The organism is Brevundimonas sp. UBA5713 (assembly GCF_002419815.1).
Classification (GTDB): domain Bacteria; phylum Pseudomonadota; class Alphaproteobacteria; order Caulobacterales; family Caulobacteraceae; genus Brevundimonas.
Genome location: NZ_DIGV01000014.1, coordinates 1 through 55,323, shown reverse-complemented (window position 1 = coordinate 55,323; position 55,323 = coordinate 1). Strand labels below are relative to the sequence as shown.

Below are 55,323 nucleotides of genomic sequence, written 5' to 3'. Positions count from 1 at the left end.
CCCTTGCGCGCCGCCATGGTGCCATCGGCGTTGAACAAGGCCATGTCGGCAGGCGTGTCATAGGACAGGCGCGCATACTCCAGCGCCTCCAGCGGCTGTTGAGGCGCAGTGCCCAGACGCCGCGCGGCCACATCGACCATGAGGGTCAGATCGCGAATCTGTTGCTGCACCCGCTCGGCCTGAAGGCGGGCATCCAGTTGCAGGGTATCGTGCGTCAGGGCCTCGATTTCGCGATCAGGCCTCGATTGATCGCGCGCCACCAGAAACAGCGCCATGGACAGGATCAACAGGGCCGACAGGAAAACCGCGCGCTCATGCGGGCGCCCCACCACGCCAGCCTTATCGCTGGCGCGTCGTCCTCGCCCGTCCTTGCGGCGCTCCGTCCCTTGCACGGCGGGAGCCCTCTTCAAGCAAATTCCTGTTCGTTGGAATCTAGGGCGTTTCGCCAAGCTGTGTCGAGAGCTTGGCTGTAGAGAGTCTCAGACGTGTGGAGGGTTAGGCGACCTGGGGGTCGGGCGACGGTTGCCCCGGACGCGCAGCCTCTTCGGTCATCAAGCCTGCACGCGGCGGCTGATTGTGGATGCGGCGCAGGATGGAGGCCCCCATTTCGGCCAGACGGCGGGCCTCGGGCGGCGCGTCATCGGGGTTCTCTGCGACCGTCTCTACCAGTTCTTTCATCACGTCCAGCATATGGGGCGCGGCGGCGATGATGCGCGCCTGGAACTCGATCTTCTCGGGCAGGCGGTCATATTCGGCTCCCGGCACGCGCCAGCCGCCCCAGTCAGCCTCGTCTGTGACCACCACCGGATAGCTGCCGGGATAGGGGTGGTGGGCGCAATCGCCGGGTTCCTGCCATTTGTTTCGGGCGCGCATGACACGCCAGTTGCCCAGCGGCTTCTCGCTTTCGCCCTCGGGCAGTTGCAGTTCTTGCGCCTGAAACTCGCGGCCCAGCCCCACGTCATAGGTCACGCGCACCGGCTCGTCGAAGCCCTTGGCCCACACCGGAATGACGCGCTCGACCTCGGCCCACAGGCCGACGCATTCGACCCAGACCTTCTGACCTTTTTGAAACTGTGCGCGCGCCATCCCAAAGCCCCGTAACTCTTGCCGTCACCCTAGTGCAAAGCGGTGAACGACCTCTTGGGAGAGATGGTTACCGTAGAACGGCCAAGCTGTCAGTCGGGGCTTTGAGAATTCAATGGCTTATTGTGCGGATATGCTTTCCAGAGCCTCTCCGGCGTATTTCTCTTTCACGCGCACCGACAGGTCGCCCAGAGACACAACACCGACCAGACGGTTATCTTTATCGACAACCGGAAGGCGACGGATGCGGGCCCGGCTCATCAGATCCAGTGCCGTCTTGAGTTCGTCATCCGGACGGGCCGTGACAGCGTCGCGGGTCAGAAACTCGGACACCCGAGCCTGCGATGATGCGCCGACGGCCAGTCCACGCACGGCCAGATCGCGGTCGGTGATCGTGCCCAGAAGACGATCGCCCTCGGCCACGGGCATGAAACCGAAATCCCCTTCGGCCATGCGGGTTGCCACCTGTTGAAGGGTGTCGTCAGGACGGGCCACCTGCACGTCACGGCTCATGATGTCACGGATTTTCATGTTTCCTCCTCGGCCGTTTTGGCCACTTCGACTTAAGGAAAAGCTCGGACTGGTGAGGGGTTCCGATTCCGGAAAACCTTGTTTGCTATCAGGTGGCTTACCTGCGACCTTTGGTCTCCCTATTTTGACCTTGAGTTGTGTCGGTCAATCAGAGGTGGGCCAGATGAGTGCAGACAGTGCAGGCATGGGACTGGGCCACGTGGCGGCCCTTCTCGGGGCGGGTGTGGTTGGCGTGGCCGTCTTCAGGAAACTGGGATTGGGTTCGGTCCTTGGATATCTGACGGCCGGTCTGGCGCTGGGGCCGTTCGGTCTGGGCGTGATCCGCGAGCCGCAGACCATCCTGCATGTCGCAGAGTTCGGGGTCGTCATCTTCCTGTTCATCATCGGGCTGGAGATGCGGCCGCAGAGGATATGGGCGATGAAGGGCGAGATCTTCGGCCTCGGCACCGCTCAGGTCGGACTGTCGGGGCTGGCCCTGACGCTGCTGGCCATGGCAGCGGGGGTGTCGGCACCGGTCGCCTTTGTCGGGGCCATGGGCTTTGTCATGTCCTCGACCGCCGTCATCATGCAGATGCTGGAGGAGCGCGGGCAGCTGGGCACGGCCGCGGGGCGCCGCGCCATCTCTGTCCTGCTGTTTGAAGATCTGGCCATTGTGCCGCTGCTGGCCATTGCGGCGGTGATGGGCGCGCACCTGTCGCCCTCCACCGAAACGGCTTCGCCGCTGTGGCAAACTCTGGCTCTGGCGGTCGGGACTGTGGCCGGCGTGCTGGTTTTCGGTCGCTATCTGATCAACCCCATCTTCCGTTTTCTGGCCCGCAACGGGGGCCGAGAGGTGATGATCGCCGCGGCCCTTCTGGTAGTGGCGGGTACAGCATGGCTGCTGGATGCAGTGGGTCTGTCCATGGCCATGGGTGCCTTCCTCGCCGGTGTTCTGCTGTCCGATTCCAGCTTCCGTCATCAGTTGGAGGCCGACGTGGAGCCGTTCCGCGCCATTCTGCTGGGCCTGTTCTTCCTGTCGGTCGGCATGGCGCTGGATGTGTCGGTGGTGATCTCTGACTGGCAGGTGGTTCTGGCGGGGCTGGCAGCCTTCATGCTGGCCAAGGCGGCGGTCATTTACGCCGTGGCGCGCGTTTTGAAGTCCAGCCATCGGGAGGGGATCGAGCGCGCGGCCCTGTTTGCGCAGGGCGGAGAGTTCGCCTTTGTGCTGTACAGCGCGGCCGCCACGGCGGGCGTGATCGATGCGCGCGCGGGGGCCACCTTCACGGCCATCGTCATCCTGTCCATGGCGCTGACGCCGCTGACGACTCTGGCCCTGTCGCGCCTGATGCCGCCGCCCAAGGATCGCGACATTGCCGACATGGACGATGTAGAGGCAGCCGCCGACCTCGAAGGGCGCGTTTTGATCATCGGTTTCGGGCGATTTTCGCAGGTGGTGTCCCAACCCCTGCTGGCGCACAATGTGGACGTGACCATCATCGAAAAAGACGTAGACATGATACAGGCCGCGGCCAATTTCGGCTTCAAGGTCTACTATGGCGACGGGTGCCGCCTCGATACCCTGCGCGCGTCAGGCATCGAAAAGGCCGAGGCGGTTCTGGTCTGTATCGACGATGCCGAGGCCACCGACCGCATCGTCGAACTGGTGAAGCACGAGTTCCCCGATACCAAGATTTTCGCCCGGGCCTATGACCGCGGGGCTTCGATCCGCCTGATCAAGGCGGGGGTGAACTATGAACTGCGCGAGACGTTTGAATCGGCCCTGACCTTTGGCGGACAGGTACTGCGTGAACTGGATGTGCCCGATGTCGAGATCGAGGAAACCATCGCCGATGTACGTCGTCGCGACGACGAGCGTCTGACCTTGCAGTTGTCGGGTGGACTGGAAGCCGGACGCGGCCTGATGCGCGGCAATATGACGACCCCGACCCCGACGCCCTATATCAAGCCGCCCCGCGAAGGTCAGGTCATCGATGCCGATGACGTGTCGCGCGCTGATGGCGCATCGCTACCAACAACACCATGAGTAAATTCGCCCATGCCCAGCGTTGATCTCGCCAAACGTGCCTATGACCATACGTGGCGACTGGACCCCATCGTCCGCAGCCTGCTGGACACGGATTTCTACAAGCTGCTGATGCTGCAACTGATCTGGCGTCGCTTCCGCGATGTGCCGGTGACCTTCAGTGTGATCAACCGTACCAAGACGGTGCGTCTGGCCGAAGAGATCGACGAGGGCGAACTGCGCGCACAGTTGGACCATGCGCGTACCCTGCGCATTTCCAACCGCGAGCTGATCTGGCTGGGGGGCAACACCTTCTATGGGGTGAAGCAGATTTTCACGCCGGATTTCCTGGCGTGGCTGGCGAACTATCAGCTGCCTGACTATCAGCTGGCGCGGGGCGAGGACGGCCAGTTCGAGCTGACCTTCAGCGGGTCGTGGGCCGATGTGACGCTGTGGGAAATCCCCGCCCTGTCCATTCTGAACGAACTGCGTGCCCGCAAGGCGTTGGGCCGTATGGGTCGGTTCGAGCTGGATATCCTGTACGCCCGCGCCAAGACCAAGTTGTGGGAGAAGATCGAGCGGCTGAGACAGCTGGACGGTCTGGTCATCTCGGATTTCGGGACCCGCCGTCGCCATGGCTTTTTGTGGCAGGACTGGTGTGTGGCGGCGATGAAGTCGGGGCTGGGGCCCAACTTTATCGGCACCTCCAATGTGCTGCTGGCCATGAACAACGATATGGAAGCCATCGGCACCAACGGCCACGAATTGCCCATGGTGGTGGCGGCCATGGCGGGCAGCGACGACGAGGCCCTGCGCCGCGCGCCGTATCGGGTGCTGGAGGAGTGGCGTCAGACCTATGACGGCAATCTGCTGGTGGTGCTGCCCGATGCCTTTGGCACTGACGCCTTTCTGGCCGACGCGCCCGACTGGCTGGCGGACTGGAAGGGCTTCCGGCCGGACTCTGCCCCGCCCATCGAAGGGGGCGAGATCATCATGGACTGGTGGCGCTCCAAGGGCGTGGACCCGAAGGATCGCCTGCTGGTGCTGGCCGATGGTCTGGACGTGGATACCATCGAACAGGCCCATGCCCATTTCAAAGGCCGCGTGCGCACCAGCTTTGGCTGGGGCACCAATCTGACTAATGACTTCCGTGACTGTGCGCCGATTGATGCGCCGGAACTGACGCCGATCTCGCTGGTGTGCAAGGTCACGCAGGCGGCGGGGAAACCGGCGGTCAAACTGTCCGACAACCGCGCCAAGGCAACCGGCGATCCGGACGAGGTGGCCCGGTATGCCCGCGTGTTTGGCGAGGCCGGTCGCGACCAGCGCGACGTGCGCGTCTAGGCCCCGCCAGAAGAGGGCAAGCGGAACGGGGCCGTAGCGGGAGCATTACCCCCATGACCCCCTTCTTCTATGGAGCGCCCCATGAGCGACCTTAAAATCGGCGTCATCGTCGGCAGTCTGTCCTCGACCTCGATCAACCGTAAACTGGCCCAGGCAATGAAAAAGCTGGCACCCGAGGGTGTCAGCTTTACCGACATCAGCATTGATCTGCCGATCTATCGTCAGGACTTCGATGCCGACTATCCGGCAGAGGGCCGTGCCCTGAAGGAAGCGATCGAAGGGGCCGACGCCATCCTGATTGTCACTCCGGAATACAACCGCTCCATCCCCGGTGGCCTGAAGAACGCTATCGACTGGGCCAGTCGTCCATGGGGCCAGAACAGCTTTAAGGAAAAGCCGGTCGGCGTCATCGGGACCTCGCCCAGCGGCATCGGCGCCGCCATCGGCCAGAATGCCTTGCGTCCGGTTCTGGGCTTTTTGAACGTGGCCCAGTTCAACGCCATCGAAGTCTATCTGAACTTCAAGGACGGTCTGATCGACGACAATCACGACATTACCAATGATGGCACCAAGGCGTTTCTGGTTGGCTATATGAAGGACTTCGTCGCCTTCGCCGGTCATCACAAGGGCTGATCAGCCTCAGCCGGGCGGACAAAGAAAAAGGCGAGGCCACCGGCCTCGCCTTTTATTGTGTCTGATGCCCGAGAGGGATCAGTCGCGGGCCAGACCCACACGACGGTTCAGCCAAAGGGCCAGTAGGGTCACCACAGCGCCCGACAGCAGATAGGCGCCACCGGCATAGGCACCGAACTCTGCCGACAGCCACAGGGCCACCATCGGGGCAAAGCCCGCGCCGAACAGCCACGTCAGGTCCGACGTCAGGGCCGAGGCGGTGTAGCGGTTGCGGGGGGTAAAGCCCGAGGCGATCACGCCCGACGCCTGACCGAACGACAGGCCCAACAGGATGAAGCCGATGATCATATAGGCGAACTCGCCGCCCATACCGCCATCCAGCATTTGCGGTGCCAAGGCCGAGAAGACGGCGATACCAAACGCGGTCGCGCCGATCAGCTTGCGGCGGCCATAGCGGTCAGCCAGCCAGCCCGAGGCGAGGATGGCGGCCACGCCGAACACGGCACCGATCAGCTCGATCATCAGGAAGCGGGCAGGGCTCTCGTCGGTATACAGATACACCCACGACAGCGGATACACGGTGACCATGTGGAACATGGCAAAGGCCGCCAGCGGGGCAAAGGTGCCAACCAGAATGCCGACGCCGTCCTCACGCACGGTGGAGCCGATCGGCGTCGGCTTCAGTTCGCGCGAATGGAAGGCCGACTGGAAGGTCGGGGTGACCACGATCCGCAGGCGCGCGAACAGAGCCACCACGTTGATGGCAAAGGCCACGAAGAATGGATAGCGCCAGCCCCAGCTATAGAAGTCTTCGGGCGACAGCTTGGCGATGAAATAGGCGAACAGGGCGCTGGCCACGATCAGGCCCAGCGGGGCACCCAGCTGCGGCACCATCGCATACCAGCCACGGCGGTTTCCCGGAGCCGACACCGCCAGCAGCGAGGCCATGCCATCCCAGGTTCCGCCCAGAGCGATGCCCTGACCGATCCGCAGGACGATCAGCATGACTGCGGCCCAGTGGCCCGCGGTGGCGTAGCTGGGCAAAAAGCCCAGACAGACCGTCGAGATACCCAGCAGGAACAGGGCGATGGTCAGTTTGGTGCCGCGCCCAAAGCGGCGGTCCACGGCGATAAAGATGGCCGAGCCGATAGGGCGGGCCAGAAAGGCCACGGCAAAAACCGCGAAGGAGAGCAGGGTGCCCTGTACCGGACCTGCGTAAGGGAAGACCAGTGCCGGAAACACCACCACCGAGGCGATGGCATAGACGAAGAAGTCAAAAAATTCCGACGTACGGCCAATAATTACGCCAACCGCAATTTCGCCCGCGTCGATTTTGCCATGTCGCGCGTTGATCTGACTGGCGTCCCGTTCAAGGGACTCGGAAGAAGGCGCGCCCGAAGCGTTCATGACAAATGCCGTTCTCTGCGACCGGGCGTCGAGGCGCCCATACTGATAGAATGAAGAAGCCGCCCATTTGCTCCGTCGGGGCGAATGAGGGGATAGGGCGGATTGTCCAATGTCCCGCATTTGCAGGTGGGGTTACGGGGCGAGCGCAATGACCGAAACTGTGCCCGCTCACCCCGTAAGCCTGGCCCGTCGCGTGATGTCCTCACGCTTGATAAGGCCGCTCGCCCTTGCGCCTCTCATGGCGGCCCTTGCGGGCTGCGAGGCGATTGTCCTGTCGCCGGCCGGCGATATCGCCATCCAGCAGCGCGACCTTCTGGTCTTCTCGGTGCTGCTGATGCTGGTCGTCATCATTCCGGTGATGGCGCTGACCATCTTCTTCGCGTGGAAATACCGCGCGTCGAACAAGGCGGTCGAAAAGGACTATGACCCCGATTGGGACCACTCCACCCATCTGGAGCTGGTCATCTGGGCTGTGCCGCTGCTGATCATCATCTGTCTGGGTGCGGTGACCTGGGCCGGTACCCATTTGCTGGACCCTTACCGTCCGCTGGACCGCATCAAGGACGGCCACGCCGTCACCGAGGATCACCAGACCTTGCAGGTCGAAGTGGTGGCCTTGGACTGGAAATGGCTCTTCATCTATCCCGAATACGGCATTGCCACGGTCAATGAGCTGGCCGCACCGGTGGACCGTCCGGTCCGCTTCCACATCACCTCTTCGGGCGTGATGAACAGCTTCTACGTCCCCGCCATGGCCGGTCAGATCTATGCCATGCCGGGCATGGAGACCAAGCTGCACGCCGTGATCAACCGTCCGGGTGAGTATGTCGGCTTCTCGGCCAACTATTCGGGCGACGGCTTCTCCAACATGCGCTTTGCCTTCAAGGGCATGGAGCAGGCCGACTTCGACCAGTGGGTCGCCAAGGCCCGCGCCGGAGCCAACACTCTGGATCGCGAAACCTATCTGGAGCTCGAAAAGCCGTCGGAGAAGGTGCCGGTCACCTACTATGGCTCGGTTGACCCGCTGCTGTTCAACGCCGTCGTCAACATGTGCGTCCAGCCGGGCAAGATGTGCATGGGCGAGATGATGGACATCGATCGCAAGGGTGGTCTGGGTCTGGCCGCCGTGAGCAACACCTGGCCGCTGGTCTATGACAAGTTCGCCCGTCGCGGTGATGCCGTCTTTGGCTCGGGCGAAAGCTATGTGATGCAGGTCTGCACCCCGCTGGAGGCCGAACGCGCCGCCATCGAGGCCAATCTGCGCCGTCAGGCCAATGCCGTCACCCTGCAGCGGGCCGATCCGTTCGCCCGCCTGACCGGTCGCGGTCTTGTTCCGGGCCAGACGCCGGTTCCCGCCGCTGTGGCCGTGAACGCCGCGCAGAACGGCATCCCCCCTCTTTCTGTCGGGACGGCGTCTGTGACGTCTGTCTCGCAATCCTGAGACCCCCGTCATGGCTTCTGAAGCAATCGTTGAAACCTCGCCTCTTCTGGGGCGTCTGAGCTGGGCGGCCATCCCGACCGACCCGATCGTGCACGTCACCTTTGCGGTGGTGGTTCTGGGCGGTCTGGGCGTTCTGGCTCTGCTGACCAAATACAAGCTGTGGGGCTATCTCTGGAAAGAGTGGTTCACCACCGTCGACCACAAGAAGATCGGGATCATGTACATGATCCTGGGTTTGGTCATGTTCCTGCGCGGCTTTGCCGATGCGGTCATGATGCGTATCCAGCAGGCGATGGCTTTCGGCGGGTCCGAGGGCTATCTGAACGCGCACCACTATGACCAGATCTTCACCGCCCACGGCGTGATCATGATCTTCTTCGTGGCCATGCCGATGATCACGGGCCTGATGAACTATCTGGTGCCGTTGCAGATCGGTGCGCGCGACGTGTCCTTCCCGTTCCTGAACAATTTCTCGTTCTGGATGACGACCGCCGGTGCCATCATGGTCATGGCCTCGCTGTTCGTGGGCGAGTTCGCCCGCACGGGCTGGCTGGCCTATCCGCCGCTGTCAGGTATCGGCTATAGCCCGGGCGTCGGCGTCGACTACTACATCTGGTCGCTACAGGTCGCGGGCGTCGGCACAACCCTGTCCGGCATCAACCTGATCGCGACCATTATCAAGATGCGCGCGCCGGGCATGGGCATGATGAAGATGCCGGTGTTCACCTGGACGTCGCTGTGCGCCAACATCCTGATCGTGGCCTCGTTCCCGATCCTGACGGCGACGCTGGCCCTGCTGTCGGCTGACCGTTACATCGGCACCAACTTCTTCACGAACGACTTCGGCGGCAACCCGATGATGTACGTGAACCTGATTTGGATCTGGGGTCACCCGGAAGTCTACATCCTGATCCTGCCGCTGTTCGGTGTGTTCTCGGAGGTCGCCTCGACCTTCTCGGGCAAGCGCCTGTTCGGCTATACCTCGATGGTTTACGCCACCGTCTGTATCACCATCCTGTCGTATCTGGTGTGGTTGCACCACTTCTTCACCATGGGCTCGGGTGCCTCGGTGAACTCCTTCTTCGGCATCACCACCATGATCATCTCCATCCCGACAGGGGCGAAGGTGTTCAACTGGCTGTTCACCATGTACCGCGGCCGTATTCGCTTCGAACTGCCGATGATGTGGCTGATCGCCTTCATGCTGACCTTTGTCATCGGCGGCATGACGGGTGTGATGCTGGCTGTGCCGCCCGCTGACTTTGTGCTGCACAACTCGCTGTTCCTGATCGCCCACTTCCACAACGTCATCATCGGTGGCGTGCTGTTCGGCCTGTTCGCCGCCATCAACTACTGGTGGCCCAAGGCCTTCGGCTACAAGCTGGATAAAAAGTGGGGTCTGGTCAGCTTCTGGTGCTGGGTGGTCGGCTTCTGGGTCGCCTTTGCCCCGCTCTATGTGCTGGGCTTCATGGGCGTGACGCGTCGTATGCGCGTGTTTGACGATCCGGCCTATCAGATCTGGTTCATCATCGCCGCTGTGGGCGTGGCCATCATTGCCGTCGGCATCTTCGCCATGCTGGTGCAGTTCGCCGTGTCGATCATCAACCGCGACAAGCTGCGCGATGAAACGGGTGACCCGTGGGATGGCCGTACGCTGGAATGGGCGACCTCGTCGCCGCCGCCGGCATACAACTTCGCCAAGACCCCGATCATCCATGACTCGGACAGCTGGGCAGACATGAAGAACCGCCAGTATGTGCGTCCGACCAAGGGCTTCGAGGCCATCCACATGCCGTCCAACACCGGCACGGGTGTGATCCTGTCGGCCCTGAGCATGGTCTGTGGTCTGGCGCTGATCTGGTACATCTGGTGGCTGGCAGCGGCATCGTTCGTCGCCATCATCGCGGTGTCGATCGCGCATACGTTCAACTACCGCCGCGACTACTACATTCCGGTGGAAGAGGTTGTGGCGACCGAGGATGCTCGCACCCACGCCCTCGCCAATCTGCAAGTGAAGGGCTGATCCGATGAGCGCTGTTCAAGCCCCCATCCACCCCGACTACGTCGACGAACAGGGCGGCCCGCTGTGGCACCCCGAGAAAGAGCCGCACCATCCCGAAGGCTCCAGCACCATGCTGGGCTTCTGGATGTATCTGATGAGCGACTGCCTCATCTTCGCGATGCTGTTTGCGGTCTACGCCGTGATCGGTGGCAACTACGCCGCCGGTCCCGCCCCTAAGGACCTGTTCGACCTGAACCTGATCGCGGTGAACACGGCCATGCTGCTGTTCTCCTCGATCACCTACGGCTTCGCCATGCTGGCGATGATGAAGAACCAGATCAAACAAACCCTGATCTGGCTCGGCATCACCGGCCTGTTCGGTCTGGCCTTCCTGGGTATCGAACTCTACGAGTTCCAGCACCTGATCCACGTGGGCGCGACGCCGCAACGCAGCGGCTTCCTGTCGGCCTTCTTCATTCTGGTGGGCACCCACGGCCTACACGTGACCTTCGGTATTATCTGGCTGGTCACCCTGATGGTTCAGGTCATGCAAAAGGGCCTGATCCAGGCCAATAAACGCCGCCTGATGTGCCTGTCGATGTTCTGGCACTTCCTGGACGTGATCTGGATCGGCGTCTTCACCTTTGTCTATCTGATGGGGATGCTGCGATGAGCGGACACGACACCCACGAGCCCCACGACGACCACCACGAAGAGGGCGGTTACCACGGCTCTTACCGTGACTATCTGATCGGCTTCATCGCCTCGGTCATCCTGACGGCCATCCCGTTTGCCCTTGTGATGACGGGCGTGCTGCCGGTGCAGGCCACCGCCATCATCATCGTGGCCTTCGCCGCAGTGCAGATGGTGGTTCACATGATCTACTTCCTGCACCTGCATCCGAAGTCGGAAGGGGGCTGGAACATGCTGGCCCTGCTGTTCACCATCGTTGTGGTGGTGATTGCCGTGGCCGGTTCGATCTGGGTCATGTGGCACCTGAACACCAACATGATGCCGGTCCACAACATGCCGAGCTTTGGCTGAGGTATGAGATGACGGACCGCCAAACCCCGCAGTCCGCACGCTTTGAAGGCGGTCACCCCCACGGTGGCCGCCTTTGGCGCGTCTTGGTGGTAACCATCTTCCTGTTTCTGTTCGCGGGCTTTACCGCGCTGGGGGTTTGGCAGGTCTATAGACTGGGCTGGAAACTGGCCCTGATCGAACGGGTAGAGACCCGTATCCACGCGGCACCCGTCGATGCGCCGCCGCCCGATGTGACTATCACGCGCGACGATCATGAATATCTGCGGGTCAAGGTTTCGGGTCGCTTCCGTCATGATCTCGAAACCCCGGTCAAGGCGGTGACGGACCTTGGCGGCGGCTGGTGGATTTTGACGCCGCTGGAAACGGATAGGGGCTTTACCGTCCTGGTCAATCGCGGCTTTGTCCCGCCCGAACTGAAAGAGCCTTCCAGCCGCCCCGATGCGCCGGAGACGGCGAGCGTGACCGGCCTGCTGCGGCTGGGCGAAGGCGATGGCGCCTTCCTGCGCCACAATGATCCAGCGGCCAATAACTGGTACGCCCGCGAAGTGCCCGCCATCCTGTCCACGCGCGGCGTAACCGGCCCCGCGGCCAGCTATTTCATCGACGCCCAGGCCGACACCGCTGGGCCAGCCGAGTGGCCGCGCGCAGGGCTGACCGTGGTGAAATTCACCAATAGCCATCTGGTCTATGCGCTGACGTGGTTCGGCCTTGCTGCGGGTTCGCTGATTGCCATGGTATTGGTTCTGCGCGAGCGACGTCGCAAGGAACAGGCCGACGCATGAAAATCGGAGCCTTGTTTGACCTGCTGACAGGTCAGACAGACGAAACCCTGTTGGCCCCCGGTACGGCGGGGCGCCGCCACAAGCTGCTGCTGATCCAGCTGCGCTGGCTGGCCGTGTTCGGACAGGCACTGACCATTGCTGTGGTGCACTGGGGCTATGGGATCAGCCTGCCGTTGGCCAGTCTGCTGCTGGCCCCGACGGCGCTGGTGGTGCTGAACATCATCAGCTTGCCGCTGGTGCTTCGTCGGCGCGCCGTCAGCGATGGCGAAATCTTTGTGTCACTGTGCATCGATGCGGCGGCCCTGACATGGCTGCTGTATTTTAGCGGCGGGGCGTCCAATCCGTTCTCGGCTCTGTTTGTCATGCAGATCGTGTTGGCCGCCGTTCTGCTGCGCCGGCGCTATGTCTGGATTTTCGTGCTGGGTACCAGCGCGACCATGGCCCTTTTGACGCTGTGGCATCGCCCGCTGCCTTTGCCCGAAGGCGCGGACGAGCGGCTGGGCCTGTTGGTGCAGGGCTCGCTGATCAACTTCATGCTGATTGCTGTGCTGCTGGCCGCCTTTGTCAGCCGCACCATCCGCAACGTGCGCGCCCGCGATGCGTGGCTGGCCGAAACCCGCCAGCAGGCCGCCGAGCACGAGCACATTGTCCGCATGGGATTGCTGGCATCGGGTGCCGCCCATGAACTGGGCACGCCGCTGGCGTCGCTCAGTGTTATCCTCAGCGACTGGCGGCATCTGCCTGCGGTGCGCGAGGATGAGGAACTCCAGACCGATGTGCAGCAGATGCAGGCCGAGGTCGAACGCTGCAAATCCATCGTCACCAATATTCTGATGGCGGCAGGTGCGGCACGCGGTCAGGCTCCGTCGATCGTTACCCTGTCGTCCTTCCTGTCCGAAGTCATCGCCGAATGGGGTGAGCGCGGTCAGGAGATGCAGGTGCGATTGGACGGCCCCACGCCGCGCAATCCGCACATCATCGCCGACCCCGCTATGAAACAGGTGCTGAGCGCCTTGATCGACAATGCGGCAGAGGCCGGTGCGGGCCATCTGACGCTTCATGCCGTGGCTGATGGCGAGGCCATGATCCTGACCTTTACCGATGACGGGCCGGGCTTTCCGGCCGAGATCCTGTCGCGGCTGGGCCAACCCTATCAGAGCACCAAGGGGCGCGCGGGTGCGGGCCTTGGCCTGTTCCTGCTGGTCAACACCATGCGAACGCTGGGCGGCTCGGTCGAGGCCGATAACCTGAAAGAGGGCGGCGCGCGCATAAGGCTACGCTTGCCCATGGAGGCCTTGGCACCGAAATGACAGATATGGCTGACGCGCCCACCTTGCTCATCGTGGAGGACGACGAGTCCTTTGCCCGCACCCTGCGCCGCTCGTTCGAGCGCCGTGGCTATCAGGTGCTGTCCGCCCGCAGCCCCGAAGACATGACCCTGCTGCTGGAACATAACCGCCCGCAATATGCCGTGGTCGACCTGAAGCTGGGGACCTCCTCGGGCCTGACCTGTGTGCAGAGCCTGCACCAGCACGACCCCGACATGGTGATCGTGGTGCTGACCGGTTTTGCCAGCATTGCCACAGCGGTCGAGGCCATCAAACTGGGCGCGCGTCACTATCTGGCCAAGCCGGCGGGCACCGATGAAATCGAGGCGGCCTTCCACAAGGAGGACGGCAACCCCGACGCCCCACTGTCCGCCCGCCCTACCTCGATCAAGACGCTGGAGTGGGAGCGTATCCACGAAACCCTCGTGGAGACCGACTTCAACATCTCCGAAACGGCACGCCGCCTCGGCATGCACCGCCGCACCCTCGCTCGCAAACTCGAAAAACGCCGCGTCACCTAAGCGCATTGGCAGAGCGTTCGTTGACTTTTGTCGCGACGTGACCAAGGCTGAAACCCTCACCAGGGGTGTCCCGACAAGGGGCTGAGATACTGCTACGCCAACCGGCAGCGCAGGGACCCTATGAACCTGATCCAGTTCACACTGGCGTAGGGACGGTGCGGGTGCCTTTTGGCGCGACGGGTCCGGTTGGCGGAGAAGTTGCGTCCCGATACGCCCATTCCCCCTTCCAGTTCGTGCTGGGTCTCCCACGCCTTCGGGCACAGGAGCCTGTCATGACGTTATCGCCCAATGCGGCCACACCCACTGTCACCACCGGACCGCTTCCCGCGTCCACCAAGGTGTTCCGCGCCGGAACCCTTCATCCCGATATCCGCGTGCCCCTGCGCGAGATTGCTCTGCATCCCAGCGCCAATGAGCCGCCGGTGACCGTCTATGACGCGTCCGGTCCCTATACGGACCCGTCGGCCACCATCGCCATCGAGAGAGGCCTGCCACGCCTGCGTGAAAGCTGGATCGCCGCGCGGGGGGACACCGAACCCTACACGGGCCGCGAGGTTCAGGCGGCGGACAACGGCTTTGTCTCGCCCGAGAAGATGACGCCGCAGTTCCCGACCCTGCACCGTCCGCGCGTGGCGATTGCCAACCGGTCGGTGACCCAGCTGGCCTATGCCCGCGCAGGCATCATCACGCCGGAAATGGAGTTCGTGGCCATCCGCGAAAACTTGGGTCGCCAGCAGATGCGCGAACAGATGCAGCGCGACGGCGAAAGCTTCGGAGCCGCCATCCCCGACTTTGTGACGCCCGAGTTCGTGCGCGACGAGATCGCCAAGGGCCGCGCCATCATTCCGGCCAACATCAATCACCCCGAACTGGAGCCGATGGCGATTGGCCGCAACTTCCTCGTGAAGATCAACGCCAACATCGGCAACTCGGCGGTTACATCCTCGATGGCCGAAGAGGTGGAGAAGATGGTCTGGGCCATCCGCTGGGGCGCGGACACGGTGATGGACCTTTCGACAGGCCGCAACATCCACAACATCCGCGAATGGATCATCCGTAACGCCCCTGTGCCGATCGGCACGGTGCCGCTGTATCAGGCGCTGGAAAAGGTCAATGGCATCGCCGAGGACCTGACATGGGAAGTCTATCGCGACACCCTGATTGAACAGGCCGAGCAGGGGGTGGACTATTTCACTATCCACGCGGGCGTGCGGCTCCAGCACATTCACCTGACGGCCAACCGTGTGACGGGCATCGTCTCGCGCGGCGGCTCCATCATGGCCAAATGGTGCCTGCACCATCACCGCGAGAGCTTCCTCTACGAGCATTTCGAGGACATCTGCGAGATTATGCGCGCCTATGATGTGTCGTTCTCACTGGGCGACGGCCTTCGCCCCGGCTCGATTGCCGATGCCAATGACGCCGCCCAGTTTGCCGAACTGGAGACGCTGGGCGAGCTGACGCAGGTGGCGTGGAAACACGACTGTCAGGTCATGATCGAAGGGCCGGGCCATGTGCCCATGCACAAGATCAAGGAGAACATGGACAAGCAGTTGGAAGTCTGCGGCGAGGCCCCCTTCTATACGCTTGGCCCACTGACGACCGATATCGCGCCGGGCTATGACCACATCACCTCGGGCATCGGTGCGGCCATGATCGGCTGGTTCGGCACGGCCATGCTCTGCTACGTTACGCCCAAGGAACACCTTGGCCTGCCGGACCGCGACGATGTGAAGGTGGGCGTCATCACCTATAAGATCGCCGCCCACGCTGCCGATCTGGCCAAGGGCCATCCGGCGGCCAAGTTGCGCGACGATGCCCTGTCACGTGCCCGCTTCGAGTTCCGCTGGGAGGACCAGTTTAACCTGTCGCTCGATCCGGACACGGCGCGGTCCTATCACGACCAGACCCTGCCGAAAGAGGCTCACAAGGTGGCGCATTTCTGCTCCATGTGCGGGCCGAAATTCTGCTCGATGAAGATCAGCCACGACATCCGCGATGCCGCCCGCGCCGAGGAAGGCATGGAGCAGATGGCGGCCAAATATCGTGACGGCGGCGATCTGTATGTGTCGGTGAAAGAACCGGCCTAGGGCCTGAAAAGTCATCGGCCCCGTCGCGGTCTGCGACAGGGCCGATTGGCATTCAGAGTGGGCGGCGGTTCAGCAGGATCATCTTGTCCTCGGCCATGTCATGCATGGTGTAGGGGATGCCGCCGACCCCAAAACCGGACTGTTTGCGCCCTGCAAAAGGCATCCAGTCGGTGCGGAAGGCGGTCGGGTCATTGACCATGACGGCCGAGGCATCCAGCCGCTCGGCCGCGCGCAGAGCCACATCGATGTCCTGTGCGAAGACACTGGCCTGGAAGGCGGTCGGCAGGGCATTGGCGCGGGCGATGGCCTCGTCCAGCTGGTCATAGCCATAGACGGCCAGCACCGGACCAAACACTTCCAGCGTCGAGATGCGCGCGGTCTCGGGCGGGTTGACCAGCACCGCCGGATTGAGCGTGGTCTCGGACAAGCGCTCGCCGCCCGTAGCCAACTGCGCACCGCCATCGACGGCTTCCTTGATCCACTCACTGACGCGATCCGCCTCACGCGGCAGGATCAGTGGACCGACCTCGGTGTCTTTCAGCGTCGGATCGGCCACGCGAAGGGCTTCGACGCGGGCCACCAGCCGTTCGGTCACATCGGACAGGATGTCGTTGTGCACATACAGGCGCTGGGTCGACACGCACACCTGACCGGCGTGGTAATAGGCCCCCTTCACAATGGGCTCGATCACCTTGTCGAGCAGGGCGCTGCGGTCAACGATGGCCGGAGCGGAGCCCCCGTGTTCCAGCGCCAACCGTGCGCCGGGTGCCAGTTTGGAGCGCAGCGACCAGCCCACCTTGGCCGAGCCGATGAAGCTGAGGAAGGCGATGCGCTCGTCTGTCGCCAAGGCCTGCGCCAGATCATTGTCATCGGTAATGAAGGTCTGAACCCACTCTTCGGGCACCCCTGCCTCATGGACCAGTTCAACAAACGCCAAACACGACAGCGGCGTGGTCGATGCGGGTTTGATGATGACCGGACAGCCGGTGGCAATCGCCGGTACCACCTGATGCACAATCAGGTTCAGAGGGTGGTTGAAGGCCGAGATGGCCGCGACCACGCCGATGGGATCCTTGGTCGTGAAGGCCCAGCGGTTTTCGGCCGCAGCCGACAGCCCCATGGGGATTTCCTTGCCGCCGAAATTGCGTAGTTCGTCGGCGGCGTTGTGGATGCCGTCAATGGCGCGGTTGGTCTCGACAATGGCGTCGGGCAGGGGCTTGCCACCCTCGCGCGCAATCATCAGGGCGAACTGGTCGCGTTTGGCGTCCAGCAAGCTGGCCAGTTTGCGCAAGATGGCCATGCGGTGATGCGGCTTCAGCCAGTTGTCGCGGTCCTTGAAGACGCGCGCGGCGGTGGACAGCTTGCGCTCCAGCGCCGTGGCATCGTCGGTGGGGATTGGCTTGATCAGCTGGCGATCAAAGGCCTGAACAACGTCCAACATGTTTACTCTCCTGTCCTCAGGCACATTCGACGCTGGGGTTACGGTTGCGCAGCTCTTCGACAAGGACGCGGGTGTTTTCCGAATAGTCGATCGGCACTTCCACCAGATGCACGCCGCCGCCCTCGAAAGCGGCTTCCAGTGCGGGGATCAGGTCTTCTACTGCTGTCACGCGCGTGCCCTTCGCCCCATAGGCCTCGGCATAGCGGACGAAGTCGGGGTTGCCGAAGCTCATGCCATAGTCGGGGAAACCATCGACCGCCTGTTTCCATCGGATCATGCCATAGGCACTGTCGTTCAGGATGACGACGACAAGGTTCAGGCCCAGACGCACCGCCGTCTCCATCTCTTGGGAGTTCATCATGAAGCCGCCATCGCCGCACACCGCCATGACGCGGCGCTCGGGATAGATCATGGCAGCCATCATGGCCGACGGCAGGCCCGCGCCCATGGTCGCAAGGGCGTTGTCGAGCAAGAGAGTGTTGGCCGCGTGGGTGCGATAGTTTCGCGCAAACCAGATCTTGTACATGCCGTTGTCGAGGCACACGACACCATCGTCCGGCATGACCTTGCGCACATCATGCACCAGACGTTGCGGCGTGACGGGGAAGCGGTCTTCGTCGGCGCGGTCGTTGATCCGGCCCAGAATGCGCTCGCGCAGTTCCAGCATGTGCGGGTCCAACGAAAGTTGGCCGTCCAAGCGCTCGGCCAACGCCTGCACCGTGGTGCCGATGTCGCCAATGACTTCCAGATCGGGGTGGAAAACCTGCTCCACATTGGCGGACTGATAGCCGATATGGATGACCTGAGGCCCGCCCTCGGTGCGCATCAGGAAGGGCGGCTTTTCTACCGTGTCGTGGCCGATGGAAATGATCAGGTCCGCCGCCTCGACGGCCTCGTGGACATAGTCACCTTCGGACAGGGCGGCGGTGCCGACATAGCGGTTTGATCCGCCCGTGACCGCGCCCTTGCCCATCTGGGTGTTGAAGAAGGGCAGGCCGGTGCGGGTGATAAAGCTGGACAGCGGCTCGATCAGCTTGGGCCGGTTGCCCGCCGCGCCCACCATGACCAGCGGGCGCTTGGCAGCCTTGATCGCCTCGATAGCGCGATCCAGCGCAGCAGGGGCGGCCACAGCGCGCTCTATGGGATGGATGGGGATGACGGGCACATCGGCCAACTCCTCACCGGCCACATCTTCGGGCAGTTCGAGGTGGACGGGACCGGGGCGCTCTTCCATCGACACGCGGAAGGCCTCGCGCACGATGGAGGGGATGCTGGCGGCGCTGGCGATCTGGCGCGTCATCTTGGTCAGCGGCTTCATCGAGGCGACGATATCGACGATCTGGAAGCGGGCCTGTTTGGCGCTCATGATCGGCTTTTGGCCGGTGATGAGGATCATCGGCATGGCCCCCAGATGGGCATAGGCCGCGCCGGTCGAGAAGTTCAGCGCGCCCGGGCCCAAGGTGGCCAGACACACGCCCGGCTTGCCCGTCAGGCGGCCATGGGTCGCGGCCATAAAGGCGGCGGCTTGCTCGTGCCGCGTGAGGATCAGCTGGATTTTGGAGGTGCGCAGCGACTCCACCAGATCGAGGTTTTCCTCGCCCGGCACACCGAAGATGCGGTCGACGCCCTCGTTCTCCAGTGCGGCGACAAAAAGGTCTGATCCCTTTGGCATCGTTCGGTCCTTGTGGTTGTGTCAGTCGTCGCCCCCGAGCCTAACATATATGCCGCCGTTCGCTGTAAGCGAGCGTAACGGCTCCGATTTCTCGCGGGCGGTGAGATATGTCGCCATCCGTCGAACATCGCCTTTGCGGGCGAAGTCACCTATATGGGGCTTCTTCAGGCGACCTGACCGATATGCCGACGCGGGCAGACGGGCAGGGCCGCGCATACCTCGATGTCTTGAAGCATGTTGTCACACGCCACCCGTACGCTTTCCGTTGCGCCGATGATGGACTGGACCGACCGGCATTGCCGGGCGTTCCATCGCACCTTGTCGAAGCGCACCTTGCTGTACACGGAGATGGTGACGGCACCGGCGGTCCTTCATGGGGACCGCGACTATCTGCTGGGTTTTTCGGATGTGGAGCATCCGATCTCGCTGCAACTGGGCGGGTCCGATCCCAAGCAGCTGGCCGAGGCCGCCAAGATTGGCGAGGACTATGGCTATGACGAAATCAATCTGAACGTCGGCTGCCCGTCGGATCGCGTGCAGTCAGGCCGTTTCGGGGCCTGTCTGATGAAAGAGCCCGAGCTGGTGGCCGAGTGTATGGCCGCCATCAAGGCCGCTGTCTCGGTGCCCGCCACCGTCAAATGCCGCATCGGCGTCGATGATCAGAACCCGAACGAAAGCCTGTTCGCCACGGTGGACGAATGCGCCAAGGTCGGCATCACCGACTTTACCGTCCATGCGCGCAAGGCGTGGCTGAAGGGTCTAAGTCCTAAGGAAAACCGCGACATTCCCCCGCTGGACTATGATCTGGTGAAGCGCCTGAAGAAGGAACGCCCGCACCTTCGTATCGGTATCAATGGCGGCATCGCCACGCTGGAGCAGGCGCTGGAACTGCTGCAACCGTATGACGGCGTGCAATTGGACGAAGTGATGATCGGTCGCGCCGCCTATCACGAACCAGCTCTGCTGGGTCAGGCCGACCGCCTGATCTATGGCGAGGATGTTGCCGACACCGACATCTTCGACGCGCTGGAAGCCTATAAACCCTACATCTCCGAACAGCTGGCGCGCGGCATCAATCTGGTGGCCATGACGCGCCACATGTTGGGGGCCATGCACGGTCGCCCCGGCGCAAGGGCCTTCCGCCGTATTCTAACGGTCGAGGGTGTGAAGGCCGGAGCCGGCCTCGACGTTCTGGACCGCGCCATCGACGCTGTGCGCGAGGCCGAAAGCCGTCGACAACTGGATAACGACGCGGCGTGATCGATCTGCCCTTCTCCGAAATTGCCCTGATGATGGCCGCCCTTGTCGGGGCAGGGGCCGTGGCCGGTGTGATCGGCGGCTTGTTCGGAGTGGGCGGAGGCACGGTTCTGGTGCCCGCTCTTTTCTATGCGTTCAGCGTGCTGGGCGTGGGCGGCGAGAGCAATCTGCACGTCGCCATCGGCACTAGCTTGCTGACCATTATCGCCACCTCCTTCCGTTCACTGGCTACCCACCGCAAGCATGGGGCCGTGGACGAGCAGGTCCTCAAAACATGGACGCCGTGGGTCGCCTTTGGCGGTCTGGTCGGGGCGTTTGTCGCGGGCGGCTCGACCATGTCGGCGCTGGCTGTGGTGTATGGCGTCTGCCTGCTGGTGATCGCAGCCCAGATGGGGCTGCTGCCGGAACATGTGACCCTGCGCAAAGACCTGCCGACAGGTTGGGGCCGCCGCATTGTCGCCAGCCTGATCGGCGGGCTCAGCGCCATGATGGGCATTGGCGGGGGCAGCTTTGGCGGAATGACAATGACCCTGTGCGGTCGCCCGATCCATCAGGCGGTGGCGACGTCATCCGGATTCGGTTTGGCGATTGGCGCTGCGGCGTCATTCGGCTTTCTGGTGTTCGGCTGGGGAGCCGAGGGCGTGCCGCCTCTGACGCTGGGCTATGTGAATATTCCCGCCGCCATCATAATGGGACTGTTAACGGGTTGGACCGCGCCGTTCGGAGCCAGACTGGCGCACAGGCTGAATCGCAAACACTTGAGAAAAGCCTTTGCAATCTATCTGTTAACGACTGCGGTACTGGTGGTTGCCAAGGCCATGGCCTGATAACCTGATATACGTATAATTACGTATTATATAGCTAAGTTTTGCAAAAGCATCGTTGGTCTAACAGCGACCGCCTGATTGTGGCGAGATCGTGAGTAACCGCGTGCTTCAAAACCTGTCTGTTCCCAAGAAGTTGGTCCTGTCGTTCACGACCGTCATTGCGGCCTGCGGGGTGGCCACGATGGTTGTGCTGTGGGCCGTTCTGGCGATCCAGAAGGCGCAGGAGGCAGACGAGGTTTCGCGCGAGATCACAGACGCCATCTATCAACTGCAGCATGCCCTTCTGAACCAGCAGATGAGCATGCGCGGCTTTGTGGTGAACCAAAAGCCAGAGTTCGAGACGGCATTTGACGCCCACACACGGGATGTCAGCGAGGGGCTGACCCATTTCGCCGCGGCGGACGTCGACGGCAGCTTTGCCGATGAACTGAAGGTGCTGACCGAGGCCACATCCAAGAACACCAGCGACCTGAAGCGCATGATCAGCCGTGCCGACGATCCGGAAGAGCGGCTGAATATGATGGCTGTGTTCGGGGTGACCGGCAGTCCGAACATTCGCAGCATTCAGGACACTATGGGCCAGATCCAGCAGGTGCTGAAGGACGTTGAGGCCCAGAACCGCGAGCGTCGTCAGCATGCCTATGCCAGCGCCTATACGGCCTTCGGTATCGGGGGGCTGCTGGCGTTTCTGGTAGCGCTGGCCTCGGCCATCTGGCTGACCCATGCCCTGTCCAAGCCGGTGGTCGCCATGACCCGCGTGATGACCCGTCTGGCCAAGGGCGAAACCGATGTCAGCATTCCTGCGGTGGGGCGTGGAGACGAGATCGGTGCCATGGCTGGGGCCGTTCTGACCTTCCGCGATCAGGCCATCGAGAACTCGCGGTTGGAGATCGAGGCCGAACAGGCCCGCAAACTGGCCGAGCAGGAGCGCCTGAAGCACGAAGCGCAGGCCGCCGAGATCGCCCGTCTGGACGAGATCGCTATGACCGCCGTGGGCGAGGGTCTGTCTGCCATGGCCGCAGGCGATCTGAGCCACCGTGTGACCATCGATGTGCATCCCAAGGCGCAGGCGCTGAAGGATGATTTCAATACCGCCGCTCAGCGACTGGAGGCTGTCGTCGCTGTGATCATCGAGCGCGCCTCGGCCATCGGGGCTGCCGCCCGCCAGGTGAGCGACGCCGCCGACGAACTGTCGCGCCGCACCGAGCAGCAGGCGGCGTCGCTGGAAGAAACCGCCGCTGCGGTCGAACAGATCAGCATCACCGTCGCATCGTCCGCCGAGGCCGCACAGGAATCCGGCGCAGTGGTGCGTGAAGCCCATGTCATGGCCCGCGACGGCCAGGACGTGGTCGGCCGTGCCGTCAATGCCATGGGACAGATCGAACAGTCCTCGCACCAGATTGGTGCCATTATCGGCGTGATCGACGAAATCGCCTTCCAGACCAATCTACTGGCCCTGAACGCGGGCGTGGAAGCGGCGCGTGCGGGCGATGCCGGTCGCGGCTTTGCCGTGGTGGCGTCCGAGGTGCGGGCACTGGCCCAGCGGTCAGCCGATGCCGCACGCGAGATCAAGGGACTGATCCAGACCTCAGGCCAGCATGTCGAGCAGGGCGTGCAACTGGTCGCCCGCAGCGGGGCGGCCCTGTCCGATATTGCGCGCCAGATCGAAAAGGTCACGGCGCTGGCTGAATCCAGCGAGACCGCCGCGCGTGAACAGGCGGTGGGCCTGTCCGAGGTCAATATGGCGGTCAACCAGATGGACCATATGACCCAGCAGAACGCCGCCATGGTTGAAGAATCGACCGCCGCCAGCCGCTCCCTGGCACAGGACGCCATTGAGCTGGATCGCCTGATGGGTCAGTTCAATATCGATCGGAGCAGCCCCGCCGTACGCGCGGATACACCCACCGCTGCCCGTCTGCGGGCGGCCTGAAACGGCTTTCCTAGTGATCTATAAATCGCTGATATAAATAGGAATTTACGTAGATTCACGCAGGATACCGCTAAGCTTTGGTATAGCGGGAATGTTTTAAACGGGGCGCAATCCGTATTGTGTTTTCCGAGTGCTCCCCCGTGCTTCAAAATCTATCCGTACCAAAGAAGTTGGTATTGGCCTTTTCGGCTGTGATTGCGGCCTGCGGTCTGGCGACTGTGCTGGTGCTGTGGGCTGTCCTGTCTATCCAGCGCGCCGACCATACTGAAGCTGCCGCGCAGGACCTGAACGACGCCATCCAGAATGTGCAGATCGCCATTCTGAACCAGCAGTTGAACATGCGTGGCTATGTCGCCACCGGTGCCGCAGAGTTCAAGCAAGGCTTCGAAACCCACGCCTCGAACTATGCTGCCGCCTTGACCGATCTGGCCGCAGTCGATGCCGATGGACAGTTTCTCGCCGAGCAAAAAGCGCTGGCTGATGCAGGCGAGAAATTTACCGCCGAAGCGCGCCAGATGATGAGTATGGCTGAAGATCCGGCCCTGCATGCCGAGGCTGTGGCCAGCATGGCCACCACGGGTCGTATCGGCGATGTGCGTGCCGCCGGCCGCGCTGTACTCGACCGACTGGCGGACCTGAATGTTGCAAGTGACCGCTCGCGCGCCAACGCCTTCCGTCAGGCGTATGTGGCCTTTGCAGTGGGTGGCCTTGTGGCGCTGGTGATCGCTGCCGCCTCGTCGCTGTGGCTGGTCAACGCCCTGTCCAAGCCGGTGGTGGCCATGACGCGCGCTATGACCCGACTGGCGCAAGGCGATCTGGAAGTCGCTATTCCGGCCGTCGGTCGCAAGGACGAAATCGGAGCCATGGCCAGCGCTGTCCTGACCTTCAAGGAACAGGCGATCGAAAACCGTCGTCTGGCCGCCGAAACCGAACAGGCGCGCGCGGCGCGTGAAGAGGAGCGTCTGCAAACCGAGGCCGAACGCGCTGCGCGTGCCGAAGAGGCCCGCGTGGCCGTCAGCGCGGTTGCGGACGGTTTGGCTGCTTTGGCCAAGGGCGATCTGACCCATCGTATCACCGCCAACATCACCGGCAGTGCCGCTCCGCTGAAGGCCGACTTCAACTCGGCAGTCGAAAAGCTGGAATCGGCAGTGGCCATCATCATCGACCGTGCCGGAGCGATTGGCGCAGCGGCCCAGCAGATCAGCGAAGCCTCGGACGACCTGTCGCGCCGCACCGAACAACAGGCGGCCTCTCTGGAAGAAACCGCCGCAGCGGTCGAGCAGATCACCTCGACGGTGGCGCGCTCGGCCGAAGGCGCAGAGGAAGCCGGTTCCATGGTCCGCGCATCCTATTCCCAAGCCGCAGAAGGCCAGAAGGTCGTCAACAGCGCCGTCTCGGCCATGGGCCAGATCGAGGAATCGTCCAACCAGATCGGTGCCATCATTGGTGTTATCGACGAGATCGCCTTCCAGACCAATCTGCTGGCCCTGAACGCCGGTGTCGAAGCGGCCCGTGCGGGCGACGCCGGTCGCGGCTTTGCGGTTGTGGCCTCCGAGGTGCGCGCGCTGGCCCAGCGTTCCGCCGAAGCGGCCAAGGAAATCAAGACCCTGATCCACGCGTCCAGCCAGCAGGTCGGCCAAGGCGTGAATCTGGTCAATGAGACCGGCCGTGCCCTGCAAAAGATCGCCGAGCACATCGGTCGCCTGACCAATATTGCTGCGGAGATCGAGGCCTCTTCCAAGGAACAGGCCACCGGTCTGGCCGAAGTGAATATGGCTGTCTCGCAGATGGATCAGGTCACCCAGCAAAACGCCGCCATGGTGGAAGAATCCACGGCGGCCAGCCGTTCGCTGGCTCAGGATGCTGCCGAACTGGACCGCCTGATGCGCCAGTTCCACATCCACCGCGATGCCGTGATGGCGTCTGCGGCCTGACCGGACTAAAGGTCCCGAAGAAAAGCCCCCTCGGCGCGCTGCCGAGGGGGCTTTTTAATGCTTGGTGTTAGTCTCAGGCCGCCTTGCTGACCACCACTTCGTCCAGTGCGGTGACCAGATCGGCGATGATGTCGTCCTCGTGCTCCAGACCCACCGAGATGCGGATCAGGCCATCGGTAATGCCGGCGGTGACGCGCGCCTCCGGCGTCATGGCGGCGTGGGTCATGGTGGCCGGATGCGCGATCAGGCTCTCCACACCGCCCAACGATTCCGCGAGGGTGAAGATGTCCAGCGCATTGATGACATCGCATACGGCGGACTGGCCACCGGCCAGTTCAAAGCTGAGCATGGCCCCGAAACCGCGCTGCTGGCGGGCGGCCAGATCATGACCGGCGTGGGTCTTCAGACCCGGATAGTGGACGGCGGCCACGGCGGGGTGGGCGTCCAGAATCTGGGCCAATTTGCTGGCCGTGGCCTGCTGGCGCTCGATACGGGTGAACAGGGTGCGCAGGCCACGAAGGGTCTGATAGGCGTCAAAAGGCGAACCGGTAATGCCCAGACAGTTGGCCCACCACGCCAGTTCCTGATGCACTTCGGCATCGGCGCTGATGACGGCACCGCCCACCACATCGGAATGGCCGTTGATGTATTTGGTGGTCGAGTGGACGACGATATCGGCCCCCAGCGACAGCGGGTTCTGCAGGGCAGGGGACAGGAAGGTGTTATCAGCCACCACCTTGGCCCCCACGGCATGGGCGCGGCGGGCCACATCGGCGATGTCGGTCACGCGCAGCAAGGGGTTGGACGGGGTTTCCACCAGCACCAGCTTGGCACCGTCGGCCAGCGCCGCATCCAGCGCCGCGCCATCGTTCTGGTCCACAAAGGCTACACGGAAATGACCTTTACGGGCGCGGGCGCACAGAAGGCGGTGCGTGCCGCCATAACAGTCATGCGGCGCGACCAGCAGGTCATCGGGCGACAGCAGGCTCAGCGGCAGATCAACTGCCGCCATGCCGGTGGCGGTGATCACACAGCCTGCCCCGCCTTCCAGATCGGCCAGCGTCTCGGCCAATACATCGCGCGTCGGATTGCCCGAGCGCGAATAGTCGTACTGGCGCTTTTGATCGAAGCCCGCGAACGAATAGTTGGACGACAGATAGAGCGGCGGCATGACCGAGCCGTGCGCCGTGTCGGTATCGACGCCCGAGCGGGCGGCGATGGTGCGAGGGTCGGCAAAACGGGCGCGGGTCATTGGTCTACGTCCTTCAGTACGGAGGTCAGGATGTCGCCCACGAACTTGTCTTCCTTCAGGAAGGCGTCGTGGCCGTAAATGGAATCGGCTTTCACAAACCGGAACAGGTTGGGCAGGCGGCTGGCCAACTCCTCCATGTCCTCGATCGGGCACAGGCGGTCGCTGTTGAACCCGATCAGGGTCACAGGGGCGCTGATGGCTTCCGGCTCGACGCGGTGGCGGTCGATGGAATCGGACAGGGTCAGCCAGCGGTTTGGCGTGGTGCGGTCGCGATAGGCCCGCCCGCGCGACGTCAGGTAATCGCACACCGGATAGGCCTGACCGGCGTGGCTGGGAGCTTCGTTGTCAAAGCGCTCGCCGAATTCATCCGGGGTGCGGTAGGTGGTCATGGCCAGCTCGCGGGCCAGACCGATGGCCTGATCGACGCGGCCCGTTTCCAGACCCAGTTGCAGGATGCGGCGCTGGATACCGCGCCATGCGGTGGCCAGCGGATGAGGGCGATGCGCGGCGGAAACCACCACCAGCTGCTCTGCCCAGTCGGGAAAAATTTCGCCAAAGGCCAGGGCGATCATGCCGCCATAGGAACAGCCGATGAAGGCGGCGACCTTATCGACGCCCAGATGGTCAAGCAGCAGCGCCAACAGGCGGGCCTGATCCTGGGTGGTGATGGTCAGCGGCTCTTTCGGCTCGTTCACGCCGTCGCCGAATTCAGGTGCAAAATCAAAAGCCAAGACGCGATAGCGGGTCAGGTCGATGGGGGCGCGGACGCCCACGGCACCCGACCACCAGCCCAGACCCTTGGTCTCGGTGCGGTGGACATAGCGGTCAGCAGAAATTCCCCCCGCGACTACCACCAGCGGAGCATTGGCCTTGCCATGAAGGCGACCGACAACCTGTTTTTGGGTCAGCTTGCCGCCGAAATCGAGCTCGAAATCCTCGGGGATTGGCACATGGACGTCATGAGCTCCTTCGCGTTGCAGAAGGGCAGACGGACGGCGCGTTTTATCGCTCCGACAGTGCGGTTCCTTTTTGGTTTCGGCTTTGTCGATCAGGGCCAGGGTCATCGGTCAGGTCACGCTCAAAAAAGTTTCGCCCCATCGCGAAACCCGTGCAGTGACAGACCCGTGGCGCGCCGCCTTATCGACGCTCCACTCATCTCTCGCGGTGTTCGAAAACACCCCGCAGGAGTTGGCACCGTTTCGGGCGGATCCCGATGGTTGCCCCGACGTCAAAGGGCCTATTCCCTCGGTCGGTCTTGATGAGTGACGCCAAACTGATGTTTGCGAGAGCGCGGGTCAAGTAGAAAATTTGACCCTATTTTGAGTTTTTGTGACCACTCCTTGGGTGGAACGATCCAAAATGGCAGTCCTGTGAAAAATTTTTCCGAACAGGGGTTGACGCGGTGCAGCATCGTCGCTCACCCTAAGGACAACGATATTCAACCTTGGACGCCCGCCGTGATGCACCGCATCGACAGCATTGAACGCACCCTCATCGCCTCGGCCCAGACCGAAATGGCGATGGGTTTTGGCGCGTCCATTATGACCACCACTACCGGTACCACCACCATGCCCGACAGGGCGGGGACAGGTTGACGCGCGCCGAATAGGCGAAAAGCACGAAACCCGATCACCCGCCCGGTCCGCCGAGGCGGGTTTTTTCATGTCCCGCACCAAAGTTCTTTCAAACCGATCCCTCCCGAAACCGAACCCAGACCTTCAGGAAAATCCCATGTCCGCCAATCTCGCTCTCGTCTCCGACCAGAAACCCGCCGATCAGAAACAGCCTGCCCTCGACGCCGATGTGGTGGTGCTCAAATTCGGCTCTTCGGTGCTGAAGAGCCCGGGGGATGCTCCGGCCGTGGCCAGCGAAATCTACGGCCATGTGCGCCGTGGCCGCAAAGTGGTGGCCGTGGTTTCGGCATTGGCAGGCCAGACGGACAAGCTGTTGTCGGAAGCCCGTGAACTGGGTCTGGACCACGACAATGAACTGCTTCCGGCCTATGTGGTTCTGGGCGAAGAGCAGGCGGCGGCTCTGGTGGCCATCGCTTGCGACCGCGTGGGTTTGGACGCGGTGGGTTTGTCGGTGCAACAACTTGGGATTGTGGCCGAGGGGCCGGCCCATCACGCCCGTCCGGTGGCGCTGGGCAATGAGAATCTGAAGGCCGCGCTGGCCAAGCATGAGGTCGTGGTGGTGCCCGGTTTCGGTGCGGTGCGCTCTTGCGGTCGGGTGGCTTTGCTGGGGCGTGGCGGTTCGGATCTTACGGCTGTTGTTCTGGCAGCGGAATTGGGGCTGCCGAAGGTGCGTCTGGTCAAGGATGTGGATGGCCTGTACGACCGCGATCCGGCCCACGCCGCAGGCAATCCGCAGCGCTATCGCCGGGCCAGCTGGGAGACGGCGCGCCAGCTGGGTGGCGCTCTGGTTCAGCACGACGCTATCGACCTTGCGGAACAATCACAGGTAGAAATCGAAGTGGCTGCCCTTGGCCGTGCCGAAGGCACTGTGGTGGGCAATCGCAATGCGCCTCCGGGGCCGGTGTCGCAAAATGATCCGCTGAAGGTGGTTGTCGCCGGTTGCGGTGTGGTGGGCGGTGGCCTGCTGGCGCGCCTGTTGCCCGATCCGAACTTTGAAGTGGTGGGCGTGCTGGTGCGCAACCCGTCCAAGAAACGCGATGTCGACTGTCCGGCCGAACTGTTCAGCAACGACGTCGAGTCCTTGCTGGCCAAGAAGCCTGATCTGGTGGTCGAGGCCCTGTCGGAAGGCGAGGCGGGCTATGACCTGATCCGTCGCGCTCTGGAGCAGGGCTGTGATGTGGTCAGCGCCAATAAACAGGCCGTGGCCCTTGATCCGGCCGGTCTTGAGCTGCTGGCTTCGTCCAATGGCGCGCGTGTGGCGTGGTCGGCCTCGGTCGGCGGCGGCTCGCCGATGATCGAGACGCTGCGAGCGGCCCGTGCCTCGGGCGCGGTGGCGGGTTTCGAAGCCGTGCTGAACGGCACGGTCAACTTCATGCTGCAACGTCTGGGCGAGGGCGCTGCCTTTGCCGATGCGCTGGCCGATGCTCGTGCCGCCGGTTTCGCCGAAGAAGACCCGTCGTCCGATCTGGAAGGCCGCGACGCCGCCGCCAAGGTCAAACTGCTGTCCTATGAAGCCTTTGGCCGCGCCCCGCAGGACGTGCCGTGCGATGTGCTCTCGGCCCAGACGCCGGTGGGCCATGCCCCTGTGCGCCAGATCGGGGCCTGCTTCGTCAAGGATGGCCAGCTGGAAGCGTCGGTGCGCCTGAACGATGCGCTGGATGACGCCCTGTTCCAGTCCTTGAACGGGGAGCGCAATGCGCTCAAGGTGTACGGGGCCGATGGCCGCGTCTGGTCCTGCAAGGGCCGTGGTGCGGGCCGTTGGGCCACGACCGAAAGCGTGCTGTCCGATGTCGCCGACATCGTGCGAGCCCGCCGCGCAGCTGCCGAACTGGTTTAAACTCTATGGCCGTCTTCACCCCCGTTCTTGAGTCAGAGGCCAAGGCCTTTCTGGACGCCTATCCGGTGTCGGAGGTGATCAGCTTCACCCCGATCGCCGAGGGCGTGCAGAACACCAACTATCGCGTGCAAACGCGCGATGCGGCCTATGTGCTGACGCTGTTCGAGGGTGAGGAAGAGCGCGCCGGTCTGCCCTTTTGTCTGGGCCTGACCCAGCATCTGGCAGCCAAGGGGTTCCGCACCCCGTCGCCGGTCGCCCGCAAGGATGGCGCTTTATCTGCCGAGCTGAAGGGCCGTCCGGCGGCGCTGGTGGAATGGGCCAAAGGCGCGTGGCGCAAACGCCCGTCTCTGGCCGATCACCATCTGGCGGGCCAGACGCTGGCGCGCCTTCATCTGGCCGGTGAGGATTATCAAGGCCAGCGGGATAATCCCGTCGGCCCGCGTCGCTGGCAGCGGCTGGCCGAGCGTTCGGCCACGCGCGCCGAGGGCGAGGACCGCCGTATCCTTGATCGACTGGAGGCGGCCATGCCGTCACTGGTGGGGCTGTTCGACCCCTCGGCCCTGCCGCAAGGGGCCATACACGCCGACTATTTCCCTGACAATGTGCTGTTTGATGGCGCAGGCATCGGCGGGGTGATCGATTTCTATTTCGGGTGCAACGGGGCGTGGGCCTATGATCTGGCCATCGCTCTGTCGGCTTGGGGCTTTGACGCCGAAGGCCGTGCCGATGAAGGGGCGATTGAGGCCTTCCGCGCCGGCTATGAATCCATCCGCCCCTTGAGCCGCGTCGAGGTCGAGGCCCTGCCGGATCTGGGGGCGGCGGCAGCCGTGCGCTTTACGCTGACGCGCCTGCACGACCGCCTGTTCCATGATCCGGCCCATCTGGTCACGCCCAAAGACCCGGCTCCCTTCCTGCGTCGTCTGGACTGGTGGAAGGCCCCTGTCTTCGCCTGATTACAGGCGGGCCAGCATCCACACGGCCATAGCGATCATCATGATGTTTTCGGTCAGTGACAGCGCGCCCAGCGGGACGCGACTGTCGCCGCCCACGCAGGCGCATTTCAGTTCGCGCTTGTCGACATAGACGGCCTTGAACACCGACCAGCCGCCGATGATGGCGATGAACAGGGCCACAGGGGCCGACACCCACGTCAGCACATGGGCGGTCATCAGTACGCCCGCGCCCAGCTCCGCAAACGGATAGACCCACGCATAGGGCACCCAGCGACGGGCCAGCAGGTCATAGTTCAAAAAGCCTGTCGCAAAGCCGTCGAGGTTTTGCAGCTTCAGCATAGCCAGCGCGCACATGCTGAGGCTGATGAACCACTCGCCTGCGCGCACGGTGAACGGCGTGCCATAGGCCGCATGGCTAACCGCCAGCGCCATCAGCGCCGTGACCATGAACACCATCAGCACCGGCGTATAGGTGGTGGACTTCGGATCGGCGATCTTCACGCCCAGAAATCGGCGGGTGTCGTCAAAGCCGCCGATACGCTGGCCGTCGATAAAGACCTGCGGGGTGGATTTCACATCGTGCTGCGCCTTGAAGGCGTCGGTTTCCTCGCGCGTCAGCAGCAGGTGGTCCTCCACCTGATAGCCCTTGGATTTCAGCAGGGATTTGGCGCGCAGGCCCCACGGGCACATGCTCTTGCCAATGGCCATCCGATAGAGGACGGCGGTCTTTTGCGGTGCGGCCACGCTGGCGCTCCTGTCTTGCAACAATGATGATGCCGCCTATCTAGCCTCCGTACCATAGTACGGAGTCAACCATGCACGGCCTGACCATCGGACAGCTGGCGCAAAAGGGCGCTGTGGGGGTGGAGACGATCCGCTTTTACCAGCGTCGTGGCCTGATGCCGACGCCGCCCAAGGGCGAGGGCGTGCGCCGCTATGATGATCAGGATGTGAAGCGTCTGCGCTTTATCCGCTCTGCCCAACAGGCAGGCTTTACCCTGACCCAGATCGCGGAGCTGATCGGGCTGGATGACCGTCAGGATCGGGCGCGGGTGCTGGAACTGGCCACCGCGCGGCTGACGGAAATCGACGCCCGTATCCGGGAACTGGAGACTGTGCGCAGCGCCCTTCGCGGCCTGACCCGCAGCTGTGCGTCAGGGCAGGGCGAGACCTGCCCCATCCTGCACGCCTTCGAGGCCTAGACCCCGCACAGCCGCCCCCTTAAGCTTGGTCGTTAGTGGCGTAGGGGGTGCGTATGCTGTTCAAGGAAAAGATGTTTCTGGCCAATTGCGATCCGGTGCGCCGGCTGTCGCGCGATGAGCTGGAAAAGCGGCTGATGATGTCGCTGGCCCTGTCGCAGGGCGCGATCCTGACCCCCAATCTGCTGTTGGACAATGCGGGCATGTCGGGCCTGATGCAGGGCGAGATGCTGCGCCGCTGGGCAGGCAGCAAACAGGGGCGCGGCGGGGTGGTGATCCGAGTGCCGGGCCATGAGGCCCCGTCCTCGCTGGAAGACTATTTCGACAACCTGCCACAACACCATTTCCTGACACGGTTCCAGTGCCGCAAGGGCGATCTGGATCGCCTGACCATCGCCCAGTTCCAGTCCGAACTGCGGGCGCTGGACCGCACCCTGCGCGCGATCAAGCCCGTGTATTGTCCGGTGAAACTGCATGGACAGTCATTGTCGGGCGCCATCGCCGCCTCGGCCTCTCTGGCGCAGTGGCAGACCAGCCAGCCGGAGCTGGAGGCTGCCCTACAGACGCTGATGGACCGCGCGCCGGAACTGGGGTCGCGCTCGCTCTGGTATCAGGCGGTGGATGAACTGCTGCCGCAGCAGGCGGCGGCCTTCAAGCTGGAGGTGATCGACGCCTGCTATAACGGCCTGTTCGTCGCCTCGGGCGAGGCCTTTGTCATGGATCGCATTCCGGTGCTGGATAAAATCCCCGCCGGTCTGCTGACGCTGGGCGTCGGCGCGCAGGCCTTCAAGACCCAACGCCAGCTGATCGAATATGCGCTGAAGGGGTTTGATCTGGTCACCGCCTTTGGTGCGGGCCAGCTGGTCCAGTTCCTGACCGATGAAGCCGCCAGCTTTGTCGAAGACCAATTGCAGGATACCAGTTTCAAATGGGCCACCCGCCGTAACTGGTTTGGCCTCTATCCGCGCCTGACCCAATCGATCGGAATCGAGATCAGATGATTGTCTATGAGAACCCCTGGTTCCGCATCGTGAAGGAACAGCCCTATCACTGGATCGAACCCAGCACGGGAGCGGACGGGGTGGCGGTTCTGCCCGTGGTGGGTGACAGCCTGCTGCTGCTGGAGATGCAGCGCCCGTCGCAGGGTGGGCAAGTCACTCTGGAAATCCCGCGCGGTTTTGGTCAGGCTGGCGAAAGTGCTGTGGCCAGCGCGCGCCGCGAACTGAAAGAAGAGACCGGCTATGACCTTCCGGCACAGGCGTTCCAGCTGCTGGGGCATGTGCGGCCCGACACCGGCATTATGAAATCGCGCGTCGCCCTGTTTACGGTGCAGATCGACGCCGACACCCCTGTCGGACAGGCGGACGACGAGGCCAAGGGGCGCAGGCTGATGCCTCTAGCAGAACTGCCCGCTGCACTGGGCAACGGGCAGATCGAGGACGGCTTTACGCTGTCGGCCTTGGCACTGTGGCAGGCGCTTAGGCGGTAAAGGCCTTGGCCGCCGACAGGGCGGCGTCAAAGGTGTTGTCGATGACGGTCAGCCGCTCGGCCTGATCGCCAAGAGCCGCGACGACCGGTGCCGGTTCCGGCGCAAAGCCCAGCACGCTCTCGACATAGCCGCCGAACTTGGACGGATGCGCCGTGGACAGGGCGACGACCGGCGCGCCGTTGCGATCCATCTTGCGCGCGGCATGCAGGGCCACGGCAGTGTGCGGACACACCACACGGCCCCACGCCTGATAGGCATGACGGATTTCGGCGGCGGTGGTGGCTTCGTCCACCGAGACGGCGCTGGTTTCCTGACGCAGGGCCTTCACCAGAGTGTCGGGCAGGGTGACTGTGCCGTCGCGGGCAAAGTCTTCGAACAGGGTACGGGTCAGATCGGCGTCGCGACCCGAGGCCTCGAACACCAGACGCTCGAAGTTCGACGGGGCCTGCACATCCATGGAGACGCTGGCGCTTTCGATGGCGGTGCGGCGGTCATAGACGCCCTCATTGATGGCGCGGGCGAGGGCGTCGTTCTGGTTGACCGCCGCCGTCATGCCCGCCATCGGCAGGCCCATCTTGCGCGCGGCGATACCGGCAAAGGCGTCGCCAAAGTTTCCGGTCGGCACGACAAAATGCGCGGCCTGACCCAGTTGGGCCGTCGCCGAGACATAGTAGGGAATCTGGCCCGCCAGTCGGCCCCAGTTGATCGAGTTGACCGACGAGAGGCGGCCCTGCTCGCGCAAGCTTTCTTCGGCCAGCAGTTGTTTCACCAAGCGCTGGCAGTCATCGAAGTCACCGCGCACAGCGAGGTTCAGCACATTGTCGGCCTGAACCGTCGTCATCTGCTTGCGCTGGATCGGCGAGACGCGGTCCAGCGGGTGCAGCACGATCAGCTTGATGCGTTCGGCACCGGCAAAGGCGCGCACGGCGGCGGCACCGGTATCGCCACTGGTGGCCGTCAGCAGAGTCAGCGTCTGGCCAGACGCCGCCAGCGCCTCGTCCGACAGGGCCGCGACCAGTTGCATGGCCAGGTCTTTGAAAGCGGCGGTCGGGCCACGGAACAGTTCCAGCACGAACAGGCCCGCTTCCAGTTCGACCAGAGGCGTGACCAGCGGGTGATCAAACCCCTCGACCAGTCGCTTCAGCGCGCGGTCCAGCGCACCGGCAGGCAGGGCGTCGCCGATAAAGGGGGTCAGAACATCGCGGCCAATGTCTGTGTAGCTGGCATCTTTATGTGTCGAATAGCTGGCAAGAGGAGCCCATGCGGCGGGCATATACAGGCCGCCATCAGGGGCAATGCCGCGCAGCAGGGCGTCGGCAAAGTTTTCTTGAGCGGCGTGGCCGCGTGTCGAGACATATCGGTCAGCGGAAGTCGTCATGGGTAACACTGGTAAACTCCAGAACCCGCTGCGTCATGAAAAATGTTGCGCTGCGGGACGTGGAAAACGCCTTTAGCCGCAAGAAGATGCCCGATTGCCGCAGGGGTGTGGATTTGGCCGCGTTTTACGTCCATCTGTGAAGGATGAAACGTCGCTCCTTCCTGCTGAACGCTCTCGGTCTGGCCGCTGCTGTCGGGGGCGGATTGTGGCTGAAGGACAATGTGCTGTGGCGCAAACCGTCGCTCGATTTCGCGCCGGAAGCGCCGTGGGTCCCGCTGGAACGTGCGGCACGCCCTCTGCCGGTCATCAAGGCCAAGGTGGCGGGGCAGGAGGTGCTGGCCCTGATCGACAGTGGTGCGCAATACTCGGTGGTGGATCGTGGGCTGGCCGATGCTTTGGTGGCCCAGAACGCGCTGGGGAAAACCTTCGACATGCCGATGGTGGCCTATGGCGTCGGGGGCAATGCCCAGTTGGGGCGCGGGGTGACCCTGCCGGTCGAACTGGCCGGACATACCATCGCCTCCCTGCGCGCCGCCATTCTGGAACTGGGGCCGCTGGCCTCAAGCGAAGGGCCGGGGGTGGCGCTGATCATCGGGCGCGATGTGCTGCGCGAAGTGGTGCTTGAGCTTGATCTGGACCAGCAGCGCCTGCGTCTGTCCGACCCCGACGCATGGCAGGCAGGACCGCATTTCAAAGCCGTTCCGACCCGCAAACAGGGCGATGCGCTGGGCGTCGAGGTCTCGGTCGAAGGGGCGGTGATCCACGCGATCTTCGACACAGGTGCCTCGTCCCTGCTGTCCATCAGCGAGGCCACGGCCAATGACGCGGGCCTGTTGGATGGCCGCGCCGAGGAGGCCGGTGCCAGCCTGGTGCTGGGCGGCGTGTCGCAGGCACGCTGGATTTCCGTTCAAACGGTGACGCTGGGCGAGGAGATGTGGCGCGATGCGCGCGTGCCGGTGTTTGGCGATTCCAACCTGCCGAACTACCCCAATGCCCTGTTGGGCATCGGGGCGTTCACAGGTCGCGAGATTGTGCTGGATCTGGGCCGCGACCGCCTCTACGTCGCGGGCCAGCTGGACCTGACGATCAATTGATTACAGGTTGGCGAAGGTGTCGCAGACGCGCGGATCGCCAGACTGATAACCGCGTTGCAGCCACTGCATCCGCTCTTGCGACGAGCCGTGGGTAAAGCTTTCCGGAGACACCGCACCGCCGCCGCGACGTTGCAGGGCATCGTCACCGATGGCGGCTGCGGTCTTCATGCCTTCTTCCAGATCGGCGGCGGTGACAACCACCTCACCGTTCGACACGCGTGAGGCATTGGCCGCCCACGCGCCCGCATAGCAGTCCGCCTGGAGTTCCAGCGCCACCGAATAGCGGTTGCCCTCGGCCCGCGTGCGCGCGGTTTGCTGGGCACGCTGAACGCGGTCGGTCGCGCCGGTCAAGGCCTGTACGTGGTGGCCGAACTCGTGCGCGATCACATAGGCCTTGGCGAAATCGGCCCCCGAGCCGCCCAGGCGTTGCAGATCGCCCCAGAAGCTGAGGTCGAGGTAAACCTGACGGTCTGCTGGGCAGTAGAACGGACCCATGGCCGACTGGCCATAGCCACAGCCGGTCTGGGTGCCCTGTTCGTAAAGCACGGTGGTTGGCGGGGTATAGCCATCCATAAAGCCGGACCAGACGTCGTTGATATTGGTGCCGATCACATCGACAAACAGGCCCGCTTCATCTTCCGGCGTGCCGCGCTGGCCGTCCTGTGCGCCGGCATCCCCCAGCTTGCCGAGTTGGCCCGCCAGTTGGGTCGTGGTTTGCGGATCAACCCCGAAAACGAAATAGAGCACGCCCGCGAGAATAAGCGCGCCGATGCCGCCACCGGCGACGGCCCCGCCGCCACCCATGCCGCGACGATCTTCAATACCGCCACCGCGGCGTCCACCTTGCCATTTCATCGGATGATCCTTCCCTCGCACGGCCTTTGGCCAAAGCTAGGTCAAAACGCACCGTTTGGGAAAGAGATGCTATGTCAGCGAGCGTAAAGTCCCGCTTGGTCCAGCGACCAGACGCGCGAGCGTTTCACTTCCTGATCTTCCAGTTCCCGCGTGGTCGGCACCGTGTATTCGGCCAGGAATGTCAGGCCGGACTTGGGGAAGTGGTTGCGACCGGGATCGCCCACCAGCACCCGCGTGCCGCGCGCCCGCGCCTTTAGCAGCCATGCCAAAACGGCTTCGGCCATGGGCTTGTCATAGAAGACATCACCTGCACAGATCAGGTCTGCCTCGGGCGGATCGGTGTCCAGCAGATTGGCGTCGGTGAAGTCGATCTGCACGCCATTGGCTTGGGCATTCACAGCGACGGCGGCCTCGCAGAACGGGTCGATGTCCGCCGCCAGCACCGATTGCGCGCCGGTTTTCATGGCGGCCACCGCTACCAGACCCGAGCCGGTGGCCAGATCGATCACCCGCTTGCCCTGACATTCCGACGGATTGTCCAGCAGCCAGCGGCCTAGCGCCTGACCGCCCGCCCATGCAAAGGCCCAGAAGGGCGGCGGCACGCCCATCTCGCCCAGTTCTTCTTCGGTCAGTCGCCAGATCGGTGTGATCTCGTCGGCCAGCCACAGCGAAATCTCCGGCGTGTGCGACACCGGTTGCAGGCGGGTGTTGTCCAGAATGAACTGTCGGGGATCGGAAACGCGGGCCACGAAGCGTGCTGCCTTAGGAAGTGAGGGGCGTTCCCTAGTCCAGATCGCGCGCGCCTTCCACTACCGCTTGATAGACCAGGGCGCGGTCGGGGCCCTGAATCATGTGGAGCAGAACCCACGTCGAGCCCTTGCGGGCCACGCGCACGCGCAAATGGTCGTTGAACAGACCGTCGGGCAGACCAATGGGGGCTACCTTGTCCGACAGCAGGATCAACTCGCCCATCCGGCTGCCGCATGCGGAAATGCCTGCGCAGGCATACAGGGTCTGATAGCCGTTGCGGCGCAGCGCCTCTTCATAGTGGCGGTCCATTTCCAGCGGCGTCCGGGCCGGACGGATCACATAGTCCGTGTGTTTGATCTCGCCCTGCACATGGCGCGGCACTGTCTCCAGATCATCGCGGCTGTTGATCGCGGCCAGAGGCATGCGGATGTCGCCCACGGCAACATGTCGCCACGCCCGTGCGACGGCACCGTCTACGCGCGGCACATCGGCGTGGTCGCTGGCTCCGGCGACGTCACGGGTCTGTGCATGGGTGACCTGCGGCGTCAGAACCGACAGAACGGCGAGCGCAACGGCGGCGGGCAAAAAGCAATGTTTCATGAGCCGGTATTTGGTCGGTCATCTCCTTGATTGGCAAGCCAAAAAACTATGTCAGTAAGGCCTTACAAAATGTAATGTTGACATGACATTATTTGAGTGTCAGGTTTTCCTGACATTGGGAGGACGAGCTGATGGTTTCGACCAAAGATAATACCCCTGCGGCGCGGCAGTATACGCGTGGCACCTTCGCGACGATGGCGGTCTATGTGCTGGCCATATTTGCAGCCAGTTTCGCGGTCCGCAGCGGGCAGGTAAACGGCGCGGCCATGATCGGTCTGGCGCTGCTGCCGGGACTGGCCATCGTGGGCCAGATCGTAGTGACACTGAACTATCTGCGTCAGGCGGACGAGTATCTGAAAGCCGTGCTGGCGCGTCGCCTGATCATTGCCTGCATGACCACGCTGGCCATCTTCACGGTCTGGGGCTTTCTGGAGACCTTCGCCGGATTTTCCGGCCCTGCAGGCTGGGCAGCCTATTGCATCATGTGGGGGCTGTTCGGGCTGATCGCCTGCGTCGAGCGGGTTCGCTCATGAATAATCGATTGAAACTGTTGCGGGTCGAAAAGGGCTGGACCCAAGAACAACTGGGCCAGCAACTGGGTGTCTCGCGTCAGGCGGTTATCGCGATCGAAAGCGGCAAACACCTGCCGTCACTGGATCTGGCGTACCGTATCTCGGCCCTGTTCGACCGCGCGGTCGAAGAGGTGTTCGAAAATCCCCATCGTTGAGTTCGCGTCATTCGATCAATCTGAAACGGAGGCTCCGATGAAGCCCTTCCTAACTGTGCGTCGTTCGATTTTGCGTTTTCTGGCCACCACGGTGGCGGCATTGAGTCTAGGGGCTGCGCCCTTGGCCGTGGCACAGGACATTGTCCGTCCGTCGCCGCGCTTCTCGGTCGAGGTTATGGGGCAGGGGCCCGATGTGATCTTCCTGCATGGCTATGCCTCCAGCCGAGAGGTCTGGCGTCCGGCCGCCGAGCGTCTGGCGGGACAGTATCGGGTGCATCTGGTGCAGTTGTCGGGCTTTGCGGGCGAGCCGTGGACGCTAAATGATGCGCCGGTGCTGCAACCGGCGCTGGATGATCTGGCCGCCTATGCCGCGACGCTGGATCGTCCGGCCTTTATCGGCCACTCCATGGGCGGACTGGGTGGACTGATCATCGCCCAGAAGCATCCGGACCGCCTGTCCAAGGTCATGAGTGTGGACAGCCTGCCCTTCTTCGGTGCCATGACCAATCCGGCGGCGACGGTCGAAAGCGTGCGCCCTATGGCCGATCAGATGGAACGCGTCATCCGCGCTGCGCCCGAAGTCATGCTGCGCGGCCAGCAACAGCAGACCGCCGTCATCATGACCCTGAGCGAGGATCGCCGCGACAGCATCGTCGAGGATTCAACCCGCTCGGATCGCGGTGTGCTGGCCCGCGCGCTGAAAGAGTTGATGCTGACAGACATTCGCGCGGGTCTGCCCGGCATGACCACGCCGGTCTGGGCCGTGTATGCCGTGGACAGCAGCGGGCCACAGGGCGCGCAATCTTCGCAAATCTGGCCGCGTGAATATGCGCCCCTGCCCAATGTGCGGATGGAGCCGGTGCAGAACAGCCGACACTTCATCATGTACGATCAGGCCGAGGCGCTGAACGCCCTGATCGACGCCTTTCTGGTCGAGGGGCGCTAGGCCCTTCGACTATTCGACGCGCAGGTCGTTGGTGACATCGCCGGTCTTGCCGGAGCCGCCGAACTCGGCCGCATAGGTCGGGTTCAGCGCCTGCGACAGGGCCGAATAGGGCAGGGTGATGTAATAGGCACCCTCGACATACGGACCGACGGCATAGGCATCCAGAAGGAAAGTCAGGCCCGTGGCCTTCTTGTCGGTGTCACCCTTGGCCAGCGCGATCTGCAAGTCCTTCAGCGCCGGACAGGTCCAGGTCCCGCTGTTGGCGACAGGCTCCGCACCAGGACGCTTCGTCTTGGCTTCGTTGACGGCATCGCACAGGGCGCGTTCGATCTGGGCGCGGTTGGCGTCCTTGGCGAACAAGTCCTCGGCGGTCAGGCGTTTGTTCTCGGCCTTGTCCCATAGAACGGCGCTGGCCACAGTGTTGGGGTGCGCCCCGCCGCTATAGTCAAAGTCGCTGCGGATCATGCTGAACAGGCGGCCTGTCTCGACCGGCTCTCCATAGGCGATGATCTTTTCGTAGGGCGGGAAGTCGCTGCCGCCGAACTCGCTGCGATCGGCCTGTGCGCCCTCAGCATAGTCCTTCAGGGCACCGACTTCCTGATCGTACAGCGCCTTGTACAGGGTCGGGAAGCTGCGAACAGCTTCGGGCAGGGTCAGCGCGATCTTGGCGTAGGGCGTGGCGCTTTCATACTTCAGCGGACCCTCGGCCTGAGCCACGGCGGCAGCCTTGTCCTCGACCTTCTCGCCACGGTTACAGGCACCGAGGCTGAGCGCGATGGCGCTGCTGACCAGAAGAAGACGCAGGCTGCGCGAAGTGATCGTCATGACTTACCCCGAAAATGCGGACTAAAGGTGCAGTCCAGACAACGCGATGGCGGCCAGAAGGATCAACCCCGCCTCACGGTTTGACTTGAACAAACGTAACGCCAGATGACCATTTTCCGGTTGAAGACGCCAGACCTGCCAAGCGAAGTGCGCGGCGTAGGCGCACAGGCCCACCCAAAACAGAGGGCCCAGTCCGGCCAGATATCCGGCCAATCCGGCCATCAGTGTCGCGAGCACATAAAAGCCAGCCACGCCCTGTTTGACCTTGGTTCCCAGACGGCGGGCCGAGGATTTGACGCCTGCCATCACATCGTCCTCGATATCCTGCAGGGCGTAGATGGTGTCATAGCCCAGCGTCCAGAACAGGCCGCCGATATAGAGCGCCAGCGCCGCAGGGCTGACAAAACCGGCCATGGCCAGCGGCGCCACCACACTGGCTCCGGCAAAGCCCAGCAAGGCCCCCCAGTTAAAGGTCAGGCCCAGCCATGCCTGCGGCCACCATGTGATGCGCTTCATAAACGGATAGGCGGCCACCAGAAACAGGCTGAGGAAGCCCAGCAGCACCGCCATCAGATTCATGGTCAGCAGAATGCACAGGCTGACCAGACAGATGCCGATGACAAAGGCGGCGGCCTGTTTGGGGGAAATCTGGCCTGACGGAATGGGACGAGAGGCTGTGCGTGCGACCTGTGCGTCAAAGTCGCGGTCGACGATGTCGTTCACCGCGCAGCCTGCGCCGCGCATCAGGGCGGCACCGACCGCAAAGCCAAGGATCAGCCACGCCTCATACCAGCCAAAACCGCGACCGGTCTGGAGCAGCGCCAGCACAATCCCCTGCCAGCCCGGCAGCAGCAGCAGCCATGTCCCGATCGGGCGGTCGAACCGTCCCAGCTTCAGCCAGGGCTTCAGCTTTTGCGGGGCATGGCGATCAACCCAGTTATCGGAGGCGGCATCAGGCAGGGGCGCGGTGGTCATGCCCCGTCATAGACGAGGACGGGGCATGGAGGCCAGCCGTGCCGGATCGGGAGATCAGGCGGCGGGCGCGGCCTTGCCGGTTTCGGCACTGATCTGGCGCAGAGCGTTCTCGAACACCTCGGCCGGTTGACCACCCGAGATCAGATACTGCTCATTGACCACTACGGCCGGAACCGAGGTGATGCCGCGCGACTGCCACAGCTGCTCGGCGGCGCGCACCTCGCGGGCATAACGGCCCGACGCCAGCACCTCGCCCGCCTCGGCGCGGTCAAAGCCGACGCTCTCGGCGGCTTGGGTCAGCACTCCGGCATCCGACACGTTCTGACCGTGGGTGAAGTGGGCGGTGAACAACGCCTTCTTCAGCTCCGGTTGCTTTTCCGGAGCCGTCTCATGCGCCCAGTACAGCAGGCGGTGCGCATCAAAGGTGTTCCACATGCGTGACTGGTCGGTCATGCGCACGTCAAATCCGACCTCGGCGGCGCGCTGGCGGATCATTTCGCGGTTGGCGGCAGACTGTTCCGGCGTGGAGCCATATTTCTGGCCGATGTGCTCCACGATGTTCTGGCCTTCGGCGGGCATCTGGGGGTTCAGCTCGAACGGCTGGAAGGTGATGTCGGCCTTGATCCCCTCGGGGGCCAGCTTGTCCAGCGCCTTGGTCAGCCCGCCCAGACCCACCACGCACCATGGGCACATGACGTCGGACACAAAGTCGATTTTCAGAGGAGTCAGGTCAGCCATGGCGCACGCCTTTTAGAAACAGTCAGTGTTGCATTAGCATATGGGTGCGGCCATTCGAGCCGCAAGACGTGCCGACCTATTTGCTGGCTCCTGACGATCAGCGCTCGCGCGACGTCCACTCATGGCTGAGGATGGCGTAGACAAACTCGTCGCCCCAGATTCCGCTAAAGCGGTCATTCTGTAGGAAGTGTGCCTCGCGGCGCAGCTTGAGACGCTCGACCACGCCAATGGAGCCTGTGTTGGCAGTGTCCAGTCGGGCAAAGATGCGGTGCAGGCCCAGATGTCGAAAGCCATAATCAATGATGGCTTTGGTGGCCTCTGTGGCAAAGCCCTTGCCCGCATAGGTGGGATCGAAAATATAGCCGACCTCGCCTTGCAGGGCGTTTTCATTGGCAAATTTCAGCAGGACCTCACCCACCACCTGCCCGCCATCCTTGGTGACGACCGCCAGTTTGAAAACATCGCCTTCCTTGGCGAACACCGGACGGATGACCGCGGTGTACTGACGCTGAAGCGTTTCGCGATCGGGCGGCGAGGCGTACAGATAGCGATAGACATCGGTGCGCACGTGGTAGGCCGCATAGGCAGGGAAATCTTCGGGCGCAAAGGGCCTAAGGACCAATCGGTCGGTTTCGATAATCGGGTCGCGAAAAACACTGTCGGCCATAGCCCTAGCGTCCCACTTATATTTAAAGTTGCAAGTGACAGGTGGTCGCGCAAAGGCGGTTGCCGCCTGATTTAGCGGCTGTTCGCGAAACTGTGATGACCGGACAGTGTCTTTTAAACGCGTAAGCCCGTCACCGGAGGGGGGAAGGTGACGGGCTTTAACGCGTACAAGTTGGGGGGCGGCCCGGTTTCTCAGTCGGGGGGCGTGTTGACCGGGCCGCCGTGAGTTGCCGGATTGGGGGGTGGGGGAAATCCGGCAAGCTCACCCATCAAAACTGCCACCGGTGATGAAGGTTCCCGCCGTTCCGTTTTTGAAACGTGAGTTTTTTCTGACAGCCCTCAGCCCTATGTCGAAGGGGGCAAGCTTTAGGTTGCAACCGGCGCTGTCACAGAGCAGTGAAGGGGTGTGAAGAAGACTCTTATCATTGACTGCGACCCCGGGGTGGATGACGCCACGGGACTCCTTCTGGCCCTTGCCGCCCCTGATCTGGAGGTGCTGGCCGTGACCACGGTAGGCGGCAATGTGCCTGCGGCGCAGACAGCCCGCAACGCGTGCATCCTGCGCCAGATTGCCGGACGCGAAGACGTGCCGGTGTTCATGGGGGCCGCACAGCCGCTGCGCCGCGCCCCTGCCGGTGCCGGAGAATTTCACGGGGCCGAAGGCCTGGGCGATCTGGCTCCGGTCGAGACGCGCCAGTCGTACGAGACTGAAACGGCCTCTGAGGCTTTGATCCGTCTGATCCATAGCCGCGAGCCCAAGACGGTCACTCTGGTGGTCATGGGGCCGATGACCAATGTGGCGCTGGCGCTGCGTCAGGATCCTTCGCTGGCCGACCGTATTCAACAGATCATCGCCATGGGCGGTGCCCGCAGCGAAGGCGGCAACATCACCGCCAGCGCCGAGTTCAACATCTGGGCCGACCCTGACGCCGCGCACGAAGTGCTGTCGACGTCCGTGCCGGTGGTCCTGCTGGGTCTGGATGCTACCCATCAGGTGCGCGCCACCGAGGAGCGCATCGCCGCCATCGAAACTATCGACAGCGATCCGGCCCGCACGGTGGCGGCCATGCTGCGCTTTTCCCAGAGGGTGGAGCGCACCATTGTCGGCTGGGATGCCGCGCCGCTGCACGACCCGTGCACTATCGCCTATCTGATGCGCCCCGAACTGTTCGAGGTCTGTCCCGCCCATATCCGGATCGAGACCGAAAGCGATCTGACGCGCGGCCATACCGCCGTGGAGTTCCGCGTTGCAGCTGACAGCGCCCCTCACCTGTGGGCGACCAAGGCCGACGCCGAAGGCGTGTTCGATCTGATCACTCGCACCTTGTCTGATGGAGCCGTAAAATGAGGATCACTGTCGTCGGATCCATCAATCTGGACTATGTCGCCACCGCCAAATCCCTGCCCAAGGCGGGCGAGACGGTGACCGGTGCCACCCTGGCGCGTCATCCGGGCGGCAAGGGTGCCAATCAGGCACTGGCTGCGCGCAAGCTGGGGGCCGAGGTCTGCATGATCGGCCGCGTGGGCGATGATGAAATGGCGCTGCCCGCCACGGCCTTGCTGGATGCCTGCGGGGTAGACCTCAACGGCGTTGTGACCGATGCGGATGCGCCAACAGGTGTGGCCCTGATCTCGGTCGATGCGGAAGGCGAAAATCAGATCACTGTGGCCGCCGGTGCCAACCACAATGTTCTGCCTGAACAGCTGCCGTCGCGCATCGAGATGCCGCTGATCGTGCAGCTGGAACTGCCGATCGAGACCGTGGAGGCCGCTGTCGGGCGCGCGACCGAGTTTGTTTGCGTCAATCTGGCCCCCGCCGCGCCGGTGTCAGAGGCCATGCTGCGTCGTGCCGACCTGATTGTGGTCAACGAAACCGAGGCGGCCTTCTACGGCGATGCCCTGCATCACGGCGGCGGTCGCGTGGTGGTGACCAAGGGGGCGCGTGGTGCCGCCATGTATCAGCGCGGCGTGGAAATGGCGTGGTCCAACCCGCCGCAGGTCACGGCCACCGATGCCGTCGGCGCGGGCGATGCCTTCGTCGGTGCCATCACAGTGGCCTTGCTGGAAGGCATGGAGCCGCAAGCCGCGCTCAGCTTTGCCTGTGCGGCAGGGGCTCTGGCCTGTTCACGGGCAGGGGCCCAGCCGTCATTGGGCAGCCGCGAAGAGGTCGAGGCCCTGCTGGAGACGCTGGGTTAAAAGCGGATGATCTGGCGTACGGCCATGCCGTCTGCCAGCGCATCAAACGCCGGATTGATCTGATCCAGCGTCAGCGTGCCCGACAGCAGGCGATCCACCGGCAGCCGCCCGTCTTTGAACAGGCGGATGAAGCGGGGGATGTCGCGGCTGGGCACGCAGGTGCCGATATAGGAGCCCTTCAAGGTACGCTCCTCGGCAACCAGCGAGACGATATTGACCGCCAGCGCCGCCTCGGGCGGGGGCAGGCCCGCCGTCACCGTGGTGCCGCCACGGCGTGTCATCTTCCATGCCGCTTCCAGCGCGCGGGCCGATCCGGCCATTTCAAAGGCAAAGTCCGCCCCGCCACCGGTCAGGGCCTTCACCTGCTCTATGGCATCGGGATCGGCGGCGTTGATGGTGTGAACGGCCCCCAGCGTAGCCGCCAGCGCCAGCTTGTCGGGGTTCAGGTCCACGGCAATGACCGGACTGGCCCCGCAGGCCAGCGCCCCCAGCACGGCGGCCAGGCCCACACCGCCCAGACCGATCACTACGGCGGATTGTCCGGCCTTGAGCCCTGCCGTATTCACCACCGCGCCCACGCCTGTCAGCACGGCGCAACCGAACAGGGCGGCGTGCTCGAACGGCAAATCCTTGTCGATCTTTATAAGAGAGCGGCGTGAAACCACGGCCCGCGTGGCAAAGGCCGAACAGCCCAGATGGTGGTGCAAAGCCTCGCCATCCTCGCACATAAAAGCGCGGCGACCGCTTAAGAGACGCCCCTCGCCATTGGCGGCGGCTCCATTCTCGCAAAGGGCAGGGCGGCCCTCGGCGCAGGGCACGCAGTGACCGCAGGACGGCATGAAGACCATGACCACATGATCGCCGACCTCCAAATCCGTCACATCCTCGCCGATGGCCTCGACCACGCCCGCGGCTTCATGGCCCAGTGCCATGGGCATGGGGCGGGGGCGATCACCATTGATGACCGACAGATCGGAATGGCACAGACCCGCCGCCTTGATGCCTACCCGCACCTCGCCGCGCCCGGGCTCATCCAGTGTCACCTCGCGGATCGTCAAAGGACGGCTGTCCGCATAGGGGGTCTGGCTCCCCATCTGGGTCAGTACAGCGGCACGGGCAGTTACAGCCATGGTCAGCTCCGGTCTTTTGCGGCACGGTAGGACGCAAAGGGAGCCGTCGCCAAGGGGGATAGCGTTGCTATGGCAGAAAACAGACGGGGCGTTCGCGCCGATTACCGACAGTTTGTCACCGTCACGACGCGATGGGCCGACAATGACATCTATGGCCACATCAACAATGCGGCCTACTACGGCTACATCGACTCAGCGGTGAACCAGCTGCTGATCGGCGAGGGCCTTCTGGATCCGGCGACGTCGGATAAAATTTTTTTGGTGATCGAATCCGGCTGCCGATATCACGCCGCGGCGCATTATCCGGACGTGATCCATGCCGGTATCCGCGTCGCCCATCTGGGCAACAGCAGTGTCAAATACGAGGTGGGTCTGTTCCGGAACGCGGAAGACCAGGCCGTGGCCGAGGGCCATTTCGTCCATGTGATGGTGGGGCGGGAAGACAGGCGACCCGCCCCCATCACCGGAGCCTTCAGAACGTTTCTGGAAACGCTGAAAGCCCGTTAAACCGGCAATCAGTCGCGGTAGCCGCGGGTCAGCGCCATGATGCCGACGGCCGTCAGAGCCCCCAGCGCAAAGGCGGCCACAACCGATCCCGTCGCCGCAGCGGTGGAAACCGTGACAGGGCGGCGCGCATAGCGTTCGACAATCTCGGTCGCTTTCGGATCGCGCAGGCCTTCGTCGTAAGCCTCGTCCAGATAGGTGTCGTCAACAGCGACCATGTTCGTCCTCCAAACTGTGCTGCACTTTAAATTCCCGGTGCTTTCGGGTTGTTCCCTGTGGTGACAGAGAAAGCCCCATCCGGTAAAGGGCGCCCCTTAGCATATTCGACTTCTGGCGAGCGACACCATGGCCGGCCACTCAAAATTCAAAAATATCATGCACCGTAAGGGGCGCGCCGATAAGCTACGCGCCAAGCTGTTCTCGCGTCTGTCGCGGGAAATTACGGTGGCTGCCAAGTCGGGCATGCCCGACCCGGCAATGAACCCGCGTCTGCGTCTGGCGGTGAACAACGCCAAGGCGGAGTCGATGCCCAAGGAAAACATCGAACGCGCCATCAAGAAGGCTCAGGGCGGCGAAGTCGATGCGATGGAAGAAATCCGCTACGAGGGCCGTGGCCCGGGCGGTGTCCAGATCGTGGTCGACGTGCTGACCGACAATCGTAACCGTGCAGCCTCCAACGTCCGTACGGCCTTCTCCAAGAACGGCGGCGCGCTGGGTGAGGCCGGTTCGGTCACCTTCATGTGGGACCGCGTGGGCAAGATCCACTATCCCGCCGAAGCCGGTACCGAAGATGCCGTCATGGAAGCCGCCATCGAGGCCGGCGCCATGGACGTGGAAAGCGATCTGGTGAAGCCGGACATCTATGAAGACGCTCCGGGTCACACCATCTGGACCGCCTTTGAAGACCTGAACGATGTGGCAGAGGCCATGTCGAAGGTTCTGGGTGATCCGAAGTCCACCGCTATTGTCTGGAAGCCACAGTCGGAAGTCCAACTGTCGGGTGAACAGGTCGGAACCCTGTTTAAATTGCTCGACGCACTGGACGCCGAGGACGATGTCCAGCAGGTGTACTCCAACGAAGACATCTCGGACGAAGACGCGGCGAAGTACGCGGGCTAAGTTCGAGTTGGGGCTGGAAAAGGGCGGCGCCGTTATGGCGACGCCCTTTTTCTATGGCCGCAACCGGCGACCTATCTGAACCGTTTCAGACGCTCTGCCCGTAGAGACGGAAATGGAACGTCATTTCTGCGTTAGGACAATGAGCTTGGCGTTGGGAAGGACGTGCGGATGCTGCCGTGGGATGAAGTGGTTTGGCCTCTGATCGGGGCATTGATTGCGGGCGGCCTGATCGGTCTGGAGCGCGAATGGCGCGGGCGTCCCGCAGGATTTCGCACCCATATTCTGGTCAGCCTGTCGTCGTGCCTTTTGATGCTGGCCGCCCTGCATCAGACGCACTGGGCCTTCGACGACCTGCCCTCCGATAATATCATGACCGACCCCACCCGTATGGCGCACGGGGTGCTGACAGGGATCGGTTTTCTTTGCGCGGGCGTGATCTTTCGTCAGGGCTTTTCGGTGCACGGACTGACCACGGCCGCATCTTTGTGGATGACGGCGGCGCTGGGCCTTTTGTTCGGGGCGGGCCTGATCGGCCTGGCGGCCATTGGCACGGGCGTGACGGTCGTGATTCTGGTGGCGCTGAAACTGGTCAGCGCGCGGGTGCCTTCGGTGGTGGCGGCCAGCGTCGACGTCAGTTGGAAACGTCAGGACCTGACCACAGCGCAGGAGGTAGCGGCTCTGATCCGCATCGCCGATGCCAAGGCCTTTGCCGCCCGTCAGGGGTTGAGCGATGACGGCTCCCTAGTGTGCCGCTATTGGCGCATCAAGGTGCGCCAGCGCCATCATCTGGATGAGATGGCGGAAGGTCTGGCGGGTCTGGAGGGCGTGCACAGTTTCCGCATCGAAGCCGACGACGACTAGGCCCGTCGCTCTACATGCAAAAGGCGATGGCCTGTTCCAGCCATAGCGCCAACCCCTGACGCTGCCACAGAGCCAATCCCCCCAGTACCAGCACGCCTGCGGCCACGCCCAGCAACACGGGGATGGTGCGTTCGGGCTTGGTGGGCTGTTCAGTCATGCGGTGACGGCTTTCAGCGGCGGCGGGGTCTGGCGGATCGGTAGGTTGGCGGCACTGGCGACAAAGGCCAGCGCGATCGAGATATACCACACCCACTGATAGGACTGGGTGGCATCAAAGATCAGCCCGCCCAGCCACGCGCCCAGAAACGCGCCGACCTGATGGCCGAAGAAGACCAAACCGGTCAGTGCCGACAGGTTCCGCAGCCCGTAAATCTGCGCCACCAACCCGTTGGTCAGCGGCACGGTGCCCAGCCACAAAAAGCCGAACGCGGCGGTAAAGGCCAGCGCACTGAACGCCGTCAGCGGGGTCAGCAAGAAAATGATGATCGCCACGCCGCGCAAGGCGTAAAGAGCCGCCAGCAGGTGTTTCTTGGAGTATTTGCCGCCCCACGCACCCCAAATCCACGACCCCAGAATGTTGAACAGGCCGATCAGCGCCAGCCCGGTGGCCCCGACGCTGGAGGGCAGGCCCTGATCCTGCACAAAGGCCGGGAAGTGGATGCCGACAAAGGCCACGTGAAAACCGCATACAAAATAGCCGCCGAACAGCAGCCACCAGCTATGGTCTGAGCAGGCCTGTTTCAGCGCCGCCCCCAGCGGCAAGCCCTCGGGCCGAGGAGCCACCGCCGCGCCGCGTTTGTTCATCAGGCCAAAGGCCAGCGGCACGATCAACAAAAGCATGACGGCCATGGCGTGCAGGCTGTTCTCCCAGCCGATGCCATCGATTAACGCCTGTGCCATGGGCACCACGAAGAACTGGCCCAGTGATCCGCCCGCCGTGATGATGCCAAAAGCCAGCGTGCGTTTGTGCGGCGGCACGATCTTGCCGACCGCGCCCATGGTCACCACAAAGGTCACGCCGGACATGGCCATGCCGACCATGGCACCGAAACCCAGTCCGATGCCCAGCGCGCTGCTGGACAGGGCCGTCACCACCATCCCTGCCGCATAAAGCGCCGTCCCGATAAACAGCACCCGGGCCGCGCCGTATTTGTCGGCATAGGCCCCGACAAAGGGCTGTACTGCGCCGAACAGCAGGTTCTGCAACGCCAGCACAAAGCCGAAGGTCTGGCGGCTGATGCCCAGCTCCATCACCATTGGCGTCTGGTACAGGCCGAACGACTGCCGCACGCCCATGGCCAGAGTCACGATGGCGGCGCTGGCCGCGATCATGATCCATGCGCGGCGATCCAGAGGCAGGGCGGCAGGGGAGGCGGACATCACGTTACTCCACGACCCGAACCGGCCGCGCATACGAAATCAAAACGCGGCCATGCAGACCACAGCCCTGCTGGCTGCGCAATCTCCGGTCGATGAAATCTGTCCGGCAGAAAGGTCTTCGGTCATTGTCTGCTAACCCTCTTTGGGGCATGACGGGAACAGATGACGAACGAAACCATCAGAATCGTCGGGATCGATCCCGGATTGCGCAAGACCGGCTGGGGGGTAATCGCCGCCGATGGCTCGCGCCTGCGCTGGATCGCGCACGGGGTTATCGCGCCTGATGATACCCTGCCATTCTCGGAGCGTCTGCTGGCGCTGATGAACGGTATCCACGCCATCTGCCACGACTATCAGGTCGACGAGGCGGCGGTCGAAGAGGTGTTCGTCAACGTAAACCCCGCCTCGACCCTGAAACTGGGACAGGCGCGCGGGGCCGTCATTCTGGGCGCGGCGACCTATGGTCTTCCGGTGGGGGAATATCCCGCCAACCTGATCAAGAAGGTTGTGGTAGGTGCGGGCCACGCCGACAAAAACCAGATTGCCTATATGGTGGCGCGGTTGCTGCCGACCTCCAAAGGGGCCAAGGCCGATGCCGCCGATGCGCTGGCCGTCGCCATTACCCACGCACAGCTTCGCAAGCGTGCGCTGCTTGAATCTCTTGTTAAAGGTGTCGCGTGATCGGTCGTTTGAAAGGCACTGTTGCCGAGGTCGAACTGGACCACTGCATCATCGACTGCGGTGGTGTGGGCTATGTGGCGACCTGCGGATCGCGCACCCTGTCGCGCTTGGCCCCCAATGCCGAGGCGACCGTCTATATCCATTCGCAATGGTCCGAAGACCAAGGCCCGCGCCTGTACGGTTTCTTCAGCCGTGACGAGCGCAAGGCCTTTACGACGCTTCTGGCTATTCAGGGCGTGGGTCCCAAGGCGGCGCTGGCGGTACTGGATGTGCTGCCGCCGTCCGAACTGGCCAATGCGGTGGCGCGAGAAGACAAGGCCGCCGTGGCCCGTGCCAATGGCGTAGGGCCGAAGCTGGCCCTGCGTATCGTGACCGAGCTGAAGGGCAAGCCGCTGGGCGATACCACCTTTACCCCTGCAGGCGGTGGTGTTCACACCGATGCGCCTGTGGTGGCACCGGTACCATCGATTACGGGCGAGGCCGTGGCCGCGCTTCTGGGTCTGGGCATTGCCGAGGTGAATGCCCGCCGTGCTGTCGAAGTGGCGCTGGAGGCCAAGGGCGAGGAGGCGGGGCTTTCCGCCATCATCCGCGCTGCGCTTCAGGAACTGGGTAAATGAGCGAACGCATCCTGAGCGGTGAGGCGATGGCGGGTGAGGCGTTCGACCGCGCCCTACGTCCGCAAACGCTGTCGGAATTTGTCGGCCAGCCCAAGGCCAAGGACAATCTGTCGATCTTCATCGAGGCCGCTAAAAAGCGTCAGGAAGCGATGGACCACGTGCTGCTGTTTGGCCCTCCGGGGCTGGGCAAGACGACGCTGGCGCAGATCGTGGCGCGTGAACTGGGCGTGGGTTTTCGCGCCACCTCAGGCCCTATTCTGGGCAAGCCGGGTGACCTTGCGGCCATCCTGACCAATCTCGAACCACGCGATGTGCTGTTCATCGACGAAATCCATCGTATGTCGCCTCAGGTCGAGGAAGTCCTCTATCCGGCGATGGAAGACCATGTGCTGGACCTGATCATCGGCGAAGGGCCATCCGCCCGCTCGGTGCGCATCGATCTGGCCCCGTTTACGCTGGTGGGCGCCACGACCCGTGCGGGTCTTCTGGCCACGCCCTTGCGCGACCGTTTCGGTATTCCGCTACGCCTTGAGTTCTACACGCCCGAAGAACTGACCATGGTGGTGCGCGGCACCGCTCGCAAAATGGGCGCGGAGATCGACGCCGAGGGGGCCTATGAGATCGCCGCTCGCTCGCGTGGCACGCCGCGTATCGCGGGCCGCCTTCTGCGCCGCGTACGCGATTTTGCCGATGCGGCGGGTGCTCCGATCATCAACCGTCTGGTCGCCGCCCAATCACTGGCGCGTCTGGAAGTCGATGAGGCGGGTCTGGACAGCAATGACCGCCGCTTCCTGAAAGCGCTGATCGAAAACTACGGCGGTGGTCCTGTCGGCATGGACACCCTCGCCGCCGCCATCGCCGAAGCCCGCGACGCCGTCGAGGACGTAATCGAACCCTATCTGCTGCAACAAGGCTTCATCATGCGCACCCCGCGCGGCCGCATGGCCTGCGCCCGCGCCTATGAACATCTGGGGCTGAGCGCACCGCCACCGCCCCCGACGGCACCGGATTTGTTCGGGAAGTAGCCCCCTCCACCACTTCGTGGTCCCCCTCCCCCGCAAGCAGGGGAGGAGTGCTGTAGCCAGCGTTGCGTTTCAATTATCCTCCCTTGCGAAGCGGGGGAGGTGGCGCGGTGCGCAGCGCCGTGACGGAGGGGGCAATATGCGGGCCGCAAAGTCCACTATGCAGAGAGCGAAAGTTCTTCGTCGCAATCTGACACCGCCGGAAGCGGCCCTATGGCTTCGGCTGCGAAAACGTCAGCCGGGGGTGCCCGCTTTCCGCCGACAGCACCCGCTCGGATCATACATCCTTGACTTCTACTGTGCTCAAGTGCGCCTAGCTGTCGAGGTCGATGGGTTGATACATTCCACTGCTGATCATCCTCAACGTGATGAGAGGCGAGACAGTTGGCTTGCCAGCCAAGGCATTACCGTCCTGCGCATTCCGGCATCGGACGTTGCTCAAGACGCGGACGAAGCCGCCAATATCGTTTGGACCACAGCTGTTAATCTGGTGCGGAGGGTTCAACCGGATGCCGTGACGGGCTAGACCTCACCCATGACCGATCTCCCCACCGCTGGCCGATTTGACGGCAAGGATCACCTGCTGCCCGTGCGTGTCTATTACGAGGACACCGATTTCACGGGCGTGGTCTATCACGCCAACTATGTGCGCTATTTCGAGCGGGGGCGTTCGGACTTCCTGCGGGCGGCGGGGATTGGCCATACCGATTTGCTGGAAAGCGATGATCCGCTGGCCTTTGTCGTCAGTGAGCTGAACATCAAATACGTCCGCCCTGCCAAGATCGACGACGCCCTGATTGTGCGCACCCGCTACGAGGTGGTGAAGGGTGTGCGCATGCTCATCAAACAGACCATCGAGCGTGACGGCGAAGTGCTGTGCCGCGCCGATGTTGTCGCCGCCTGCATTCACATGGATGGCCGCCCGCGCCGTCCCAGCAAGCTTTTGATGCAGAAGGTGGAACCTTGGCTTTCAGGTTTGTCGGAACCGGAAAGCACTCGATAACGATTATGTCAGAGAAAGGGGCGTGACGGACGCCCCTGTCACGGCTAGATCGCCGTTTTCTGCCATGAATTCGCCACGCCTTCACAGTTTCAAAGGTATGGCCTTTCCGTATCGCACCAAGGATTGTTGAATGACGCCCCCCGCCGATGCCTCCCTGCTGAATCCCGTCGAGCTGTTCATGGCCGCCGACTGGGTGGTCAAAACGGTCATGGTGGGGTTGGTCGTCGCGTCGGTCTGGTCGTGGACGATCATCATTGGCAAGGTCGCCAGCTATACCAAGATGAACCGCAGTGCGACCGAGTTCGAACAACTGGTCGAGAGTGGACGCTCGCTGGAAGAGGCCGCTGCTGCCGCCGGACCTCAGCCGGCAGACCCGCTGCCGCGTATGCTGCAAATCACCCTGCAAGACTGGAAAGAAGCCCGCCAGCGCGGCCCGCTGACCGACAGCCAGGGGCAGGCCCTGATCGGCCGTATCGACCGCGCGCTGGATTCGGTCATCGCCCGCGAGAGCCAGAAGATTGAAAACGGTCTGGGCGTGCTGTCGGTGGTGGCCACCGCCTCGCCGTTCATCGGCCTGTTCGGCACGGTGTGGGGCATCATGAACGCCTTTGACCGCATCGCCGCCATGGGCAACACCAATCTGACCACCGTGGCACCGGCCATTGCCGAGGCCCTGTTCGCCACCGCCATCGGTCTCGCCGCCGCCATTCCGGCCTATATGGCCTTCAACGCCTTCTCGGTGTCGGCAGGCAAATACACTGCCCGTCTGGAAGCCTTTGCCGATGATCTGCAAGCGGCTCTGGCACGTCGTCTGGCCGGTCCGGCCACCCCGCCGCCGCCTCCTCCGCCGCCTTCGGACAGCCTGAACCTGCGTCGGGGCAGCTAAACATGGGTATGGGTGCAGGTGGTTCGGGCGCAGGCGCAGGGCGCGGTCGTCGCCGTGCGCGCAAGCGCCCGCTGAGCGAAATCAACGTCACCCCTCTGGTCGACGTGATGCTGGTGCTGCTGATCATCTTCATGATCTCGGCCCCAATGATGACGGTGGGCGTTCCGGTAGAACTGCCCAAGACCGAGGCCAGCGCGGTCGAGGTCAACGAGAAGCCCGTTACCGTCTCCATCAAGGATGACGGCAGCATCTATGTGGGCGAGGGCGAAGTCAGCTGGGACCAGTTGCCGATCCGCGTGGCCGAGGACGCTGGCGAGAACGCCCGCGAAAAGGCCATCTTCATCCGGGCCGATGGCCGCGCCCCCTATCAGGCGGTGGCCCGCGTGATGGCGCGTCTGTCGTCGGAAGGCTTCACCAAGCTGAACCTGATCACCGACACCATCGGCCAAGAGGCGGGGGCATAAGGCCGTGAGAAAGCCCTCCCCGGCACTCATCGGTTCGATTGCCCTGCATGGCGGCGTTGCGGCGCTGGCCCTGATCGGCTGGACAGCGGCCAAGAACGAGCCGCCGCGCCCGCTGATTAACTCCGTGCCGGTGACGATTGTCTCGGAGATGGTGATTGAGGCTGCCGCGCCCGATAATCCGCAGCCCGAGCCCAGCCCCGAGGACGGGGCCACCGCGCCGGTCGAAACCACGACCGTGCCGCCGGAACCTGCGCCCCCGACGCCGACGCC

At 63.2% G+C, this 55,323-nt stretch carries 58 protein-coding genes, 1 pseudogene and 2 riboswitches (1 of these 61 only partly in view); of the genes and pseudogenes, 38 read left to right on the top strand and 21 right to left on the bottom strand.

The genetic code is table 11. From position 1 onward, the window contains the following. The 3 genes from B3B04_RS02280 to B3B04_RS02270 form a co-directional block, all read right to left on the bottom strand. Positions 1-410, bottom strand: the 5' end (the start) of a protein-coding gene (locus B3B04_RS02280) for a PAS domain-containing sensor histidine kinase (RefSeq protein WP_292039446.1). The gene continues 1,990 nt to the left of window position 1, outside the view; 410 of the gene's 2,400 nt are visible here — the first part of the coding sequence; its start codon is at positions 408-410; its stop codon lies beyond the left edge, outside the window. A gap of 85 nt (positions 411-495) precedes the next feature. Continuing rightward, positions 496-1,086, bottom strand: coding sequence for a hypothetical protein (locus tag B3B04_RS02275; protein WP_292039443.1), 591 nt, complete (start codon positions 1,084-1,086; stop codon positions 496-498). 117 nt (positions 1,087-1,203) lie between these two features. After that, positions 1,204-1,614, bottom strand: coding sequence for a CBS domain-containing protein (locus B3B04_RS02270; RefSeq protein ID WP_292039440.1), 411 nt, complete (start codon positions 1,612-1,614; stop codon positions 1,204-1,206). A gap of 163 nt (positions 1,615-1,777) precedes the next feature. On the opposite strand from B3B04_RS02270, the gene B3B04_RS02265 reads away from it, so the two are divergent. The 3 genes from B3B04_RS02265 to B3B04_RS02255 all read left to right on the top strand — a co-directional run bounded on the left by B3B04_RS02265 (position 1,778) and on the right by B3B04_RS02255 (position 5,593). Next, positions 1,778-3,637, top strand: a complete 1,860-nt coding sequence (locus B3B04_RS02265) for a monovalent cation:proton antiporter-2 (CPA2) family protein (protein ID WP_292039438.1) — start codon at positions 1,778-1,780, stop codon at positions 3,635-3,637. 12 nt (positions 3,638-3,649) lie between these two features. Beyond that, positions 3,650-4,960 carry a nicotinate phosphoribosyltransferase gene (locus B3B04_RS02260; protein WP_292039436.1) on the top strand — a complete coding sequence of 437 codons (1,311 nt, stop codon included), beginning with the start codon at positions 3,650-3,652 and terminating at the stop codon, positions 4,958-4,960. An 81-nt stretch (positions 4,961-5,041) separates the two neighbouring features. Continuing rightward, on the top strand, positions 5,042-5,593 hold the full coding sequence (locus tag B3B04_RS02255) for an NADPH-dependent FMN reductase (RefSeq protein ID WP_292039433.1): 552 nt from the start codon (positions 5,042-5,044) through the stop codon (positions 5,591-5,593). A gap of 78 nt (positions 5,594-5,671) precedes the next feature. On the opposite strand, the gene B3B04_RS02250 is transcribed toward B3B04_RS02255, so the two are convergent. Next, on the bottom strand, positions 5,672-7,000 hold the full coding sequence (locus B3B04_RS02250; RefSeq protein ID WP_292039431.1) for an MFS transporter: 1,329 nt from the start codon (positions 6,998-7,000) through the stop codon (positions 5,672-5,674). Between the two features lie 238 nt (positions 7,001-7,238). Between B3B04_RS02250 and cyoA the strand changes: the two genes are divergently transcribed. The 8 genes from cyoA (at position 7,239) to thiC (ending at position 16,208) form a co-directional block, all read left to right on the top strand. Further along, on the top strand, positions 7,239-8,441 hold the full coding sequence (cyoA, locus tag B3B04_RS02245) for a ubiquinol oxidase subunit II (protein ID WP_292039429.1): 1,203 nt from the start codon (positions 7,239-7,241) through the stop codon (positions 8,439-8,441). 10 nt (positions 8,442-8,451) lie between these two features. Further along, a complete protein-coding gene (cyoB, locus tag B3B04_RS02240; RefSeq protein WP_292039426.1) occupies positions 8,452-10,464 on the top strand; it encodes a cytochrome o ubiquinol oxidase subunit I in 2,013 nt (670 codons plus the stop codon). 4 nt (positions 10,465-10,468) lie between these two features. Beyond that, positions 10,469-11,116 carry a cytochrome o ubiquinol oxidase subunit III gene (cyoC, locus tag B3B04_RS02235; protein ID WP_292039425.1) on the top strand — a complete coding sequence of 216 codons (648 nt, stop codon included), beginning with the start codon at positions 10,469-10,471 and terminating at the stop codon, positions 11,114-11,116. Further along, the gene (cyoD, locus tag B3B04_RS02230) at positions 11,113-11,487 is read left to right on the top strand and encodes a cytochrome o ubiquinol oxidase subunit IV (protein ID WP_292039424.1); all 375 of its coding nucleotides are present in this window, start codon (positions 11,113-11,115) and stop codon (positions 11,485-11,487) included. The genes cyoC and cyoD overlap by 4 nt, the downstream gene beginning before the upstream one ends. Positions 11,488-11,495: 8 nt before the next feature. Next, complete coding sequence (locus B3B04_RS02225; RefSeq protein WP_292039423.1) at positions 11,496-12,269, top strand: SURF1 family protein; 774 nt, start codon at positions 11,496-11,498, stop codon at positions 12,267-12,269. Further along, complete coding sequence (locus tag B3B04_RS02220) at positions 12,266-13,579, top strand: ATP-binding protein (RefSeq protein ID WP_292039422.1); 1,314 nt, start codon at positions 12,266-12,268, stop codon at positions 13,577-13,579. The genes B3B04_RS02225 and B3B04_RS02220 overlap by 4 nt, the downstream gene beginning before the upstream one ends. Further along, a complete protein-coding gene (locus B3B04_RS02215) occupies positions 13,576-14,118 on the top strand; it encodes a response regulator transcription factor (RefSeq protein WP_292039420.1) in 543 nt (180 codons plus the stop codon). The genes B3B04_RS02220 and B3B04_RS02215 overlap by 4 nt, the downstream gene beginning before the upstream one ends. 51 nt (positions 14,119-14,169) lie before the next feature. Continuing rightward, positions 14,170-14,289, top strand: a riboswitch (TPP riboswitch). 101 nt (positions 14,290-14,390) lie between these two features. Further along, complete coding sequence (gene thiC, locus B3B04_RS02210) at positions 14,391-16,208, top strand: phosphomethylpyrimidine synthase ThiC (RefSeq protein ID WP_292039419.1); 1,818 nt, start codon at positions 14,391-14,393, stop codon at positions 16,206-16,208. Positions 16,209-16,260: 52 nt separating this feature from the next. On the opposite strand, the gene B3B04_RS02205 is transcribed toward thiC, so the two are convergent. Both B3B04_RS02205 and B3B04_RS02200 read right to left on the bottom strand, forming a co-directional pair. Next, a complete protein-coding gene (locus B3B04_RS02205) occupies positions 16,261-17,649 on the bottom strand; it encodes an aldehyde dehydrogenase family protein (RefSeq protein ID WP_292039417.1) in 1,389 nt (462 codons plus the stop codon). A gap of 16 nt (positions 17,650-17,665) precedes the next feature. After that, positions 17,666-19,321, bottom strand: coding sequence for an acetolactate synthase large subunit (locus tag B3B04_RS02200; RefSeq protein WP_292039415.1), 1,656 nt, complete (start codon positions 19,319-19,321; stop codon positions 17,666-17,668). Between the two features lie 234 nt (positions 19,322-19,555). Between B3B04_RS02200 and dusA the strand changes: the two genes are divergently transcribed. The 4 genes from dusA (at position 19,556) to B3B04_RS02180 (ending at position 25,272) form a co-directional block, all read left to right on the top strand. Then, positions 19,556-20,581, top strand: a complete 1,026-nt coding sequence (gene dusA / locus B3B04_RS02195) for a tRNA dihydrouridine(20/20a) synthase DusA (protein ID WP_292039413.1) — start codon at positions 19,556-19,558, stop codon at positions 20,579-20,581. Then, the gene (locus B3B04_RS02190) at positions 20,578-21,405 is read left to right on the top strand and encodes a sulfite exporter TauE/SafE family protein (RefSeq protein WP_292039410.1); all 828 of its coding nucleotides are present in this window, start codon (positions 20,578-20,580) and stop codon (positions 21,403-21,405) included. The genes dusA and B3B04_RS02190 overlap by 4 nt, the downstream gene beginning before the upstream one ends. Positions 21,406-21,496: 91 nt before the next feature. Further along, on the top strand, positions 21,497-23,338 hold the full coding sequence (locus B3B04_RS02185) for a methyl-accepting chemotaxis protein (RefSeq protein ID WP_292039407.1): 1,842 nt from the start codon (positions 21,497-21,499) through the stop codon (positions 23,336-23,338). Between the two features lie 176 nt (positions 23,339-23,514). Beyond that, positions 23,515-25,272: a methyl-accepting chemotaxis protein gene (locus B3B04_RS02180; protein ID WP_292039406.1), complete on the top strand. Its 1,758-nt coding sequence runs from the start codon at positions 23,515-23,517 to the stop codon at positions 25,270-25,272. 73 nt (positions 25,273-25,345) lie between these two features. On the opposite strand, the gene metB is transcribed toward B3B04_RS02180, so the two are convergent. After that, on the bottom strand, positions 25,346-26,524 hold the full coding sequence (gene metB / locus B3B04_RS02175) for a cystathionine gamma-synthase (protein WP_292039404.1): 1,179 nt from the start codon (positions 26,522-26,524) through the stop codon (positions 25,346-25,348). Then, complete coding sequence (gene metX / locus B3B04_RS02170) at positions 26,521-27,474, bottom strand: homoserine O-succinyltransferase MetX (protein WP_313443542.1); 954 nt, start codon at positions 27,472-27,474, stop codon at positions 26,521-26,523. The genes metB and metX overlap by 4 nt, the downstream gene beginning before the upstream one ends. Before the next feature lie 199 nt (positions 27,475-27,673). Then, a riboswitch (SAM riboswitch) is annotated at positions 27,674-27,789 on the bottom strand. Between the two features lie 192 nt (positions 27,790-27,981). Between metX and B3B04_RS02165 the strand changes: the two genes are divergently transcribed. The 3 genes from B3B04_RS02165 (at position 27,982) to B3B04_RS02155 (ending at position 30,948) form a co-directional block, all read left to right on the top strand. Then, complete coding sequence (locus tag B3B04_RS02165; RefSeq protein WP_292039399.1) at positions 27,982-28,119, top strand: hypothetical protein; 138 nt, start codon at positions 27,982-27,984, stop codon at positions 28,117-28,119. 136 nt (positions 28,120-28,255) lie between these two features. Then, the gene (locus B3B04_RS02160) at positions 28,256-29,995 is read left to right on the top strand and encodes a Gfo/Idh/MocA family oxidoreductase (RefSeq protein ID WP_292039396.1); all 1,740 of its coding nucleotides are present in this window, start codon (positions 28,256-28,258) and stop codon (positions 29,993-29,995) included. A 5-nt stretch (positions 29,996-30,000) separates the two neighbouring features. Then, the gene (locus B3B04_RS02155; RefSeq protein WP_292039395.1) at positions 30,001-30,948 is read left to right on the top strand and encodes a homoserine kinase; all 948 of its coding nucleotides are present in this window, start codon (positions 30,001-30,003) and stop codon (positions 30,946-30,948) included. Here B3B04_RS02155 and B3B04_RS02150 read toward each other — a convergent pair whose 3' ends face one another. Further along, on the bottom strand, positions 30,949-31,656 hold the full coding sequence (locus B3B04_RS02150; RefSeq protein WP_409516063.1) for a MauE/DoxX family redox-associated membrane protein: 708 nt from the start codon (positions 31,654-31,656) through the stop codon (positions 30,949-30,951). Positions 31,657-31,763: 107 nt separating this feature from the next. Here B3B04_RS02150 and B3B04_RS02145 point away from each other — a divergent pair, with 107 nt between their 5' ends. From B3B04_RS02145 to B3B04_RS02135, 3 genes are read left to right on the top strand one after another with little or no spacing between them, the layout of a single operon-like run. Next, complete coding sequence (locus B3B04_RS02145) at positions 31,764-32,150, top strand: MerR family transcriptional regulator (protein WP_292039391.1); 387 nt, start codon at positions 31,764-31,766, stop codon at positions 32,148-32,150. Positions 32,151-32,203: 53 nt separating this feature from the next. Beyond that, entirely contained in the window at positions 32,204-33,148 is a 945-nt protein-coding gene (locus tag B3B04_RS02140) for a hypothetical protein (protein ID WP_292039389.1), read from the top strand. Then, positions 33,145-33,636 carry an NUDIX hydrolase gene (locus tag B3B04_RS02135; protein WP_292039386.1) on the top strand — a complete coding sequence of 164 codons (492 nt, stop codon included), beginning with the start codon at positions 33,145-33,147 and terminating at the stop codon, positions 33,634-33,636. Before B3B04_RS02140 ends, B3B04_RS02135 begins: the two co-directional genes overlap by 4 nt. Here the strand turns inward: B3B04_RS02135 and thrC are convergent. Continuing rightward, positions 33,626-35,014: a threonine synthase gene (thrC, locus tag B3B04_RS02130; RefSeq protein WP_292039384.1), complete on the bottom strand. Its 1,389-nt coding sequence runs from the start codon at positions 35,012-35,014 to the stop codon at positions 33,626-33,628. The genes B3B04_RS02135 and thrC overlap by 11 nt on opposite strands. Positions 35,015-35,157: 143 nt before the next feature. Here thrC and B3B04_RS02125 point away from each other — a divergent pair, with 143 nt between their 5' ends. Further along, entirely contained in the window at positions 35,158-36,108 is a 951-nt protein-coding gene (locus tag B3B04_RS02125; RefSeq protein ID WP_292039382.1) for a pepsin/retropepsin-like aspartic protease family protein, read from the top strand. Here the strand turns inward: B3B04_RS02125 and ypfJ are convergent, their stop codons facing one another. The 3 genes from ypfJ to B3B04_RS02110 form a co-directional block, all read right to left on the bottom strand. Beyond that, complete coding sequence (gene ypfJ, locus B3B04_RS02120; protein WP_292039380.1) at positions 36,109-36,963, bottom strand: KPN_02809 family neutral zinc metallopeptidase; 855 nt, start codon at positions 36,961-36,963, stop codon at positions 36,109-36,111. It lies immediately after the preceding gene. A gap of 74 nt (positions 36,964-37,037) precedes the next feature. Continuing rightward, positions 37,038-37,712 carry a class I SAM-dependent methyltransferase gene (locus B3B04_RS02115; protein ID WP_292039378.1) on the bottom strand — a complete coding sequence of 225 codons (675 nt, stop codon included), beginning with the start codon at positions 37,710-37,712 and terminating at the stop codon, positions 37,038-37,040. Positions 37,713-37,746: 34 nt separating this feature from the next. Then, entirely contained in the window at positions 37,747-38,298 is a 552-nt protein-coding gene (locus B3B04_RS02110) for a hypothetical protein (protein WP_292039376.1), read from the bottom strand. Between the two features lie 146 nt (positions 38,299-38,444). Between B3B04_RS02110 and B3B04_RS02105 the strand changes: the two genes are divergently transcribed. Genes B3B04_RS02105 through B3B04_RS02095 form a run of 3 tightly spaced genes read left to right on the top strand, consistent with a single transcriptional unit; the run spans position 38,445 to position 39,986 of the window. Beyond that, complete coding sequence (locus B3B04_RS02105) at positions 38,445-38,846, top strand: hypothetical protein (protein WP_292039374.1); 402 nt, start codon at positions 38,445-38,447, stop codon at positions 38,844-38,846. Further along, complete coding sequence (locus B3B04_RS02100) at positions 38,843-39,040, top strand: helix-turn-helix transcriptional regulator (RefSeq protein WP_292039373.1); 198 nt, start codon at positions 38,843-38,845, stop codon at positions 39,038-39,040. Before B3B04_RS02105 ends, B3B04_RS02100 begins: the two co-directional genes overlap by 4 nt. Positions 39,041-39,077: 37 nt before the next feature. Then, entirely contained in the window at positions 39,078-39,986 is a 909-nt protein-coding gene (locus B3B04_RS02095; protein ID WP_292039371.1) for an alpha/beta fold hydrolase, read from the top strand. Positions 39,987-39,995: 9 nt separating this feature from the next. Here the strand turns inward: B3B04_RS02095 and B3B04_RS02090 are convergent, their stop codons facing one another. The 4 genes from B3B04_RS02090 to B3B04_RS02075 form a co-directional block, all read right to left on the bottom strand. Then, positions 39,996-40,811, bottom strand: coding sequence for a DUF3298 and DUF4163 domain-containing protein (locus tag B3B04_RS02090; protein ID WP_292039369.1), 816 nt, complete (start codon positions 40,809-40,811; stop codon positions 39,996-39,998). A gap of 21 nt (positions 40,812-40,832) precedes the next feature. Next, positions 40,833-41,786: a 4-hydroxybenzoate octaprenyltransferase gene (gene ubiA / locus B3B04_RS02085; RefSeq protein ID WP_292039368.1), complete on the bottom strand. Its 954-nt coding sequence runs from the start codon at positions 41,784-41,786 to the stop codon at positions 40,833-40,835. Positions 41,787-41,840: 54 nt separating this feature from the next. Beyond that, positions 41,841-42,524: a DsbA family oxidoreductase gene (locus B3B04_RS02080; protein ID WP_292039366.1), complete on the bottom strand. Its 684-nt coding sequence runs from the start codon at positions 42,522-42,524 to the stop codon at positions 41,841-41,843. Between the two features lie 97 nt (positions 42,525-42,621). After that, entirely contained in the window at positions 42,622-43,191 is a 570-nt protein-coding gene (locus B3B04_RS02075) for a GNAT family N-acetyltransferase (protein ID WP_292039365.1), read from the bottom strand. A gap of 405 nt (positions 43,192-43,596) precedes the next feature. On the opposite strand from B3B04_RS02075, the gene B3B04_RS02070 reads away from it, so the two are divergent. Further along, a complete protein-coding gene (locus B3B04_RS02070; RefSeq protein WP_292039362.1) occupies positions 43,597-44,538 on the top strand; it encodes a nucleoside hydrolase in 942 nt (313 codons plus the stop codon). Next, positions 44,535-45,386, top strand: a complete 852-nt coding sequence (locus tag B3B04_RS02065; protein ID WP_292039360.1) for a ribokinase — start codon at positions 44,535-44,537, stop codon at positions 45,384-45,386. The genes B3B04_RS02070 and B3B04_RS02065 overlap by 4 nt, the downstream gene beginning before the upstream one ends. Here B3B04_RS02065 and B3B04_RS02060 read toward each other — a convergent pair. Beyond that, positions 45,383-46,516: a zinc-dependent alcohol dehydrogenase family protein gene (locus tag B3B04_RS02060; protein WP_292039358.1), complete on the bottom strand. Its 1,134-nt coding sequence runs from the start codon at positions 46,514-46,516 to the stop codon at positions 45,383-45,385. The genes B3B04_RS02065 and B3B04_RS02060 overlap by 4 nt on opposite strands. Before the next feature lie 69 nt (positions 46,517-46,585). On the opposite strand from B3B04_RS02060, the gene B3B04_RS02055 reads away from it, so the two are divergent. Beyond that, entirely contained in the window at positions 46,586-47,023 is a 438-nt protein-coding gene (locus B3B04_RS02055) for an acyl-CoA thioesterase (protein WP_292039356.1), read from the top strand. An 8-nt stretch (positions 47,024-47,031) separates the two neighbouring features. Here B3B04_RS02055 and B3B04_RS02050 read toward each other — a convergent pair whose 3' ends face one another. Next, complete coding sequence (locus B3B04_RS02050) at positions 47,032-47,238, bottom strand: hypothetical protein (RefSeq protein ID WP_292039354.1); 207 nt, start codon at positions 47,236-47,238, stop codon at positions 47,032-47,034. Positions 47,239-47,365: 127 nt separating this feature from the next. Between B3B04_RS02050 and B3B04_RS02045 the strand changes: the two genes are divergently transcribed. Together B3B04_RS02045 and B3B04_RS02040 are read left to right on the top strand one after the other, a co-directional pair. Further along, positions 47,366-48,139 carry a YebC/PmpR family DNA-binding transcriptional regulator gene (locus B3B04_RS02045; protein WP_292039352.1) on the top strand — a complete coding sequence of 258 codons (774 nt, stop codon included), beginning with the start codon at positions 47,366-47,368 and terminating at the stop codon, positions 48,137-48,139. Positions 48,140-48,307: 168 nt separating this feature from the next. Then, positions 48,308-49,000 carry an MgtC/SapB family protein gene (locus B3B04_RS02040; RefSeq protein WP_292039350.1) on the top strand — a complete coding sequence of 231 codons (693 nt, stop codon included), beginning with the start codon at positions 48,308-48,310 and terminating at the stop codon, positions 48,998-49,000. Positions 49,001-49,010: 10 nt separating this feature from the next. On the opposite strand, the gene B3B04_RS02035 is transcribed toward B3B04_RS02040, so the two are convergent. After that, positions 49,011-49,157: a hypothetical protein gene (locus B3B04_RS02035; RefSeq protein WP_292039348.1), complete on the bottom strand. Its 147-nt coding sequence runs from the start codon at positions 49,155-49,157 to the stop codon at positions 49,011-49,013. Beyond that, positions 49,154-50,380, bottom strand: a complete 1,227-nt coding sequence (locus B3B04_RS02030) for an MFS transporter (RefSeq protein WP_292039346.1) — start codon at positions 50,378-50,380, stop codon at positions 49,154-49,156. Before B3B04_RS02030 ends, B3B04_RS02035 begins: the two co-directional genes overlap by 4 nt. A 162-nt stretch (positions 50,381-50,542) precedes the next feature. On the opposite strand from B3B04_RS02030, the gene ruvC reads away from it, so the two are divergent. The 8 genes and pseudogenes from ruvC to B3B04_RS01990 all read left to right on the top strand — a co-directional run. Further along, the gene (gene ruvC, locus B3B04_RS02025; RefSeq protein WP_292039344.1) at positions 50,543-51,061 is read left to right on the top strand and encodes a crossover junction endodeoxyribonuclease RuvC; all 519 of its coding nucleotides are present in this window, start codon (positions 50,543-50,545) and stop codon (positions 51,059-51,061) included. Then, on the top strand, positions 51,058-51,678 hold the full coding sequence (gene ruvA / locus B3B04_RS02020) for a Holliday junction branch migration protein RuvA (protein ID WP_292039343.1): 621 nt from the start codon (positions 51,058-51,060) through the stop codon (positions 51,676-51,678). Before ruvC ends, ruvA begins: the two co-directional genes overlap by 4 nt. Continuing rightward, on the top strand, positions 51,675-52,703 hold the full coding sequence (gene ruvB, locus B3B04_RS02015) for a Holliday junction branch migration DNA helicase RuvB (protein WP_292039341.1): 1,029 nt from the start codon (positions 51,675-51,677) through the stop codon (positions 52,701-52,703). Before ruvA ends, ruvB begins: the two co-directional genes overlap by 4 nt. 136 nt (positions 52,704-52,839) lie before the next feature. After that, the gene (locus tag B3B04_RS02010; protein ID WP_349679358.1) at positions 52,840-53,226 is read left to right on the top strand and encodes an endonuclease domain-containing protein; all 387 of its coding nucleotides are present in this window, start codon (positions 52,840-52,842) and stop codon (positions 53,224-53,226) included. Between the two features lie 9 nt (positions 53,227-53,235). Beyond that, a complete protein-coding gene (gene ybgC, locus B3B04_RS02005; RefSeq protein WP_292039340.1) occupies positions 53,236-53,703 on the top strand; it encodes a tol-pal system-associated acyl-CoA thioesterase in 468 nt (155 codons plus the stop codon). Positions 53,704-53,833: 130 nt separating this feature from the next. Next, complete coding sequence (tolQ, locus tag B3B04_RS02000; protein WP_292039337.1) at positions 53,834-54,589, top strand: protein TolQ; 756 nt, start codon at positions 53,834-53,836, stop codon at positions 54,587-54,589. A gap of 2 nt (positions 54,590-54,591) precedes the next feature. Further along, positions 54,592-55,053: a protein TolR gene (gene tolR, locus B3B04_RS01995; RefSeq protein ID WP_292039335.1), complete on the top strand. Its 462-nt coding sequence runs from the start codon at positions 54,592-54,594 to the stop codon at positions 55,051-55,053. 4 nt (positions 55,054-55,057) lie between these two features. Continuing rightward, positions 55,058-55,323 (top strand): annotated as a pseudogene (locus tag B3B04_RS01990) (energy transducer TonB); the annotation flags it as partial.

Excerpts from the sequence above, each read along its gene's own strand:
- ruvB (WP_292039341.1), top strand. The coding sequence starts at position 51,675 with ATGAGCGAACGCATCCTGAGCGGTGAGGCGATGGCGGGTGAGGCGTTC.
- B3B04_RS02100 (WP_292039373.1), top strand. The coding sequence starts at position 38,843 with ATGAATAATCGATTGAAACTGTTGCGGGTCGAAAAGGGCTGGACCCAA.
- B3B04_RS02035 (WP_292039348.1), bottom strand. The coding sequence starts at position 49,157 with ATGACTGAACAGCCCACCAAGCCCGAACGCACCATCCCCGTGTTGCTG.
- B3B04_RS02135 (WP_292039386.1), top strand. The coding sequence starts at position 33,145 with ATGATTGTCTATGAGAACCCCTGGTTCCGCATCGTGAAGGAACAGCCC.
- B3B04_RS02270 (WP_292039440.1), bottom strand. The coding sequence starts at position 1,614 with ATGAAAATCCGTGACATCATGAGCCGTGACGTGCAGGTGGCCCGTCCT.
- B3B04_RS02145 (WP_292039391.1), top strand. The coding sequence starts at position 31,764 with ATGCACGGCCTGACCATCGGACAGCTGGCGCAAAAGGGCGCTGTGGGG.
- B3B04_RS02090 (WP_292039369.1), bottom strand. The coding sequence starts at position 40,811 with ATGACGATCACTTCGCGCAGCCTGCGTCTTCTTCTGGTCAGCAGCGCC.
- B3B04_RS02155 (WP_292039395.1), top strand. The coding sequence starts at position 30,001 with ATGGCCGTCTTCACCCCCGTTCTTGAGTCAGAGGCCAAGGCCTTTCTG.
- ybgC (WP_292039340.1), top strand. The coding sequence starts at position 53,236 with ATGACCGATCTCCCCACCGCTGGCCGATTTGACGGCAAGGATCACCTG.
- B3B04_RS02205 (WP_292039417.1), bottom strand. The coding sequence starts at position 17,649 with ATGTTGGACGTTGTTCAGGCCTTTGATCGCCAGCTGATCAAGCCAATC.
- B3B04_RS02250 (WP_292039431.1), bottom strand. The coding sequence starts at position 7,000 with ATGAACGCTTCGGGCGCGCCTTCTTCCGAGTCCCTTGAACGGGACGCC.
- ypfJ (WP_292039380.1), bottom strand. The coding sequence starts at position 36,963 with ATGAAATGGCAAGGTGGACGCCGCGGTGGCGGTATTGAAGATCGTCGC.
- B3B04_RS02260 (WP_292039436.1), top strand. The coding sequence starts at position 3,650 with ATGCCCAGCGTTGATCTCGCCAAACGTGCCTATGACCATACGTGGCGA.
- B3B04_RS02060 (WP_292039358.1), bottom strand. The coding sequence starts at position 46,516 with ATGGCTGTAACTGCCCGTGCCGCTGTACTGACCCAGATGGGGAGCCAG.
- B3B04_RS02065 (WP_292039360.1), top strand. The coding sequence starts at position 44,535 with ATGAGGATCACTGTCGTCGGATCCATCAATCTGGACTATGTCGCCACC.
- B3B04_RS02265 (WP_292039438.1), top strand. The coding sequence starts at position 1,778 with ATGAGTGCAGACAGTGCAGGCATGGGACTGGGCCACGTGGCGGCCCTT.
- cyoB (WP_292039426.1), top strand. The coding sequence starts at position 8,452 with ATGGCTTCTGAAGCAATCGTTGAAACCTCGCCTCTTCTGGGGCGTCTG.
- B3B04_RS02200 (WP_292039415.1), bottom strand. The coding sequence starts at position 19,321 with ATGCCAAAGGGATCAGACCTTTTTGTCGCCGCACTGGAGAACGAGGGC.
- B3B04_RS02080 (WP_292039366.1), bottom strand. The coding sequence starts at position 42,524 with ATGGCTGACCTGACTCCTCTGAAAATCGACTTTGTGTCCGACGTCATG.
- B3B04_RS02055 (WP_292039356.1), top strand. The coding sequence starts at position 46,586 with ATGGCAGAAAACAGACGGGGCGTTCGCGCCGATTACCGACAGTTTGTC.
- B3B04_RS02225 (WP_292039423.1), top strand. The coding sequence starts at position 11,496 with ATGACGGACCGCCAAACCCCGCAGTCCGCACGCTTTGAAGGCGGTCAC.
- cyoA (WP_292039429.1), top strand. The coding sequence starts at position 7,239 with ATGGCGGCCCTTGCGGGCTGCGAGGCGATTGTCCTGTCGCCGGCCGGC.
- metB (WP_292039404.1), bottom strand. The coding sequence starts at position 26,524 with ATGACCCGCGCCCGTTTTGCCGACCCTCGCACCATCGCCGCCCGCTCG.
- B3B04_RS02255 (WP_292039433.1), top strand. The coding sequence starts at position 5,042 with ATGAGCGACCTTAAAATCGGCGTCATCGTCGGCAGTCTGTCCTCGACC.
- tolR (WP_292039335.1), top strand. The coding sequence starts at position 54,592 with ATGGGTATGGGTGCAGGTGGTTCGGGCGCAGGCGCAGGGCGCGGTCGT.
- ubiA (WP_292039368.1), bottom strand. The coding sequence starts at position 41,786 with ATGACCACCGCGCCCCTGCCTGATGCCGCCTCCGATAACTGGGTTGAT.
- B3B04_RS02220 (WP_292039422.1), top strand. The coding sequence starts at position 12,266 with ATGAAAATCGGAGCCTTGTTTGACCTGCTGACAGGTCAGACAGACGAA.
- dusA (WP_292039413.1), top strand. The coding sequence starts at position 19,556 with ATGTTGTCACACGCCACCCGTACGCTTTCCGTTGCGCCGATGATGGAC.
- B3B04_RS02140 (WP_292039389.1), top strand. The coding sequence starts at position 32,204 with ATGCTGTTCAAGGAAAAGATGTTTCTGGCCAATTGCGATCCGGTGCGC.
- tolQ (WP_292039337.1), top strand. The coding sequence starts at position 53,834 with ATGACGCCCCCCGCCGATGCCTCCCTGCTGAATCCCGTCGAGCTGTTC.
- B3B04_RS02010 (WP_349679358.1), top strand. The coding sequence starts at position 52,840 with ATGCGGGCCGCAAAGTCCACTATGCAGAGAGCGAAAGTTCTTCGTCGC.
- B3B04_RS02275 (WP_292039443.1), bottom strand. The coding sequence starts at position 1,086 with ATGGCGCGCGCACAGTTTCAAAAAGGTCAGAAGGTCTGGGTCGAATGC.
- B3B04_RS02045 (WP_292039352.1), top strand. The coding sequence starts at position 47,366 with ATGGCCGGCCACTCAAAATTCAAAAATATCATGCACCGTAAGGGGCGC.
- ruvC (WP_292039344.1), top strand. The coding sequence starts at position 50,543 with ATGACGAACGAAACCATCAGAATCGTCGGGATCGATCCCGGATTGCGC.
- B3B04_RS02095 (WP_292039371.1), top strand. The coding sequence starts at position 39,078 with ATGAAGCCCTTCCTAACTGTGCGTCGTTCGATTTTGCGTTTTCTGGCC.
- B3B04_RS02030 (WP_292039346.1), bottom strand. The coding sequence starts at position 50,380 with ATGTCCGCCTCCCCTGCCGCCCTGCCTCTGGATCGCCGCGCATGGATC.
- B3B04_RS02150 (WP_409516063.1), bottom strand. The coding sequence starts at position 31,656 with ATGGCCATTGGCAAGAGCATGTGCCCGTGGGGCCTGCGCGCCAAATCC.
- B3B04_RS02215 (WP_292039420.1), top strand. The coding sequence starts at position 13,576 with ATGACAGATATGGCTGACGCGCCCACCTTGCTCATCGTGGAGGACGAC.
- B3B04_RS02160 (WP_292039396.1), top strand. The coding sequence starts at position 28,256 with ATGTCCGCCAATCTCGCTCTCGTCTCCGACCAGAAACCCGCCGATCAG.
- thiC (WP_292039419.1), top strand. The coding sequence starts at position 14,391 with ATGACGTTATCGCCCAATGCGGCCACACCCACTGTCACCACCGGACCG.
- B3B04_RS02075 (WP_292039365.1), bottom strand. The coding sequence starts at position 43,191 with ATGGCCGACAGTGTTTTTCGCGACCCGATTATCGAAACCGACCGATTG.
- B3B04_RS02105 (WP_292039374.1), top strand. The coding sequence starts at position 38,445 with ATGGTTTCGACCAAAGATAATACCCCTGCGGCGCGGCAGTATACGCGT.
- cyoD (WP_292039424.1), top strand. The coding sequence starts at position 11,113 with ATGAGCGGACACGACACCCACGAGCCCCACGACGACCACCACGAAGAG.
- thrC (WP_292039384.1), bottom strand. The coding sequence starts at position 35,014 with ATGACGACTTCCGCTGACCGATATGTCTCGACACGCGGCCACGCCGCT.
- B3B04_RS02040 (WP_292039350.1), top strand. The coding sequence starts at position 48,308 with ATGCTGCCGTGGGATGAAGTGGTTTGGCCTCTGATCGGGGCATTGATT.
- B3B04_RS02050 (WP_292039354.1), bottom strand. The coding sequence starts at position 47,238 with ATGGTCGCTGTTGACGACACCTATCTGGACGAGGCTTACGACGAAGGC.
- cyoC (WP_292039425.1), top strand. The coding sequence starts at position 10,469 with ATGAGCGCTGTTCAAGCCCCCATCCACCCCGACTACGTCGACGAACAG.
- B3B04_RS02125 (WP_292039382.1), top strand. The coding sequence starts at position 35,158 with ATGAAACGTCGCTCCTTCCTGCTGAACGCTCTCGGTCTGGCCGCTGCT.